This is a genomic window from Rahnella sp. GSA61A, assembly GCF_019969905.1.
GTDB lineage: Bacteria > Pseudomonadota > Gammaproteobacteria > Enterobacterales > Enterobacteriaceae > Rahnella > Rahnella aceris.
On record NZ_JAHXYO010000029.1, the window covers coordinates 1 to 57,671 of the forward strand.

The window sequence follows — 57,671 nt, forward strand, 5'->3', positions numbered from 1 at the left end:
GCAACGCAGCGATGCTAAAACTGCCCTCGAGACGTGAGCGTGAATATGTCAGGGAAGTGAGAGAAAAAAGGTCGAAATATCCCTTAAAAAACAATGCCGGTCACCTTAAGTGACCGGCATTAACCCGGAGGTCGCCTTTGTTTTATCTGAATAGGTCAGATTACTTGCTGGTATCGAGCGCCGGGAAGCTTTTCACCAGATCGTCGATGGCTTTCATCTGAACCAGGAACGGTTCCAGTTTATCAAGCGGCAAGGCTGACGGACCGTCGCATTTCGCGTGAGCAGGATCTTCGTGCGCTTCGATAAACAGACCGGCGATACCTACCGCCATACCGGCACGAGCCAGTTCAGCAACCTGAGCACGACGACCGCCAGAAGCAGCGCCGAAAGGATCACGGGTTTGCAGTGCGTGAGTCACGTCGAAAATCACCGGATGACCGCCCGTAGCATTGATCATCACATTCATGCCCAGCATGTCGACAACCAGATTGTCATAACCGAAGTTACTGCCGCGATCGCACAGAATCACCTGATCGTTGCCGCCTTCTTTAAATTTGTCGACGATGTTGCCCATCTGACCGGGGCTGACGAACTGTGGTTTTTTCACGTTAATTACTGCGCCGGTTTTCGCCATGGCTTCAACCAGATCGGTCTGACGCGCCAGGAATGCAGGTAACTGGATCACATCAACCACTTCAGATACAGGCTGCGCCTGCCAGGATTCATGCACATCGGTGATGATTTTCACGCCGAATGCTTTTTTCAGCTCCTGGAAAATTTTCATACCTTCATCCAGGCCCGGACCACGGTAGGAATGAATAGATGAGCGGTTGGCTTTATCGAAAGACGCCTTGAACACGTAAGGAATGCCGAGTTTCTGCGTCACTGTGACGTAATGCTCGCACACACGCATCGCCATATCGCGCGATTCCAGTACATTCATCCCGCCGAACAATACAAACGGCAGATCGTTGGCGACTTTGATGTCCTGAATGCTAACCACTTTATGTTTCATGCTTTGGCCTTTTTAGTGATAAATCTTTCACCCGAAAATAACATAACTCATTGTTCTGTCATAACTTTGCGGATGTGACGTAAGGTAAGTATAAATTAGTGCAACGTAACTTGTTTGTGCTCAATCGAATGGATCTGCACTTTAATCACTTCTGAAATCGGGTCTTCCGGACACTGCTCAACAAAATAATTGAGATCAGAAATCGCCACATGGTCGCATTCCAGCTGAGCATAAATCAGCCCGCGATCGCGGATTTCATAGGGGTCTTCCGGGTCAAACTGCAATACCGTTTCACTGGCGCGCAGAGCCAGTTCGAACTGTTTTTCTTCCATCAGCGCGGCTTTCAGCGTATCAAGCATTTTGCGGACGATCAGCGTGTTTTCCGCTTCTTCCAGATCGTCATCTTCTATTTCCGCCATTACGCCCAGATTGCCTTTCAGCCATACGCTGAGCATATGCTCATTGAGCGTATCTCCGTTGATCGGATTAAGCAGCCACATTTCTTCGTCGAGCCAGTCAGCACGCAAGATAAGCTGAGTGGGGAAAATCACCGGCATCAGCGGCAAACTCAGTTCATGGGCAATGTGCAGAAAAATCACCCCCAGTGAAACCGGTGTGCCCTGACGCGAAGACAGCACTTTGTCGATCCAGATAGCATCAGACAGACGATAAACGCCGCCAGCGCCACCAAAACCCCAGGTGCGGTAAAACAGTTCAATCAACACTTCGAGCTGCTGATCCTGATCAAGCTCTTCAGGAACGACACGGCGGGCTTCATCGACCAGTGACTGTAACTGGTGGCGTACGTCGTCCGCATTGAAATCGAAACGCACGGCTTCCGTTACTTTGATCACCCCGGTACTGAGCCGGGCGGTGTTAAATTCAAAATCAGCAAGGGTACTCATAGTTATCCCATTAGCAGCGGTATTTTCGTCAGCGCCAGTTTAAGAATCAGATACAGGCAAGCGAGCGCCAGAATAAAGGCCAGCCAGCGGATGTTCTGACTGACTGGTCGCTTGCTCAGAGCCACAAAACCCAGCGCGATATAGATAATAACGCCAAAAATCTTTTCGGTCAGCCAGGTTCCCTGAGGGCTGAACGGATAAAAGTGTGTGATGAAGATAAGCGAAATACCACTTAATAACAGCACTGTATCCACAATATGGGGAACAGTCTTCACCCAGCGTTTCTGCATCATAGCAGAACCTGCCCATTTCCAAAAAAATCGTAAAACAAACAATGCAATACTCAGGGTTATAGTGAGCAGATGCAGATTCTTGATCCAGACATATGCCATTGTCCGTTTCCTTTGAAATTTAAATTCTAACCAATTGATTTTCTTCTGATCCGTGTAGCGGCTCCCACTGCCCGAGGCTGACACGATCGTTATCGCCATAATCTTTTACCGTCGCGATATGCTGATAACCGGCATCGCGCAATAACGCCTGCACGTCAGTCGCCTGCTGCCAGCCATGTTCGAGCAGTAACCAGCCGCCTTTGTGAAGATACGCGGGTGCCGCCTGAATAATATGCGCCAGATCAGCCAGACCGGCATTTTCTGCCACCAGCGCGCTGGCGGGCTCAAAATGTACATCACCCTTCGCCAGGTGCGGATCGGCGGCATCGATATACGGCGGATTACTGGCTATCAGCGCGAAACGTTCACCGGCTACCGGTGAAAACCAACTGCCCGGCAAAAATCGCGCATTCAGGATATTCAGCTTTTGCGCGTTGTGTTGGGCGAGGCGTACAGCATCCGGTTGCAGATCGACACCGGTAACCTTGCAATCCGGGCGTTCACTGGCCAGCGCCAGTGCAATCGCACCGGTTCCTGTGCCGAGATCCAGTATGCTGACGGGTTGAGAAGGCAGACGGATCAACGCCTGTTCCACCAGGCATTCGGTATCAGGACGGGGAATTAATGTCGCGGGAGAAACAGACAGTGGCAGCGACCAGAATTCTCGCTCGCCGGTCAGATAGGCAACCGGTTCGCCCTGCTCACGTCGCGCAAGCAGAATTTCCAGTTGTTGAAGTTGTCCGGCTGTCAGCAGCGTTTCGCCAAAAGCCATAATAAAAGTTCTTGCCCGGCCGGTCACAAAACCAAGCAAGATTTCAGCATCCCGCTTCGGGCTTTCACCCGCAGCAAGACGGCGGGTGGCATCACGCAGCCAGGACTGAAAATCCATCAGTCCTGCTCAGATAGCGCGGCGAGTTGATCGGCCTGATATTCCTGCACGATCGGCTGGATCAGACTGTCCAGTTTACCTTCCATCACTTCATCCAGACGGTAAATCGTCAGGTTGATGCGGTGATCGGTAACACGCCCCTGCGGGAAGTTGTAGGTACGGTTGCGATCAGAACGGTCGCCACTGCCGAGCAGGTTACGGCGCGTCGAGGCTTCTTCTGCCTGACGTTTTGCCACTTCCGCAGCACGGATACGCGCGCCCAGCACGGACATCGCTTTGGCTTTGTTTTTGTGCTGTGAACGTTCATCCTGACATTCCACCACGATACCGGTTGGAATGTGGGTAATTCGAATCGCGGAATCCGTGGTGTTAACGTGCTGTCCGCCAGCGCCGGATGAGCGGAAAGTATCAATGCGCAAATCGCCGGCGTTGATTTCCGGCAGCTCGGCTTCCGGAATTTCCGGCATCACGGCAACGGTACAGGCGGAGGTATGAATACGCCCCTGAGATTCGGTTTCCGGTACACGCTGAACGCGGTGGCCGCCTGACTCAAATTTGAACTGGCCGTAAGCGCCCTCACCACTGATTTTGGCGATCACTTCTTTATAACCGCCGTGTTCGCCTTCGCTGGCGCTCACGATCTCTACACGCCAGCGACGCATTTCGGCGTAGCGGCTGTACATACGGAATAAATCACCGGCGAAAATAGCCGCCTCGTCACCGCCGGTTCCTGCACGAATTTCCAGGAAACAACCGCGTTCATCGTCCGGATCTTTTGGCAGTAACAGAACCTGTAACTTTTCTTCGAGTTCTTCGATATTGGCTTTGCACTCTTTGATCTCATCCTGCGCCATTTCGCGCATCTCAGGATCGTCGAGCATCATCTCAGCAGTTTCTAAATCTTCCTGTGCCTGACGCCAGGCAAGAAAACATTCAGAAACAGCCGTTAACTGTGAATATTCGCGGGAAAGACTGCGGAATTTATCCTGATCGGCAATGACGCCGGCATCGCCAAGCATCGCCTGCACTTCTTCGTGGCGCTCTTGTAACGCTTCCAGTTTGGCAACAATAGAAGGCTTCATGCGTGGTGTTTAACCCTGTGAGAAAAGGAGAACTATTGCTGACCCAGCCCGAGGCTGTCGCGTAAAATTTGCAAACGCTCCACATCACCGTCGCTGGCTGCCTGTTGCAGAGAACGGGTTGGTGCGTGAATAAGGCGGTTTGTCAATTTGTGGGCTAATTCATGGATCACCGCTTCGACGTCAGCGCCCTGCGCAATGGCGGCAAGAGCTTTTGCTTGTGCGTCGGCGCGAATAATATCAGCACGCGAGCGATAATCACGAATAATTTCAACGGCTCCCTGCGAACGCAGCCAGGCCATGAAGTTTGAACTCTCCTGCTCAACGATAGTTTCAGCCTGAATGGCCGCCGCTTTGCGTTGTGCAAGATTGTTTTGAATGATGCTGTGCAGGTCATCGACGCTGTACAGATAGGCGTTCGCCAGTTTGCCGACTTCCGGTTCGATATCACGCGGAACGGCAATATCCACCATCAGCATCGGCTGGTTACGGCGGGCTTTTAACGCGCGCTCGACCATGCCTTTACCAATAATCGGCAGCGGGCTGGCGGTAGAACTGATAATAATGTCCGCTTCAGCGAGGCGGGAATCGATATCCTGCAGACTGATCACTTCTGCGTTCACTTCCGTCGCCAGCACCTGCGCACGTTCACGCGTACGGTTGGCAATCATCATGTGGCGGACATTATGCTGATGCAGATGACGCGCCACCAGTTCGATGGTTTCACCCGCACCGACCAGCAAGACGGTTAGCTCAGAAAGGGATTCGAAAATCTGGCGTGCCAGAGTACAGGCCGCAAACGCAACAGAAACGGCGCTGGCGCCAATATCAGTTTCAGTACGCACACGCTTGGCCACGGAGAAAGATTTCTGGAACAGACGCTCCAGTTCACCGGAAACCGCCCGTCCGTTTTGCGATTCGGCGAAGGCTTTTTTAACCTGCCCCAAAATCTGCGGCTCGCCTAACACCAGTGAATCCAGTCCACTCGCCACGCGCATCAGATGGCTGACGGCTTCATTATCATGATGCCAGTACAGGCTTTTGCGCACTTCATCTTCACTCAGATGATGGTAATCGCATAACCACTTAACCAGTTGCTCCTGCAGGTTTTCCTGTTGCTCAACGCTCAGATACAGCTCAGTGCGGTTGCAGGTAGACAACACGACACCGCCCTGCACCAGCGGTTGCTGGAGCAGACTGGAGAGCGCCTGATCGAGGGTCTCGGGTGAAAATGTTACCCGTTCACGCAGAGACACCGGGGCGGTTTTGTGGTTGATACCTAATGCAAGCAGGGTCATAGGGAGAGCGATTATCGGCTTATACTTTATAATAGTATGGGTTTACGTCTGTTGGGCATTCTACAAGATGCGCGAGATCAATAAAAGGCGAACAGCATCTTCGGTTAAATCCTTTTACACATCAGCATTGTCCCAAAACCTTTCAATCGCCGATCATCTGCACAGGGTTGAGATCACCCCTCGCGCGGGCTGTGCTAAACTGACGCACGCCACATTTGCCCTGGCATCCCATTTCGCCAAAGCACAAAGGATTTTATCTGTTATGCCAATGCGTAAAGCACACTTTGTTCGCCTTCTTCCTCTTGCAAGCTTAGTCCTTGCCGCCTGTTCGATTAACGCGCCGAAAGGCCCGGCGACCAGCCCGACTTCACCGCAGTGGCGTGAACACGAAGCTCAGGTTAAACAACTCGAGCATTATCAGACCCGCGGTTCTTTCGCTTATCTTTCCGATAAACAGAAAGTCTATGCCCGCTTCTTCTGGCAACAATATTCCCCTGACAGCTACCGTTTATTGCTGACCAATCCGCTGGGCAGCACGGAAATGGAATTAAAAGTGCAAAGCGGTATTGCGCAGTTGACCAACAATGAAGGCAAGCATTACACCAGTGATAATCCGGATGACATGATCCAGAAACTGACCGGTATGTCGATTCCGCTGGCTAATCTGCGTTTGTGGATGCTCGGTTTGCCGGGTGACGGCACCGATTTCACCCTCGACAGTCAGTACCGCCTGTCACAAGTTAAGTTCACGCAGAACGGAAAACCAGGCACCGTGGTGTATCAGAGCTATGACGAGGATGCCAAACCGTCCCTGCCGCAGCGTCTGGAAATGACCCAGGGAGAACAGCGTATCAAGCTGAAAATGGATAACTGGACGCTAAACTGAGATGACGCAGCAATGGTGGCCTTCTCCGGCTAAACTCAATTTGTTCCTTTATATCACCGGCCAGCGCCCGAATGGCTACCATGATCTGCAGACACTGTTTCAGTTTGTGGATTACGGTGACAGCCTGAGTTTTAAAGTCCGCGACGACGGCGATATCGTGCTGACCACGCCAGTTGAAGGCGTTGCAGATGACGAGAATCTGGTGGTACGCGCCGCCCGTCTTCTGCAACAGCACGCGGGCACGTCTCAGGGGGCAGACATTACCTTGCAAAAACGAATTCCAATGGGCGGCGGTCTGGGCGGCGGTTCTTCCAACGCCGCCACTGTGCTGGTGGCACTGAATGCGATATGGAATTGCGGCCTTTCTGATACCGAACTGGCTCAGATGGGTGTGACGCTGGGCGCGGATGTGCCGGTCTTTGTGATGGGCCATGCTGCTTTTGCTGAAGGGATTGGCGAGATTTTGCAGCCGGTCGAACCGGCGGAAAAATGGTATCTGATCGCCCATCCGGGTGTCAGCATTGCGACGCCGGTGATTTTCAGCGATCCGCAACTGACCAGAAATACACCAAAACGCACTGTAAATGTGCTTTTAGACACGCCTTACGCAAATGATTGCGAACCGATTGCGAGAAAACGTTTTTACGAGGTTGAACAGCTACTTTCTTGGCTGTTAGAATACGCGCCGTCGCGACTGACCGGAACGGGTGCCTGTGTGTTTGCGGAATTCGACACCGAGTCTGCCGCCCGTCAGGTTTTAGACAAAACACCATCGTGGAGTCGGAGTTTTGTCGCACAAGGTGTTAATATCTCGCCGTTGCACCGTTTTCGTGACGTCTGGTTGAGAACTGCGGGCAAAGCGTAGAGAGTCACGGTAGTTTTGTGTCTGTTCTTTGCCAGCCAATTATTCAACAGATTTAAGTAGTAAGATTTAGAAGTATCGTGAGCATAATGCTTTGGTACCGCTCACCGCCCGGTGGTGCCAAAAGCCAATGTCTTCCCTGGACGCAAGCCTGAGGTTCTTCTCGTGCCTGATATGAAGCTTTTTGCTGGTAACGCCACCCCGGAACTAGCACAACGTATTGCCAACCGTTTATACACCAGCCTTGGTGACGCCGCCGTCAGTCGTTTCAGCGACGGTGAAGTAAGCGTGCAAATTAACGAAAATGTACGTGGCGGAGATATTTTCATTATCCAGTCCACCTGCGCGCCTACTAACGATAACCTGATGGAACTGGTCGTAATGGTTGATGCCTTACGCCGCGCCTCCGCTGGTCGTATCACAGCCGTTATTCCTTACTTCGGCTATGCACGTCAGGATCGCCGGGTGCGTTCTGCCCGTGTGCCTATCACCGCTAAAGTTGTTGCTGACTTCCTGTCCAGCGTCGGTGTTGACCGTGTTCTGACTGTAGACCTGCATGCAGAGCAGATTCAGGGCTTCTTCGATGTCCCGGTAGACAACGTGTTCGGCAGCCCTATTCTGCTTGAAGACATGTTGCAACAGAACCTGGAAAACCCGATTGTGGTTTCTCCGGATATCGGCGGTGTTGTTCGTGCCCGTGCTGTGGCAAAACTGCTGAACGATACCGATATGGCTATCATTGATAAACGTCGTCCACGCGCAAACGTTTCTCAGGTGATGCACATTATCGGTGACGTCGCTGGTCGTGACTGCGTACTGGTTGATGACATGATCGATACCGGCGGCACGCTGTGTAAAGCTGCCGAAGCACTGAAAGAACGCGGTGCTAAACGCGTATTCGCGTATGCCACCCACCCGATTTTCTCCGGCAATGCAGTGGAAAACATCAAAAACTCCGTCATCGACGAAGTGATTGTCTGTGACACCATCCCGCTCTCCGCTGAAATCCGTGCACTGAAAAAAGTGCGTACCCTGACCCTGTCAGGCATGCTGGCTGAGGCTATCCGCCGCATCAGCAATGAAGAATCCATTTCTGCGATGTTCGAGCATTAATCATTATGCCCCTGTTTTCAGGGGTATTTTGTTTTGACAGAACCTGAAATGCAAAAACCGTTATCGTGTGAGCGACAACGGTTTTTTTATTACTAAAGAAGCCAGATTACAGCCTGATAAACTCAGGAATGACGGTGTGACTTACCGTTCGTGCAGCGGGAATCAAAATGACGAACCCACCAGTACCTGTCTGCAACACGCTCCTGTCCACCGACTCTGGCTCCCGCCAGCCATAAAATGGCGCCGACGAAGATGCTACCAATTGCGCCATGCGCTAAAAATTGTGGTAACCCCAGTTCAGGCATCTGATTCAGGATGGAATAACCAACACCACCGACCATTGTGAGCAAACCGAGTCCCATCAGGCCATTGCCGATTATTCTTGCGGTTTTACGTTTCATAAGTCACCTCCAGTTGTCGATAGTCTTAGCATCACTGCTGTCTTGTCTTTTCCTGCCTTTAACTATAGACGTCCCATCCGGTTCACTTTGCGGTCACGATCACAGACAGAGAACATTGAATGACAAATCTTTACGTTTTCCAGTCAGATACGTTCGGAAAGTGAATAGTCAGACACGTAAACTATTCAAAATCTGGCACATCAGGCGGGTTTGCCCTGTCTGATATTTGGCACAACCCAAAGTGACAGGTAAACTAGCGCGCTAAACCTCACCGGATAAAGAAGCGAACATCGTGAGCAGCATTAAATTGATCGTTGGACTGGCCAATCCCGGCGCAGAATACGCCCAGACCCGCCATAATGCCGGCGCCTGGTACGTCGACCTTCTCGCCCGCCAGCACAACCAGCAACTGAAAGAAGAAAGTAAGTTTTTTGGTTATACCGCCCGCCTTTCTCTGGCCGGTCAGGACGTCCGTCTGCTGGTGCCGACCACCTTTATGAACCTGAGTGGCAAAGCGGTTCTGGCGATGGCGCAGTTCTATCGCATTGAGCCAGATGAAATTCTGGTCGCGCATGACGAGCTGGATATCCCGCCGGGCATGGCGAAAATCAAGCTGGGTGGGGGTAACGGTGGCCACAACGGCCTGAAAGATATTCAGAGTAAATTCGGTAACAACCCGAACTTCTACCGTCTGCGTATCGGTATCGGGCATCCTGGCGATAAAAGCAAAGTGGTGGGATTTGTGCTCGGCAAGCCGCCAGCCAGTGAACAAAAGCTGATTGACGACGCGATTGATGAGTCGCTGCGCTGTACTGAGTTGCTGATGAAAGAAGGTTTGGAAAAAACCATGCGTCGCCTGCATACCTTCAAAGCTGAGCTTTAACCGCCGCTTTTGACAAGAGTGTTAGCCAGGTGCAAAAGAATCGAGCCTGGCTAACACCTGAAATTTTAGAAATATAACTAACCGACTTTATTTAAAGCGGCTCATCAAAACGCAGCAAACGCCCCGCATTCCCCAGCACCAGCAAAGTGCTGAGATTATGCAGCAACGCGGCAATCAGTATGCCCCCCACGCCTAACCACCCCATCGCGGCCGCCGCCATCACCACCAGCGTCCAGCCCAGCCCGATGAACACATTGATTTTCAGCGTCCTGCGGCAGGCACGGCTCAGTCGAACACAGGTGCCGAGACGGCGTAAGTCGCTGCCGATCAGCACCACGTCGGCGGAGGCGAGCGCGATATCACTGCCGCCCGCCCCCATCGCAATCCCCACCACCCCAGCCTTTAGCGCCAGCGAATCATTAATGCCGTCACCGACCACCATCGGGCGGTAACCCTGCACAATTTCAGCGGAGACCTGATGCAGTTTATCTTCCGGTAAAGCCTGCGACACCACATCACTGATGCCCAGTTCTCCGGCAATACGCTCAGCCACGCTGGCGCGATCGCCGGTCAGCAGCAGTTGTCGCTGCAGGCCAAGCTGACGCAGTTCAGCTAACGCCGTGTGCGCCTCAGGCCGCAATGAATCTGCCAGCAACAGCCAGCCGAGAAAATGCCCGTTCAGCGCCAGACCAACCAGCGGCCCGTCATGTTCAGGTACGACGGTCATCGCGATAGTGTTCTGGCTGAAGAATGCCGGGCGCCCTAACAACGCCTCGCCTTGCGCAGTTTGCGCCCGCACGCCCATACCCTGCTGTTCCGACACGTCTTCCAGCGGTAAGTATTGTTCACGCGGCAGTAACTTAGACAGCGCACGGCTGACCGGATGGCTGCTCGCCGCGCCCAGACTGGCCGCCAGACTGAGCACGGCGTCAGAGGATTGATGCTCGGCCAGCACCGTACGTTGCAGATGCAGTTCACCGTGGGTCAGCGTGCCGGTTTTATCCACTACAATGGCATTCAGATCCGCCAGTTCCTCAAGAAAAGCGGAGCTGCGGATCAGAATGCCGTGACGCGCGGCAACAGCAATACCAGCAATTGCGGTGGCGGGTGCGGAAAGCACCAGCGCACACGGACAGGCCGCTACCAGTACCGCCAGCATGGCGTGAGCATCACGGGTGATAAACCAGGTCGCCGCCGCAATCAGCAAAATCAGCACCAGATATTGCCCGGCGTAACGCTCGAGCAAACGGGTGATCGGCGGTTTGGCATGCTCCGCTTTTTGCATCAACGCAATCACTTTTCCGAGCGTAGCATCCGCACCGGTGCGCGTGACTTCAACGCAAAGCAATCCGTCGAGGTTGATGGCACCGCCGAACACATCATCACCCGCGCAGGCTTCCTGTGGCACCGATTCGCCGGTGATCGGGGCGGTATCGAGACTGGCGCGACCTGATAACACACGGCCATCGGCGGGCAACCGGTCACCGGCGCGCACTTCAATCCGGTCACCGGTTCGCAACCGGTGGTTATCGATTTCCTCAATCTCACCATCGGGCAAAACCCGCCGGGCGCGGCTGCGGGTCAGATGGCTGAGCGCATCGATGGCTTCCTGCGAACCGATAACGCTGCGCTCTTCCAGAATATGACCAAAAATCATAATGCCCGGCAGCAACGCGGCGGTCATCAGGTCTCCTGTGGCCCACGCGCCAAGCATAGCCAGCGCAATCAACTGATCGGTGACGCCGTGCAGGCTGGGGCTGCGCAAACTATAAATTGCCGAGCGCAGCACAGGAACCGCCACCAGCAATGACGCCACGCCAAACAGAATTTGCCCGACATCACTTTGCTGTGGAAACAACCATTGCCAGATCCAGCCGCACAGCAGCAGACCAAACGCCGCCATCGCCAGAAGCAGCTGTACAGCCATGCTTCGCTGTTCATGGCGCGTTAACAGCACGCTTTTCGCTGCCGGTTCTTCAGAAGTAAAAGAAGTCACAGGGCAATACCTCAGGGTTGAGAGGATGGACGGTCTGGCCCCGGCAGGATCAGATGTGCATCGTCATGGGGATCAACGGCAGTGACGCCGCCCGCATGGGCAAGGATTGCCGGCATCCGTTCACGCCACAGACGCCACAGTAATTCAGGTGAATGATCATTCGCCAGTTGCACCACAGTTGCAGTCTCCGTGGAAGCCCGGGCTATCTGTTCGCTGGCTTTGGCATGGGAGACCTGTAAGGTGCGATCTGCCGCCTGAACCGCCTCCTGATGCACACTGGCAGCCTCATTACTCGCGCTGGCGATGTTCTGATCCGCCTGCTGACTGGCTGTCAGTACGGCATTAAACGCCTCAACCGCCGACGGTGGCAGAGAAGACTGCACGTCAACGCGACGGACTTCGATACCGGAGTTGCTGCCTGCAGCTCTCAGGGCGGCGAGTTGCTGATTAATGCCCTGACGTAAATCGCCGCGCAGCCGTTCCCGGCGTTCGGCGATATGGCTGTCGTTACCCACCATTTCCGGCCGCGCGACCAGAATGGTATCCAGATCGCGTGAGGCACAAATCGCCACCGCCGCGTGCTCGGTTAAACGATCCAGGGCCGGTAACACGTGTTCACCCTGCAACACAAACGCCACCGGATCGGTAATCACGTAATACACCTGCACATCCAGCTGAACCACGCCGGAATCACCGGTCAGCAAATACCCCGCGCCCGCGACGGCATCACTTTTCTCGCCGCCGGTATTGGTCCACGCAGGCACAATGTTTTCTCTGAGCAACGCGGTCACGTGATGCTCGATTACCCGGTCAGCGGCAGGTAAAATTTCTACCTGCTCCAGCGGTTCCGGCCACGCAAGCAACAACCCGGCTCCCGCCGTGCGGGAAACCGCACCAAAGCGCATCACCACCGCGCGCTTATCCGGCTCTATCTGCCGCACATTGGAGAACAGCCAGTTCGCGGCGGCAATCAGCGTCATGGCAAACAGCGCCAGACAGGCTATGCGTCCTGCCTGAAACCACGCATTCCCCTGAAAGCGGGACAACGGATTCATGGCCGCGGCCCGTTGCTGGCGGCGGGCAAAGCGGGCGGACCTTCAACCAGTTGCCGGAACGGTGCGGCATCAGTGCGCAGCACCAGCCGGGTGCCCGGCGTGATCACGCTGTTGAGCGTGTCAAGCGAGCGCAACAAATCGTACAATTCGGGGTTACTGGTCCGGGCTTTAGCGTATATCGCCGCGCTCTGAACCTGCGCCTGCGCTTCAATATTGGCTGCGCTGACCGACGCATCGGCCTTAATCACACGGGCATCGCGTTCGGCGGAAGACCGGATTTCAGCCGCCTGACGCTTACCTTCGGCGGACCGCTCGGTGGCAATGGTTTCCCGTTCTGCCCGCATGCGATCCACTGTGGCATCTAACGTCACCGACGGTAATGTCAGCCGTTCAACGCCGACCTGCACCAGTTCAATGCCATAGCTGTCGAGCAACTGGCGGGCTATCTGATCATGCAAATGCTGTTCAAAACCGGAAAGGCGGATTTTACTGGCATCAGTGTTAACCAGATCAGCCAGTGCAAAACCGCTGGTGGTGGTTTCCAGCGCCGAACCAATAAACGTTCGTATCTGCGCGGCGGCCATATCCGGCTGATTTTGTACCGCGCGGATAAAACGCTGCACATGCTGAGGATCGTTTTTCACCTGCCAGACAGTATAAGCCTGAACAATGATCCGCAGACCGTCACGGGTGCCGACATCCTGCAACCCACTGGACGTGGTGCGGATACGTAAATCCACCGGGATCGCGGTCTCCAGCGGCACCGGCAGATGCCATGCCAGCCCCGGTTGCAACAGCACACGCACCGGATTACCAAAGCGCGTGATCACCATCGCTTCGCCGGAACGCACCTGCACCAGACAGGCGGTGGCGGCAATCAGTGCCACCAGTACGATAGCAATCGTAACCCGTCGCCAGAGTCCAGGGGCCGCCGGGCCGGAATGATGATGGTGATGTCCGGCACCGTGATGATGTCCGCCATGTGCATCGTGATCGTGTCCGTGGGCTTCAGGTTGTTGGGAATCATTCACCGGGTAGTCTCCGCGTTGACAGAATGCGCCGCTTTATCCGCTCCGGGCGTAAATGGCAGGGTAAAATTTCTCAGATCCAGCACCGGCGAAGTCCCGCCGCCAATACGGTGATCAACAATCAGAACTTCCGGATGCTGCTGCATCGCCAGAATCAGCTGACTAAAATAACGGTCGGTCAGGAACGACTGTCCGCCAGCCTGATACGCCTGATTTTCTGCGTTAAAGCGCAACGCCATGACCTGTGCCTGATCGAGATTTTCGTGGCTTTGTGCACTGGCGGTATCCTGCGCCAGACGGGCAAATTGCTGTGCCGCATTGAGTTGCTGCGCGGCCTGCCCTTTCTCACCTGCGATGGCGCTTTGTGCCAGAATTTGTGCCGCCTGTACGCTGTGATAAGCATCCGCCGCACCCGCAGGTGGATGGATGGATTCAATCACCGTAGCCAGCAGTTCCACGCCGCTGTTGAGATGATCAAGCTGGCTCTGTACTTTCCGGCCAATATCTGCGGCAAGGCGTGTCTGATCACTTCCCAGCAGGCTGTCGAGCGTACGCGAGGAAAAATCATGCACCAGCACCTGGTTGGCAATACTGCGGATCAGCACCGGCATATTGTCGGTGTGATAGAGGCTCGCCATCGCCGCGCCGTCATTCATGGCGATGCGGTACACAAAGCGGACATCCATATTCATGATTTGAAAACTTTGCCTGTCACGGGTGGCACTGGCGATGATTTGTGATTTATCGCTGCTGTGGCCGGAGTCCCACAGACGGTTTGCGCTTTCAGGCGCCGGGCCTTCGGCGGTATCAGCCACCGTGACCGGTGTGGTGGTGACCGGTTCTTCGGAACCGGTGGTGAGTTCATGTACTTCGCCGTTATCAACCATCAGCGTACGGCCAAATGGCCACGGCAGACCCGCATGTAAACCGGGTTGTCGGACCGCCACCGGTTTGCCGAAGGATTCATAAATTCCGCGCTGGGTCAGCGGCACCTCGCTGATGCCCGTCAGCAGCCAACCGGTCAGCAACAAGATTGCGGCCAGCGGTAACAGTGCACGGCGCATAAAATGAAACGCCCGGATCTGACGAAGATCGATACCAAAATGCTGATGCAGTTCGTTTTGCACAAACTGTAACGGACGCGGCGGCCAGCAAATCTGCGCGGCCAGCAGGCTGCCCGCAATAAACTCCGGCTCTTTATCCTCACGCGGCGGCGAAAACATCGCCATCAGCGCCCGCAGGAAAAGCTCCAGCGCCACCAACCCCGGTAATAATCCGGTGAGCATCAGCAGGTGAGCAGGCCACACCGAAGCCTCACGGGCAAACATCAGGGCTAATGCACTCAGCAAAAACACGCCAATCATCATGCGCATCATCGGTGCGAGCTTTGCCGCTTCCGGCCATTCCAGCGGGTTTTTTAGCGTCCAGTGACGCTCCAGAACCAGTACAGCAAAGGCGCAGAGAATGAATACCGAACCGGCAAAATACCCCGCCTCACCGGCGTCATTGGCCGGTATTGGCAACTGCCATAACACACTGATGAGCACAATTGCGGCAAACGCAGGAAGCGCCTGGAAGAACACATGCGCGTCAACATAACGTAAAACAGGACGCATCCAGGGGCGGGAAATCAGACGTTGGGAAAATCCGGAAGACGCTTCCGGCATGGCGGTTTCAACAGCAGGCGCAAATTGTTGCGTCCGCCAGCGGGAGATACGCCGGGCACATTGCAGGGAGGCAGCGCAAACCCACATCGCCGCCATGATGTTGCCGGTCACCCAGGGCCACACCGATGCCGGAGAGACCAGATACAGCATCAGCAAGATCAGATACATCACGCTGCTGATCACCATAATGGGGTTGATCAGCCCGCTCAGCCAACGCGTGTGGGTGGCGGCAGACTGAAAGCGCAGCTGTTTACTGGCGTTATCCGTCCCGGATACTTTGTCTGTACTCATGTCCGCTCCGGCAGTGGAAAAAATACCCCGCAGCGCAGGCCTGAAGCCAGTTAGTGCGAAGTTGACCGGGCGTAACGGTATAACATTACAGAATTTTCAGCGATATGAATTTGGCCGCTTTTTTGCCCCGAATTGTAAGCATTTATCTTTAAAGGGCCACAAGCGGGTGAATAACGAAAAAAGTGCCGTTTTTAAGCGACACCTTTGAGGTTTCAGAGATTATCTTCAGCCACGTAATATTGCGGATCGTCGAGTTCGTGAGAACAGAATGGCCCGGCTTTTTTGAGCAAACTCACGCAATCATTGCTCAGATGACGCAGGCGAATGGTTTTACCGGCATCGAGATAGCGCGTGGTCAGTTTATCAATCGCCTCCACTCCGCTCGAATCCATGACCCGCGTACCGGCAAAATCCAGCACCACATTTTGCGGATCGTTTTCAGGATTAAACAGCTCGGCAAAGGTCGCGGCAGATCCGAAGAACAGCGGCCCGTCCAGCTTATACACTGCCAGGTCGCCTTTAGTTTTATGCTCGCGCACACGGATACGCGCCTGCTGCCAGGCAAAAACCAGCGCAGAGATAATCACGCCACTGATCACCGCCACGGCAAGATCGGTGAAAATCGTGATGACGGTGACAATCAGCATCACCAGTACATCAGCTTTAGGCATGCGGCGAAGACGGCGCAGCGAACTCCACTCAAAGGTGTTGTAGCAGACAACCAGCATAATGCCCGCCAGCGCCGCGACCGGCAGCAAGCCAATATAACCGGACAAACTGACCACAAACAGGATCAGTAAAATGGCGCCGACTGTACCGGAAATTCGCCCCCGACCGCCGGAGGTGAAATTAATGATCGATTGCCCAATCATCGCGCAACCGGCGAAGCAACCGAACAAACCGCAAATCGTATTCCCCGCGCCCTGCGCAATACTTTCACGGTTGCCGTTGCCCTTCTGATGACCCATTTCATCAAGCACGGTCATCGTCAGCAGCGATTCAATCAGGCCAACCAGCGCTATCACTACCGCATAGGGCAGCACGACTTTCAGCATCTCAACATTGAAAGGCGCAACCGGCAGGCTGAAGTGTGGCAACGCCCCTGAAATATCTGCCAGGTCACCCACGCGCAAGGTGTGCAGGTTAAAACCGATCGCTACGGCCGAAACGACAATCAGCGCTGCCAGCGAAGAAGGAATAATTTTGGTCAGTTTCGGGAACAGCACCACCACCAGAATCGCCAGCAACACCAGTCCGTACATCAGCAGTCCCTGCCCGGCAATCATGTGCAACTGCGCCAGCATAATGACAATTGCCAGCCCGTTCACAAAGCCGTGAACCGCAGGTAACGGCACCAGCCGGATAAATTTCCCGAGGCGGAAAACACCAATCAGAATCTGAATCACCCCGGCAAAAATGGTCGCCCAAAGCACGTATCCCATACCGTGTTGTGCCGCCAGACTCATCAGCACCACCACAATGGATCCCGCTGCACCGGACACCATGCCCGGTTTACCGCCGAACAGTGCCGTCACCAGCCCGATAATAAACGCCGTGTGCAAACCGACAATCGGCGACAATCCGGCAACCAGTGAAAACCCGACCGCTTCGGGGACCATTGATACCGCCACCACAAATCCGGCCAGCGTTTCGTTCTTCATTTCAGACAACTTCAGACCACGCGGATTAAACATAAAACATCCGGTACATTTCCCGATCAGTTAAAAAATTGTGACAAGTATCTAAAAATGAACCAGGCGAGGCAAGGTTTATCCTGTGTACTGACAACAGTGGCGGCCACAAGCGGATCGAGATAAATGCGGTTCTCGTGTATAATGCGGGGAATTGTGGTCATTACATCGTGCGGTTATATTTAATCGTTTGATAATTAAGATATTAAGGTGAGAAAAACATGGGATTCAAATGCGGTATCGTCGGCCTGCCGAACGTCGGTAAATCTACTCTGTTCAATGCGCTGACCAAAGCGGGTATCGAAGCAGCAAACTTCCCGTTCTGCACCATCGAACCGAATACCGGTGTGGTACCAATGCCCGATCCGCGTCTCGACCAGTTGGCCGAGATTGTAAAACCGCAGCGTATCCTGCCAACCACCATGGAATTCGTGGACATCGCGGGTCTGGTCAAAGGCGCATCTAAAGGTGAAGGTCTGGGTAACCAGTTCCTGACTAACATCCGTGAAACTGAAGCCATCGGCCACGTTGTGCGTTGTTTCGAAAACGACAACATCATCCACGTTAACAACAAAGTGGATCCGGCTGATGACATCGAGGTTATCAATACCGAACTGGCATTATCTGACCTCGACACCTGCGAACGCGCGATTCACCGTGTGCAGAAACGTGCCAAAGGCGGTGACAAAGATGCGAAGGCAGAACTGGCCGCACTGGAAAAATGCCTGCCACAGTTGGAAAACGCTGGCATGCTGCGTGCACTGGATCTGACAGAGGAAGACAAAGCGGCCATCCGCTACCTGAGCTTCCTGACGCTGAAACCCACCATGTACATCGCCAACGTTAACGAAGACGGTTTCGAGAACAACCCTTACCTCGACGTCGTACGCAAAATCGCAGAGGCCGAAGGCTCCGTGGTCGTTGCTGTTTGTGCAGCGGTTGAATCTGACATCGCCGAACTCGACGACGCTGACCGTGAAGAATTCATGGCTGAACTGGGCATTGAAGAGCCGGGCCTGAACCGCGTGATCCGCGCCGGTTACGAACTGCTGAACCTGCAAACCTACTTCACCGCTGGCGTGAAAGAAGTTCGTGCATGGACCATCCCTGTCGGCGCAACGGCTCCGCAAGCCGCAGGTAAAATCCACACTGACTTCGAGAAAGGCTTCATCCGCGCACAAACCATCGCGTTCGAAGACTTCATCACCTACAAAGGTGAGCAAGGCGCAAAAGAAGCCGGCAAAATGCGTTCAGAAGGCAAAGACTACATCGTTAAAGATGGCGATGTGATGAACTTCCTGTTCAACGTCTGAACCGAACTTCAGTTTCCGCTCCACACAGAATCCACGCCCTTGCGTGGATTTTTCTTTTTTATCCCCCCCCTAAAATCGCCCTCAGCTCCCTCTTTTATTTCTCCTTCCGCTCTGTTACGGGATATATTAAGGGCACTATCGTAAATTTTCTCTTTGTAACGGGTAACATCTCAATGGCACTGATCCCAAAAAACTACCAGCGTCTGGAAAGCGGATATCGCGAGAAAGCGCTAAAAATCTATCCGTGGGTGTGCGGACGTTGTTCGCGGGAGTTTGTGTATTCAAACCTGCGTGAATTAACGGTTCACCATATCGACCATGATCATACCAATAATCCGGAAGATGGCAGTAACTGGGAGTTGTTGTGCCTGTATTGTCATGACCACGAACACTCGAAGTACACAGAAGCAGATCAGTACGGTTCAACGGTGGTGGCCGGTGAAGATGCGCAAGATGATGTCGGTGCCGCCACCTACAACCCGTTTGCCGATTTACAGGCGATGCTGAATAAGAAGAAATAGGGTCGATTCCGCTCCGCTCCTCCAGCAAAACTAAAAACCCCGGTATTCACCCAAATCCACGCGATGCCGTGGATTTTTTATGATGAACGAGGCGATTTACGCCACATAAGTTAGTCCCCTGATATTTTTCTTGCATCCCAAAACGCCATGCGCATAATCGCAAATTCAAATAATAATGATTCTCAGTCCTTTTTACATTAGGGTTACATTATGCGCGAAAAAATTTCACCCACAGGGTTTAAACCGACCCTGCTGGCACTCTTCGTCAGCGTAAGCTGCATGCCTGCGATGGCGGCCACCGCCCCTGCTCCGGCGACCAGCTCAACGGCGGCGACAGGCGATACCATGACTATCGTCAGTACGCGGGATAATGAATTCAAACCCGGCGGCAATGAGCTGGTTCCGGCCTATCTGGACGGTCAGGTGGCGCATGGTGGTCGCCTCGGCATGCTTGGCGAACAGAAGGCAATGGATGTGCCGTTTAACGTCATCGGCTTCACGTCAAAACTGATTCAGGATCAGCAGGCGCGGACCATTGCTGACGTGGTGCGCAATGATGCCACCGTCCAGAACGTGCAGGGATACGGCAACTTCGCCGAAACCTACCGCATTCGTGGCTTCCAGCTCGATGGCGATGACATGACGTATGGCGGATTGCCGGGCGTGGTGCCGCGTCAGGTGATGGATGCGTCGTTAATCGACCGCGTAGAAATCTTTAAAGGTGCGAACGGATTACTGAACGGCGCGGCGACAAGTGGCGTAGGCGGCATGATCAACCTCGAGCCGAAGCATGCGGATGACGCGCCACTGACCCGTGTCGGCGTGGATTACACCTCCTCTTCTCAGGTTGGTGGCACCCTGGATCTGGGCCGTCGTTTTGGCGATGACAACCAGTTCGGTGTCCGTCTGAATGCCGTTAACCGTGAAGGCGAAACCGGTATTGATGGTGAGAAAAAACGCACCACCGCAGCCTCACTGGGCCTCGATTATCGCGGTGACCGCCTTCGTACCTCTGTGGACATGGGCTATCAAAAGAAAACCTTCCACGACGCCCGTCTTGGCGTGAATATCAGTGGTGTGGATTTCATCCCGGAAGTGCCGTCCAACAGTCACAATTACAGTCAGGACTGGGTATACAGCAATATTGAGTCCGAATTTGGTATGGCCAAAGCGGAATATGATGTGACTGATGACTGGACAGTGTATGGCGGCGTTGGCGCACAGCATTCGCATGAAACCGGCGACTATGCTTCCCCTGCGCTGAAAGATGCTGACGGAACGGCAACGATTGGTCGTCTGGATACCAACCGCATCATCAATAATTTCAGCGGAATGGCGGGAGTTCGCGGCAATTTCGATACCGCCTTCATCACCCACAAGGTGAATTTTGGTTATTCCGCCCTGACTTCACGCAATAATACGGCGTGGCGTATGGCCTACGGTGCCAATGCTGAAAACACCAATATTTATCACACCACGAATGTCCCGAACCCGACACCTAATCTGTCTGGCGGTAATTATGACGACCCGCTGACCACCGGGCGTAACCGGACTCAGGGCTATCTGTTAACCGACACGCTGGGCATCCTGGATGATACCCTGTTGTTCACCGTCGGCGCACGTCATCAGAAAGTGATCGTCCGTAATTACAGCAATGCGACCGGCGCTGAAGACGTGTCATCACGTTACAGCGACAGCCGCTGGATGCCGACGTACGGGGTTGTGTATAAACCGTGGCAGGTGATTTCCCTGTACGCCAACCACACCGAGTCTTTACAGCCGGGCGATGTGGCACCGAATAACGCGAAAAACTACGGTTCAACCACCGGCATTGCCCATTCAAAACAGAACGAAGTGGGTGTAAAAGCGGACTTCGGGCGTGCAGGCGGTTCACTGGCATTATTTGAAATCAAAAAACCGTCAGGCATTTTGGACAGCAATAAATTCTACAATCTGGACGGTGAACAACGTAACCGGGGCGTGGAGCTGAACGTCTTTGGCGAACCGGTGCTGGGCCTGCGTCTCAACGGCAGCGCGACCTGGATTGATCCGGAAATGACCAAAACCGAAGACAACACCTATAACGGTAAAGATGCGATTGGCGTGCCGCGCTACAACCTGGTGCTGGGTGCGGAATATGACATCAAACCGGTTGACGGCCTGACGGCCACCGCGCTGGTGAACCATTCCGGCTCACAGTGGGCAGACTCAGCCAACACGAAGAAAATCGACGCTTATTCCGTTCTGGATCTTGGCGTGCGTTACCGCACCAAAATCAACCAGAATGATATGGTCTGGCGTGCTGGTGTTGATAACGTGACCAATGAAAAATACTGGTCAAATATCGACAGCACCGGAACCTATATTTATCAGGGAAAAACGCGCGCGCTCAAAGTCTCCATGACGTACGACTTCTGATACGGATATAATCTGATACGGATATAAAAAGGGGATGCATTCAGCATCCCCTTTTTTATTGCCGTGCGAATTTTTTATTGGCTGTTTTCCGGCAGCGGTAAACTGACCGTGACCATCAGCCCGCCCTGTGTTTGCTTCGTCGCATGGATCCCCCCGCCGTGCGCTTCACAAATCGCACGGGCGATGGATAAACCCAATCCGCTGCCCCCGGAATGTCGTGCGCGGGAAGAGTCCGCCCGGCTGAAGCGTTCAAACATAACAGGCAGAAAACTGTCATCCACACCCGGACCCTTGTCCCGGAACGTTATGTCATAACCGCCATTGCGGGGCGCGATGGCGATGTCCAGACGCCGTCCTTCCTGCGCATAACGCAGCGCATTTTCCATCAGAATGGTAAATACCTGCCCGAGCCGGAACGGGTCACCGACATAACGGCACGGCGTCTCCGGCGTCAGGGCGATGTCAAAACCGGCTTTCGTCGACTGAGGTTTCAGCCAGGTCATCCGCTCGCGCAGCAGATCTGCCAGATCCAGTTCTGTCTTGCTGAGGTTAAGCTGACCGGCATCCGCCAGCGACAGCAGATGCAGTTCGTCGATCAGACGGTTCAGATGCAAAAGCTGTGTCATCACCATCTGCAACTGCTGCGGCTCCGGGCGGAAAACACCGTCCAGCATGCCCTGTAAACGCCCCACCGCCGCCGTGAGCGGTGAGCGCAGTTCATGCGCCATCGCCACATGGGAGGCCCGCAGCTCACGCTCATAACGCGAAAGTTGCAACATCATGGCGTTAAAATCATCGGTGAACTGAATCAGTTCCGCCGGCGCATTTTTCACCGGCTCAGCCCGCGTATTAAAATCTCCCTGCGTGACCGCACGCGCCACCTGGGCCAGACGGCTGAATTGTGACGAAAGCGGTCGCGCGGCTTTTAATCCCAAAATAGCGATAAACGGCGTCACCACGACGACCAGGATGCCAACCATGATCCAGTCGGCCGAGGCGATGGAGGGATCGGAGTAACGCGCCCCCCAGCCCTGATCGACAATCTCATGAAACCGCGCAAGATTAAGATCCGGATTATCCCGCAGCACGTAAAACTCTGCCCTGAGTGCGGGAGACATATGGTGCAATACCCAAAGATTCTCAATGACAAAACGCAGCCACATGCACAGAGCAATCACAACGACACTGCCGATGGCCAGCGTCAGGATCCGCACACAAATCCAGCGCCACAGGGACTGATAGTGAGAGTGGTGGTTCATGGCTGTCTGAACCGGTAACCGACGCCGCGCACATTAACTAACACGTTAACGATGCCTGCAGATTCGAGTTTTTTACGCAAATTATAGACATGCGTATCGACCACCCTTTCCAGCGCCTCGCTTTCCGGCAGGCAATGCTCCAGCAAATACTGACGTGAGAACGGGCGTGTTGGTGCCCGCATTAATGTGCTCAGTACGCCAAATTCTGTCGGGGTTAGATCAAGATAATGCGGTTCGCCCGAGGCAGAGCTAACCGCCGCCGTCAGCGCCCCGACATCCACGTCGAGACCCTGCCAGCGCAACACAGCAGACGTGTTGTTTTCGTCTGTCGCCACACGACGCAGTACCGCCTGCACCCGCGCCACCACCTCACCGGGGTTGTAAGGTTTGACCACATAATCATCCGCACCGAAGCGCAGCGCGCCAATTTTATCGGGCATGTCGCCCATCGCCGTCACCATAATCACCGGCGTGCTGCTTTCACGCCGCAGCGATGCCAGCACATCAGTGCCGCGCATCCCGGGCAGCATCACATCCAGCAAAATGAGATCCGGCTTCCAGCGCAGCGCATGCTCCAGCCCGGAAACACCGTCACCGGCAATCTGTACGTCATATCCTTCGCGTTTTAAATACGCATCGAGAACGTCTGCCGCATCGGCATCATCTTCAATAATCAGGATCCGCTTTGTTTGCATTGAGTCGCCCTGGCTGTTTCATCATAAATTCCCGGCAGTTTACTGACCCTGCCTCTCCCGACTTCCGGTTTCAGATGCGGCTGCAATCCGCTACGAACCATACGTTTAGATGATGAGGAATCACAATGATATCCAGAAAACTAATGCTTCACATTACCTGTTTACGCATTTTCTGCCCGGCTCCCCAGTTCGACCACCACCTGATGCTCGTTACCGTCATCCGTCAGCGGGATCAGATCACCGTCCAGGGCATGGCCATCCAGCGTGACACAGTAGTCGCCTGTGTTGTGCCGCACCGTTATCAGGTAACGGCTGCTGCCTTGCTGATACGTCACCGTGATTTCCGGCCACAGCGCAGGCAATTTGCTGTGGATGGCGATAGCATCGCCATGGCGTGTAATGCCCAGCAATGATTCGGTGATCAACCGGTATGTCCAGCCCGCAGAACCAGTATACCAGCTCCAGCCCGCGCGACCGCTGTGCGGATCTACCGAATAAATATCGGCGGAAATCACATACGGTTCCCCTTTATAGCGGCTGACCGCCTCCGGCGTGAGGCTGTGATTGATCGGGTTAATCATCGACATCAGTTCCCAGGCTCGTTCGGTGTTGCCCTGTCGGGCAAACGCCATCACCGCCCAGATAGCTCCGTGGGTATACTGCCCGCCGTTTTCACGCACACCCGGCAGATATCCGCGGATATACCCCGGATTCGGGCCGTTGCCGTCAAATGGTGGCGTCAGTAATCTGATCAACCCCGCATCGTTATCGACCAGACGCTGATCGACTGACCGCATGGCGCTGGCGGTGCGTTCAGGTGTACCGGCTCCGGAAAGCACCGACCAACTTTGCGCGATAGCATCTATCTGGCATTCGTCGTTCATATGCGAACCCAGCGTTTCACCGCTGTCGAAATAACCGCGCAGATACCACTCACCGTCCCACGCATGGTTGTTGAGGTTTTGCTTCAGCAGCGCCGACTGCTCGCGGCACAGGGTGGCGATAGCGATGTCCTGGCGCTCTTCTGCCAGTGCGCCATAACGTTGCAGAACGTCGTAGAGGAAAAAGCCCAGCCAGACACTTTCCCCGCGCCCGCCCAGCCCCACCAGATTCATGCCGTCATTCCAGTCTCCCGCGCCCATCAGCGGCAGTCCGTGCTCACCCATTTTCAGACCATGCTTCAGCGCACGCACACCGTGCTGCCAGAGACTTTCCTGCGTTGCGCTGACCTGCGGTTGCTCGTAGAACGACTCCTCACCTGCCTCCAGCAAACGTGCCTCGAGATAAGGCACGGATTCTTCGGCAATGCCATGATCGCCGGTGACCGTGATGTAATGGCTGATGGCCAGCGGCAGCCAGAGATAGTCGTCAGAACAGCGGGTACGCACGCCGTTGCCGGTTGGCGGATGCCACCAGTGCTGGACATCGCCTTCAATGAACTGCCTCGACGCACATAAGAGGATCTGTTCGCGCATCCGTTCCGGCGCCGCGTGGCTTAGCGCCAGCGTATCCTGCAACTGGTCACGGAAACCGAACGCCCCGCCGGACTGATAATAGCCGCTGCGCGCCAGGATCCGGCTGGCTAAGGTCTGGTAAATCAGCCAGCCGTTGGCGAGCAAATCAACCGATTTATCCGGCGTGGTGATCTGAATTTTATCCAGCACCTGATGCCAGTGATGATGAATGCGATCCAGCTCAGCCTGCGCCGCGCCTTCCTCAAGATACTGATGAATGAGCGCTTCGGCATCTGCGGCATTCTGCCCCAGACCCAGCGCGAAAATAAAGGTGCGCTGGTCGCCGTCGATAAGCGTTGTGGCCGACTGCACCGCGCCACAAGGATCCAGCGCCGCACCGGTTTTATCGGAAAGACGCTGATTTTTCATGGCTGCGGGCATGGCCGCAGAACCGGTGCGACCAAAGAACTCGCGACGGTCACCGCTGACCGAGCAATGTGCGCCGGTGACCGCAAAGAAAGCGGTGCGTTCAGAGCCGTTGCTGGTGTAATGATTGGTCGCCAGTACGCCGCAACCTTTTACCACGTGCGCTGCCGAGGTCACGATATGCATCGCGGACTTGGCACGTAAATCCGCCATCACCCATTCGGCATAACCGGTCACCGACAATCTGCGCGGCCTGCCGGAGAGGTTAGTCAGGGTCATGATAATCAGTTTGACCGGCGCATGTTCGGCAACTAATACCGTCATTTCACTGGAAATGCCCCGCTCGGTATGTTCGAAGCAACTGTAACCGAAACCATGGCGGGTGACGTAACCGCCGATGCCGCGAACCGGTAACGGTGCAGGCGACCAGACGCTGCCGCTGTCCTCATCGCGCAGATAAAAGGCTTCGCCGGAACTGTCGCTGACCGGGTCATTTTCCCACGGCGTTAAGCGGTATTCGTGGGCATTTTCATACCAGGTATACGCCTGCGCGCTTTCTGAAATCACCGTACCAAAGCTGGCATTTGCCAGCACGTTCGACCACGGGGCAGGCGTGGTCTGACCTTCGTTAAGCACAATCTGATATTCACGACCATCCGGCGAGAACCCGCCCAGCCCGTTGAAACAGGCCAGTTCACGTGGCGGCGACATCACCGGCTGACTGTCATTGACCGTACGCACCGGCACCAACGCAGGCAGGGAAACGAGCGGTGTTTGTGTCCGCTGATTCAGCTGATCGTCCAGACTGCCACGGCGGTCGTCGATCACCACATGCGCCACGCTCATCAGCAGCATGCGGTCATCCGGTGTCATCTGCTCGCCGTTACGCACGAAAATTCCGCCCGGAATATCGGTCTGGCTGGACCCCGCGCCGGATGCCACCAGGCTGAGGATCTGGTTTTGCAGCGCCTGCTGATAACCGCCGGAATCATTACACAACAGCACCAGATCGACTTTTAATCCTTTCAGACGCCAGTAATGGTGCGCACGGATCAGCAACGTCACCAGCCCGATATTTTCGTTGCTGGTCATGGTCAGCAGTACAATCGGCAGATCGCCGGAAAGCGACTGTCCCCACAGACCGGATTGCCCGCGACGGTTGGCGGCGACCGACTGTGCATCGCCGCGCATTTCCTGACTGGCAAAAATCAGCGCCCCCGCCAGACGGTTAAACAGCCCGGCATCATCTTCCGAGGCATTAAGCTGGCGCAGCACTACCTGACTGTGCGACCAGGCGATTTCAAATACCCGGTCAGCAATATGATGGTCGCGATATTTTTCCAGCAACATCAGGCTTTGCAGGCGCGTGTCGCTGATGCCGTAAACCATGTCGATAATCACCGGCACACCGGGTCTGAGCCGGATGCGCTGACGAATCGCCATCACCGGATCCAGCACCGCACCGGCACTGTTACCGAGTGTTCCGCCCTTCTGCATTGCCTGCGGACTGGCGGCGGTGTTGCCACGCCCGATAAAGGCCGCGCGATCGGTTTCAAATGACGTTTCCCGTTCCACCGCACCGTGGATAGCCATCATGTGGAACATCCACGGACAGGCTTCATCCGGTTCGCGTGGTCGCCGGTGACACAGAATCCCCTCCTGCGCAGGCACCAGTTCGGTTTGTACAAACAAATTACTGAACGCAGGATGGGCCGCGTCGTTGGCGGCGGGTGCCAGCACCACTTCGGCATACGTGGTGATATCCAGCGTACGCGAATGGCGGCCATTATGTGTGACCGTCATACGGCGGATTTCGACGTCATCTTCCGGTGATACCACGATATGCGTCTGCAGGGTCAGCAGGCCGCGGGTACGGGTAAACTCTGCGCCAAAATCGGTCAGCACCGCGTGGTAGGTTCCCTTCTGTTTACCGAGCGGTTGCCAGGTATTACTGGTCACTGCACCCGATTCAGGATCGCTGACGTAGCAGAAGATGCCGCGGTTATCGCGGGTGGCATCTTCGCGCCAGCGGGTCAGGGTCAGGTCTTTCCAGCGACTGACACTGCCGCCCGCCTGCGTGACCATCAGATGGTAATGGGTATTGGAAAGCAGCTGAATTTCCGGCGACGGGCTGTCGACGTCGGTGAATTCACGCAATTCCACGTTCACTTTTTGCAGCATATTGTCGTGCGATTCGAAGTGACGACGCGGGCTGTAAAGCTCGACGGCATCCGGCACGCGTTCCTGTAACAGTAAACGGGCGGACTGGAACGCCGCGTTGGCCGCAAAGCGTGCGGTCATCGGCGCGCCGAGCAACACGTTAGCCAGCGCCAGGAATCCCATGCCCTGGTGGTGCGCCATGTAGGAACGCACCACGATGTAAATCTGCCCGCGCACCAGACGTGACGGGCTGTAATCCAGTGCATCATAGAAACCGTATTCACCGCGGGCGCCGCAATTCTCCAGTTCCAGCAGATTCACACAGGCTTCCTGCGGGCGGATCATCAGCGCCATCATCGTTGCGTAAGGCGCGACGACCATATCTTCACCCAGGCCGCGTTTAAGACCGAGGCCCGGCACACCGAAGGCGTGATACTGGTAGTTCTGGTTGAGATCAAAGGCCGCATACGCTGATTCAGAAATCCCCCAGGGCACGTTATTTTCTTTACCCCAGGCAATTTGCCGGTCAACGGCGGTCTGACACATCTGCACCAGCAGCGTATCGGGATACGCTGGCATCACCAGTTGTGGCATCAGATATTCAAACATTGAGCCGCTCCACGACATCAGCGACGGCTGTTTGTCGATCACGGTGAACAGACGCCCGAGGGCGAACCAGCTTTTTTGCGGCAACTGATTGGTGGCGATGGTGACGTAATTCGTCAGACGGATTTCCGAAGGCAGCAGATCGTACTTTCCGCTGTCCATTTTATGGGCGTCACAATTGTAACCGACGGTCAGCAGGTGGGTATTTTTGTCATACAGGAAGCGGAAATCCATGTGCGCATGCTCGTTCAGGCGCTGTTCGAGTTCACCGATGATGTCCAGCCGCTGACGCGCCAGCCCGATAGTGCGGGATAACAGCGGTGACATCCGGGCATCCTGTTGCGCCAGCCAGTGCAGCGTTGGCAGAGGTTGGTTTTGAGCCTCCGCCGGCAGCGCACCATAAAAATCTGACCACTCTTTAATGCCGGTCGCGAGCTGTGTTGCCAGCCGTTGTTGCCAGCCCTGCGCCGACGCAGCGATCAGGCCGTGCATATCCTGCAGGTAGGTAATACTTTCAGCGGCTTTGGCTGCGGTGGCCTGTTTCAGGCTTTCCCGCAGTTTAGTCATCAGCGGTTCATCGGTCTGGCTTTCCGCCATGTTCAGCGTATCGGCCAGCCCGGCCAGCCACGCGGTCATATTCAGCGCGGGCTGCGTGCGCCATAACCGTAATCCACTGCTGAGCGTCAGCAGATGCCCGGCCAGATTGCCGCTGTCAACGCTGGAAATGTAGCGCGGATTGAGCGGTGCCAGCGTGCGCGTGTCGTACCAGTTATAAAGATGACCCCGAAAATGCTCGAGTTTATCCAGCGTATCGAGTGTCTGGCTGGTACGTTCCAGCACCTCACCCTGCGTAATGTAGCCGAAATCCCACGCGGTGATATTCGCCAGCAACGACAGACTAATGTTGGTTGGCGAGGTACGGTGCGCAATCACCGGCTGCGGAATTTCCTGGAAATTGTCGGGCGGCAGCCAGTTTTCCTCAGCGTTGACGAACGTTTCGAAAAAGTACCAGGTTTCACGTGCGGTCTGACGGAGGAAACGCTGTTGCTGCGCATCAATGCCCGGTTTCTGCCTGACGGCAGGCCGGCTCATCCAGCACATCACCAGCGGCGCGACAAGCCACAGCAGACCCAGCGGCAAGGCAAACCACAGTAACGGCGGATGCGCACCGGCGGCCAGTATAATCACGGCCACACCTGCCAGCAGATTCGCCCACATCCGGCGATAGAAATAGACCTGCGAGTGCGCACGGGATTTCTCGCCGATATTCACACTCGCCCATTCATGCAACATCCTGTGGCTGACATTCAGCCGCCACAAGGTCAGCAAAATGGCGTGTATTGAATACACGGCTTCGTGCGGCAGAGTCATTAACTGGAGCAAAATCCGCGAACAACGGCTGAGGGTAGCGGATGCCACACTTTTCAGATGGGCAATGACCTTGCGGCGTGAGCCTTTGTTGAAGAGATCCAGCACCAGCGCGACCACCACCGGGAAAAGCAGCATACTGGCGATAAAGCCCAGCCAGTAAAGCTTGTTCGGCACCAGCAACAGCGTGCAAAAAATGAGGGTCAGCAGCGCGGGAGCGATAAGGCTGCGGCGCAGGTTATCGAACAATTTCCAGCGGGAAAGCGTGGTCAGCGGGTTGCGGGTCCGCGTGCCATCTTCCTGCGTGACACGAAAACCCAGCCAGTTCAGCAATTGCCAGTCGCCACGGATCCAGCGGGTTTTACGCGCCACATCCGCCAGATAATGATCCGGATACTGCTCGTATAACACCACATCGCTGAGCATGCCCGAACGCGCATAACACCCTTCCAGCAGGTCGTGACTGAGCACTAAATTTTCCGGGCAGGTATTTTCTGTTGCCCGGATGAACATATCAACGTCGTAAATCCCTTTGCCGACAAATGAGCCTTCGCCGAATAAGTCCTGATAGATATCGGAGGACATCGACGAATACGGATCATTGCCCGGCACGCTGCTGCATAATGCGGCGTAACGCCCCTGCCCGTTTTCGGGGATTTCTTCGGCCAGGCGGGGCTGAAGAATGGCGTAACCCGAAATCACCCGCTGGCGTTCAGTGTCATAAACCGGATGATTGAGCGGATGGGCCATGGCGGCGACCAGCTGATGTGCAGTCGCACGCGGCAGCACCGTGTCGCTGTCGAGGGTGATCACGTATTTCACCTGGCGCAGTTGCGCCTGTGTGCGGCCTTCCACCCGGGAGAACGGCTCACCTTCGCCGCGCAACCAGCGGTTCAGCGCATTCAGCTTGCCGCGTTTGCGCTCATATCCCATCCACACGCTCTGCGCCGCATTCATTTCACTGTCGCGATGCAACAACGTAAATAACGGCCCTTGTGCGTCGGTATAGCGTCGGTTGAGGGTCTGGATCTGCTGCGTGGCGTAGCTCAGCAACGCATCGTTGTCCTCGTTGTGCTGTTCAGGGTTGTCGTGAAAATCGGTGAGCAGCGCAAAATTCAGGTGTGACAGAACATTGCCGAGATAACAGACTTCGAGGCTGCTGATCAGTGCATCAATATTTTTCCGGCTACCCAGCAGACAGGGGATCACTACCAGGGTACTGGCGTGTTCCGGGATGCCGCCGACGAATTCCAGTCGGGGCAGCGGTTGCGGTGTGCGGCTACGGGTGGTGATTTCACTGAGCAGATTCAGCGCAAACTGGCTGGCGACCAGCACTACCGGCCCCAGTAACAGCCACCATGCCCAGTGCATGCCGGGATGCACGGTGTGATATAGCACCTCGGCGGTGATGGCGGTGGTCAGCAGCAGCAGGCTGCCGAGCCACGAAAGCAGCGGTGTCTGGCTGAGGCGGCTGCGGATGCGGGTTTGCAGCGAAAACCTCACCTGCAAATCTTTCTCCAGCGTCTTGCGCCCGGCATCAATCAGATAGTAACCGACATGTTGTTGCTGAAAGGAATCCGTTGCCTGTTGTGCCAGCGCCACCGCGCGGCTGGCGACAAACGCCTCATCGTGCAGGGAATGGCGCGACAACTGTTCAATCTGATGGCGGTAGTTATCGCGGGTATCAAAGTGCATGGAGGCATAAATACCGGCCGGATCCTCACGCAGGACTTTCTCTACCACGCTGAGGTTTTCGGCGAATTCTGCCCAGTCCATTTCGGTCAACTGCCGCAAACCCATAATGCTGTTGCTGACAGAAAGCTGGCTGGCAGCAAGCTGCTGATTAAATTTATCGATCACTTCACGCTGGGTCAGCCCGACTTCACTCAGCCGCTGCTCTACCCAGGTCAGCGGCAGCGCCAGCATCGAACCGTGCCCCTGCAACCGGCGCACCAGTTCGGCCACGAAAGCGCTGCTACGCGGCGGATTGGTGCGCGCCATATCAGCAATCACGATGATCTGACTCGCGGGATCGTTTTCCGCGCTGTCCTGCAATTTATTGACCCAGAAATCGGCCAGATTACGTTCCTGCTGCGCATTCGCCACTTCTATACTGACCCGGCGTAAATTCTCGATCAGCGCCAGACGCAGCATACCCGGAAACGCCCATAACTCCCCGAGCGTCAGCGGGCGCACACTCTGATAAGTCGAGAGAAAACGGGTCAGGGTTTTGATGTCCCACAGGCCGTCGCTGTGGCTGACAACCTCGGTCGCAATGTCATAAATGCGCGGGCAGGAATGCGGTAAACCCAGTGAAGGCAACCCCTTGCCAAAGTTTTTCGGTAACAGCTGGCGCACCAGACGGATTTGTTCTTCGATCAGATAGAAGTTATCGAGTAACCATTCACCGGCCGGGGTAATGCCCGCTTTTTCTCCACTGCTGAGGATCAGGCAACTGCGCGTTAAAACCTTTTCGTTATCGTCGAGGCGCTTTAGCAGGTAGTAAGGAAGTTTTTTGCCGGAGAGTTTGTGGGAGAGTGCGAGTTTGCCGCCGAACCGTTCCATCTGATCTGCGGAGAAAAGCTCGGCGCTGATCGGTACGGGGTGCGCCAGTGCGCTGGCGCGATGACGCCGGGTATGGCTAATAACAGGGGGTGCTCTTTTAATTTTGAACCAGTTAATCACAGCATTTTTCATGTCAGCATACCTTAGGCGGACCCGATAAGGCAGTTGCCTGAGCTGCGATGAGAGTTCACTTGATAAGAAAATGGGTAAGGGACAGGGAGGCCGAAAAGATGAGTCACCCTCAGCGGGCAATTAGATTCATAGTAGCCTGTTTACAGGGATAGCGTTGAGTTTATTTTTTCGCCAGCGGCTGACAACTGTGTGCTAACCCTGCAAATTTTCACTGACGGCGGTCTTTATCAAGGCTCAAAAGTATAAACTCCCGGATTCGGTTCATGCGATTATCGGGCGGCTATTTGGGAATAATTGTCACAGGCAATCCCCCGCTTCCAAATTTATCCTTCAGGAAAAAAAGATGACGACCTTAAACGAAAAACTGGCATGGCGATACGCAACCAAGAAGTTTGATGCGGCCAAAACGGTTCCGGCTGAAAAGATTGAAAATATTATTGAGGCCGTGCGTCTGGCACCGACCTCAAGCGGTCTGCAACCCTTCGAACTGCTGGTAGTCACTAATCCGGATATCCGCGCAAAAATCCGCACCGTTGCCTGGGATCAGGCGCAGGTCACCGACTGTTCCCACCTGCTGGTGTTCGCGGCATGGGATGACATCACGCCAGAACGCGTGAACATGATGTTCGACCTGACCAACGAGGTTCGCGGTTTTAAAAACGAAGGCTGGGAAAACTACCGCCAGAAACTGCTGAGCATTGTCGCTGAACGCGGTACCGAAGCGAATTATCAGGCCGCTGCACGTCAGGCCTATATCGGTCTGGGCGCCGCGCTGATCGCCGCCGCGTTTGAAGAAGTGGATGCGACGCCAATGGAAGGGTTTGATCCTGCTGCCGTGGATGAAATCCTGGGCCTGAAAGACAAAAACCTGCGCAGCGTGGTGATCCTGCCGCTGGGCTACCGCGCCCACGAGGGCGACTGGCTGGTGAACCTGAAGAAAGTTCGCCGCAGCCGTGAAAACTTCGTCACCGAAATCAAGTAATATCAGGCCACCGGCCCTGTCCGGCCGGTGGCCTTCATACCCTAAACACAGACGTACCTTACTGATGACATCCTGATTTTATTATCATAAATCCCCCTGACTTCACGCTTATAAGGTCATTTACGGACGATAAAAGCTTTCCGCTGTGCCGTTGCCCAGAGTGATCACCCCCGCAAAAATCATAATAAGTAGCCCCATTATTTAAAAAAAACCTTATCCGGGCTAAATAGCCCCATCAGAGTGCCGATAACACATGCAGATAAATGATTTTACTGACTCTGTTAACTTATTTTGAGGTTGCATATGTTAAAGAAGCTTCGCAATAAGGCAAAAGTCGAGCTTTATGTATGGATAGGGATACTCATAGCAACCTATTTATTTTCCCTTTATTTTAATATGAATGAAGTTTTCTATTATTTTTTTAAGGCATATGAAGTCTATAATTTAGATGAAGTTTTCATCGCCCTGAATATAACGGGTTTTCTTGGGCTGATTTTTTCCTTTGTAAAAATAAAAGCAATGGAAAAGGAAATAGCAAGGAGAATGGAAGCTGAAAAGAATTTTCATTGGGTTGAATGTCATGATCCGGTAACAGGGCTGCCGAATACAATCATACTCAACTCCACCATCGCACAATATAACCACGAAAACAAAAGTAGTTTTGGTGTGTTCACCATTGAAATAAACAGACTGAAGGATATTAATGATATTTTCGGTCATGACTATCATGATGAGATATTTAAGATCGTAGCAGAAAGACTGCTGAATATTTTCCCTGGCTGTGTTTATAAATTAGCCGCCGATGATTTTCTTGTCCTGAGACCCAATATTGACAAAACCGACCTGACCTCACTGTCCGGGCGCGTTATGCGTAGCCTGTGTTCACCGGTTAATCTGGATGGATTTACCTTTAATATTTCTGCCAATATTGGTATTTCACGATCCCCGGAAGATTCGTGCGATCTTAAGAAAGTGATTCAACAATCCGATTGTGCAATGCATGTTGCTAAAAAAGCTGGCAGAGAGCAGATCAGGGCATTCTCTGCGAGCATGGAAGAATCTTTATTATCCATGGCACAACTGGAACGTGATTTTAAATCAGCCTTGAAAAACAAAGTTTTTGTGAGTCATTATCAGCCCTTAGTGGATCTAAAATCAGAAAAAATCATAGGCTTTGAAGCCCTTGCCCGATGGGAAATCTCGGCGGGAAAGTTCATCCCGCCGTCGAAGTTCATTGCGCTTGCTGAAGACACCGGAGCAATAACAGAACTGACAGAATATCTCTTGCGGGAGGCATGTCTTGAAGCGCTAAAATGGCCATCCGACAAACGGTTGTCCTTTAATCTTTCACCTTTACTTTTATGTGACAAAAATCTTAAATCAAGAATCATAGGTATTCTTGATGATGTGGGTTTCCCGCCAGAACAACTGGAAATTGAAGTCACGGAAAGCGCGCTGTTTAGCAACAGACATCTGGCCAGATATACACTTAAAAGACTCCGTGACGCAGGCGTTAAAATTGCTCTTGATGATTTTGGCACCGGATACTCAAGCCTTTCTCAGCTCTGTGACTTTCCCTTTGACACATTAAAAATTGATAAAAGTTTTATTGATACATTCCAGACTAATGAGAAACAAAATAAGATTGTTTGCTCTATTCTCTCCCTTGCCAACGCCCTCAACGTAAAAGTGGTTGCTGAAGGCATTGAATATAAAAGTCAGCTGATTATTTTACAGGAACTCGGCTGTGATATTGGTCAGGGCTATTTCCTCGGAAAACCGGTTCCTGCAGCAAATATTCATAAATCAATAAAATCGCCTTTAACTGAAGCTGAAAAGGTCACAGCGGAATGAAGCGGTGACCGGCGGGTGAACTGTTGTTCGGTCATCGTCATGCCCCACTGGTCGCCCTGCCATTCTTTCAGCAGTTCGAAACCAAAGGATTCATACAGACGTCGCGCAGCATGAAGGCCGCTGAAGGTCCAGAGCTGAACAGCGTCGAATCCGCGCCCGTCGCAAAACGCTATCGCTTCACTGAGCAGTTTTCTGCCCATGCCCGTTCCCCGGCAGCGGTCATCAAGAATAAACCAGCGCAGATGGGCTTCGTTATTTCCCAGATCCTGACCGTCGATAGCCACTGAACCGACCACCCGCCCGTTGCTGACCGCCAGCCAGACCTGGTTGCAGGGTTCATGCAAACGCCCGCAGAACGCTGCCAGTCCGCTGGCAACCTTTCCCTCGAAGAAATGCCCGAAATTGTAATTACTGGCGTAATACGTGCCGTGCATTTCCGCAATCCGGCCAATCATGCCCGGCTGATATCCCGTGACGATTTCAATGTTGTGTTGGGGCGCGACCGGGTCCCCGTCGCGACAACGTTCAAGGGCGCGGGCATACGCCGTCAGGCCTTTTGCGACGGCCTGTTGCTGCGCAGCATCCAGATTTTCCAGCGCCTTGATCACGCGCATCGCACCGTACTCATTGATCCGCCCGACCGTCTGCATGCCCTTTTCCGTCAGTATCAGTTGTTTCACTCTGGCATCATTTTCCGACGGCACTTCCTGCAGTTCACCCGCTGCCAGCAAACGGGCAAGCATGCGGCTGACGCTGGATTTTTCCAGCCCGAGGATCTGCACCAGTTGCGCGGCGGTCATGGCGCCCTGATTTTCAATTTCCACCAGGCTGTGTACGGCAGAAGGTGAATATTCTGTGGCCGCCAGCGTGGCATTCATAAAACCCAGCTCGCGTACCATAAGGCGCGAGGAGGAACGGATTTCTTCGATTAAGGCGTGGTCTGGCATGCGTTTACCCGGGATTTTGACTGATAGTTGTATAATACAACCATCATCCCCAGTGCACTGTCAATACCGCGATAAAGATTGTGCATGACAATCCGGCACGTTCTGTGCAGGATGAGTTTTTTCTTTCCGGGGATCATTCATGAGCGCAAAAACGGCATCGCTGGAAAGCCGTATCCGGCAGCAATGGGATCAGCTTTCGTTGCACGAACAACGTTTAGCCGACGTCCTGTTAGCCGCGCCGGGCCAGCTGGCGATGAATACCGCGACTGAACTGGCGCAGAGCGCGGGCGTATCCAAAGCGACCGCCACGCGATTCTTTCGCCATATCGGTTATGAAAGTTACGATGCTGCCCGCCGTCAGGCGCGTGAAATGCAAAACAGCGGCTCGCCTCTGTATCTTCAGGCCGCACCCAGCGCTTCGCCCCTGGGCACGCTGATACAAAATCATCTGGAAAAAGAGGTCTCCAGCCTGGTGAACACGTTCCGTTTACTGGAAGATGACCAGCTTGAAGCCTGCGTGGAGGCCATTGCCAACGCGAAACGTGTGGTGGTGATGGGCTGGCGTCACAGTCAGACCATCGCCATGCTGATTTACCGCGACCTGATCCACGTTCACCCCGACGTACGCCTGCTGCCGCGCGCCGGTGATTCGCTGGCAGAACATCTGGCAGCGCTTGGCCCGCAGGATGTGGTGATCTGCGTCGGGCTGCGCCGTCGTATGCCTGCACTGGAAACCGCCATGAGTGCCCTGGCTGACATGCAGGTGCCGATGCTGTATATCTCCGATGTGCTGGCGGGTAAACCGGCGAAATATGCCAACTGGGTCTTGCGCTGTCATACCGACGTTAATCTGATTTTCGACAGCACCGTGGCGCTTTCCGGCGTCTGTAACCTGCTCTGTTCACTGGTCGCCCGTCGCATGGGTAAAACCGGCAGCTACCATCTCGCCACCATCGAAACCCTGCACCAGAGCCTCGAAGAACTGGAGTAATGCGCCGCACTGGCGCAACGGCTGAACACTTATCCCCAAATCAGTGCAGCGGCGGATCTTTCCGCCGCTTTTTCATTCCTCCCGATGAAACCCAAGAAATATAAATATTAAAACAAGAAACATTTGTTTCTCATTGATTATGGAAGAAAAAAATGTTTCCCGTCATATTCAGGCTGCGAGTGATTAAAAAAGTGGCATGGAAACTGCTCTGTGGTCAGTGACATTTCACCAACACCAGGGAATCACCATAATGAAAAAAATAGCATTGCTGATCGCCGCTTTAATCACTGCTGGCGCGGCTGGCACCGCACAAGCTGATACGCTGTCAGACATCAAAAGCAGCGGTAAAATAACCGTCGGCATCGACCCGACCTTCCCACCTTATGAATTCACCAACGATAAAGGCGAGATCACCGGCTACAGCGTGGCGATCATGCAATCTTTCGCCAAAGACCTCGGCGTGAAACTGGAGTTTCAGAAAACCGCGTTCAGCGGCATTCTGCCCGGCCTGATCTCCGGCTCATTCAATGCCGAAGGTTCTTCTCTTAACGTCACCGCCGAACGCGCCAAAAAAGTGCTGTTCACGGTGCCTTACAGCAAAACCGTCAATGGTGTGCTGGTGCGCGAGGCCGATGTGAAAAAATTCAGCGGCAAAACGTTGTCGCCGGAACAGTTGTCTGGTCTGAGCGGAGCCGTGAAAAGCGCCAGCGTGCCGGAACAGTTGCTCAAGGGCTTTAACGAAACGCTGACCAAAGAAGGCAAGAAGCCGATCACCATCATCAGCGTGGATACGCTGGATCAGACCGTCAGCACGCTGATGACTAAACGCGCCGATTTCGTGTTTGACGACATTTCGGTGCTCGCACCGATCGTTAAAAAATACCCGAACAAAGTGGCTCAGGTTGGCGAAGCTGGCCCGTCACAGTGGATGGCGTGGGCAACACGTAAAGACGACACACGCCTGAACAAAGCCATCAGCGATCATATTTTGGCGATGCAGAAAGACGGCGAACTCACCACGCTGCAAAAACAGTATCTCGGCACCACCTTTACCGTGCCCGCCAGCGATTTCATTCCTCAGGAGTAAGTTATGTGCCAATCCCTGCTGACGGTGCCCGCCGGTCACGGCAAAACCTTTACCGTGAACAAAGGGCAATTTATTACCGTCATTGATGCCGAAGGTCAGCAGGCCGCCGATTTTGTGGCCGTGAATGCCGCTGATCTGAATGAAAAACTGTCGCCGGTGCATACGCGTCAGCATCTGCGCTCACTGTTCTTCAAACCCGGAGATGCGCTGTGGTCGAGTGAAAACCGCCCGATGTTGCGCATCATCGCCGACACCATTGGTATTCATGACGCCAATGTTCCGGCCTGCGACCGCACGCGTTTCAGTATCGATTTCGGTGTTGAAGGCCATCGCAACTGCGTCGATAACCTGCTTGAGGGCATGAAGGTACACGGCGTGACCTATTTCAGCCTGCCGGAACCGTTCAACCTGTTCCAGAACGGGCCGGTCACCGCCGATGGCCGCATGGAAGTCACTGACCCGAACAGTAAAGCCGGTGACTGTATTGTCTTTGAAGCGCTGTGTGACCTGATTTGCGCGGTGTCGTCCTGCCCGCAGGACATCATTCCCGGCAACGGTTTGCAGGTCACGCCGGTTGATATTCAGGTCAGCAATCATTACCACGGGGAGATTCAGCATGCTGTTAATGCGTGAGGCCTGGGCCGAAAGTGAAGTCCGTCCGCTGGCCGGGCCGGTGGATATCAAAGCCGGTGAGACGGGCTCCATTCGCGTGCTGCGCGGGCAACTGTTGCGCATCACGGCAGCGGGCGAAGGTGCGGTGGCCGCACTGTTTGGCTTCAGCCTGAGCGACCCTGCTGTCTGGCTGTCGGTTCATCACACCCGCGTATTCAGCAACAGCTATCTGCTGGGTTCTGGGATGCGTCTGGTGAATAACCGCCGTCGTCCGGTAATGGTGCTGGGCAAGGACAGCGTAAAACGCCACGACCTGCTGCTGCCGGGTTCGACCACCGCATGGCTGGCTGAGCGTGGTTATCAGGGGGATGGCTGCATTGAGTCGGTAAAAAGTGAACTGGCACGGCTGGGCATGAATGTGCCGAAACTGCCGGATCCCATCAATCTGTTCATGCACGTCCGGCTGACGCGAGAAGGTGATATTTTGCCGGAAACCAACCGCACGCAGCCGGGCGACAGCATTACCTGTCGCGTGGTGGCCGATACCGTCTTTGTGGTTTCTGCCTGCTGCACCGGTATTGAAGGCAACGATAAACCCGCGCCGCTGAAGCTTTCGGTCGCGGAAAATCTGTCAGCATTTGACGAGGAATAACGCATGTTGGGGCTGGATGACCAGGTGATTGCAGCACTTCCCGAATTAGGCCATGGCCTGCTGATGACGCTGACACTTACCTTACTGGCAGCGCTGCTGAGCCTGGTGTGCGGGCAAATCATCTGCTTTATCCAGCTACGCAATGCCTGGCTGTGGCGCGTCACCGGGCGGTTGTATGTCAGCCTGATGCGTGGCACACCGGCTATCGTGCAGCTCTTTGTGGTGTTCTTCACCCTGCCGCGTCTCGGCCTCGGCGGTCAGCCAATGCTGGCGGCGGTGCTGGCGATTGGCCTGAACAGCGGGGCGTACGTCGCGGAAATCTTGCGGGTTAATCAGAGTCTGGTGACCCGCGGACAACGTGAAGCGGCGCGCACGCTGGGGCTGAACCGCTGGCTGACGTGGTGGTATGTGATCAACCCGCAGGTGATCCGCGCCAGCCTGCCGATGCTGGTGAACGAGTTTACGATTTTGCTGAAAACTACGCCGCTGGCGTCCGTGGTGGCGCTGACCGAACTGACCTATGCCGGACAAATCGTTATCGCCCGCACTTACGACGCCACTCAGGTGCTGTTGCTGGTGTCAGCCGGGTATCTGCTGATCGCCCTGCCGCTGATCAGCGCGGTACGGCATCTGGAAGCCAAGCGGAGGATGGCGTAATGGACTGGCAGGCAATTCTTACCGCATTACCGTCGCTCGGCGCAGGCATGATTGCCACGTTAAAACTTTGTGCCATTGCGGCGATCTGCTCGCTGTTATGGGGCACGCTGATGGCCGTCGCGCTGATGCGTGCCCCGCCATTCTGGCAACGGTTGCTGCATCTTTACACCAGCCTGACGCTGGCGCTTCCACTGCTGATCGTTATTTATCTGCTCTATTTCGTCCTGCCGGAATACGACATCACCTTTACCTCGCCACAGGTCGGCGTGCTGGCACTGACGTTGTATTACGCGCCGTATATCGCGCAGGTCGTACGCTCGGCGATTGAGATGTTACCGCGCGGCCAGTGGGAAGCCTGTCGTGTTTTAGGGCTGAGCCGCACGGAACAACTTCGCGACGTGGTGTTGCCACAAACGCTGCCGCAGATGTTATCGCCACTGGTCGGGCTGATGATCGGCCTGATTAAAGACTCCGCCCTGCTGTCGATTGTATCGGTGCAGGAGTTTATGTACGCCGCCAGACAGGCGATTTCTGAGACTTACGCGCCGCTGGAGATTTATCTCACGGTCGCGCTGTGTTACTGGGTGCTGAACAGTCTGATTGACTGGCTGGCGCGCCATATTGAATTTCGCATGACGCGCTACCGTCGCAGCATGCAACATTAATCAGGAGAAAAAAATGTCGGCTGAATTTGAGCATCGTGACATCCAGTTGATTGCCGCCCGCCACGGTAAAGCCGTGCGTCTGGCGAAAGGTGAAGCCGTGCAGGTGGTGAATTTGTACGGCACCCAGGTGGTGGATTGCTGGGCGTATAACGCCGAAGACGTCAGTGAATATATGTGTATGGAAGCCACCCGTGTCTGGAACCAGCGGCTGAATCCGCAGGTCGGCGACAGCTTTATCACCAGCCAGCGCCACCCGATTCTGACGCTGGTCGCCGACACCTCACCCGGCGTGCACGACACCTTTATGGCCGCGTGCGATGCGCGTCGTTACGAGTTACTCGGCTGCACCGAACCGCACCGCAACTGCCACGACAACCTGTTTGAAGGCATGGCGGAACTGGGCGTAACACTGCCGCACGGCAATCTGGCCTCGTTCAACATCTTCATGAACATTCAGGTTCAGCCGGATGGCCGTACCCTGAAAACCTTGCCGGTGGTGACGCGCCCTGGCGACTACATTATCCTGCGCGCCGAAATGGACTGCTACGTCGCCTTCTCCGCCTGCCCGCAAGACATCGTCAGCATTCAGGGCCAGGGCGACAACACTCCGCGCGATGCCGAATTGCGCATTCTGACCGCAGGCTTCCCGCAGGTGAAATTGCAGGGCGCGTGGGTGCCAGAGGGGGTTTAAAGGCAGAAGAAAAGCCAAGCTCGCTGATGGCTTGATCAACGCTTCCCCCGGTGAAGGGGGAAGTTGGGTGGGGGTTTTAAACGTTATCTAAGCCTAAGCACATTTAAAATTTTTGAGGGGTAAAACCGCCCTTTTATCTTCTCGCAGGTTCCGGCCTTACTGCGCCTTCCAGCACTTCCCGTAATTCACTTTCGGTCATCCGCACACAATAAGACGGCATGCCGCGCTGGAAGCGCCAGCCTTCGGAAAGAGCGCCTGCATCGACGGCGTCAAAACCAAAGGCGTCATACAGCGCGATCACCGCCTTTTTCGTTTCCGCATCATCACCGGCTACGGGCAGAGCGCGACGTTGCGGGTCGCCAGCGGGTAAACCGTCGTTTTCGAGATCGGTCATCTGAATCGCATTGAATGCTTTGGTGATTTCTGAATGCGGCAGGAAGCCCGCGAGATATTCGCTGGTAGTCGTTGTCTGATCGTCCAGTTCTGCCACCTGACCGTCACGTTCAGGGTAATAATTTACGGCATCAATGACCGGTTTTCCGGCAATCTCCGCCACGGGCAGTTGTCCGATAGCCGTCAGCGGCACGGCAATCACCACGATATCGCCAAAAGCAGCCGCTTGCGTCGCGGTACCGATTTCGCAACCGATCATCGGCTTCAGGCTGAACAACGACTGAGGACCGCGAGAATTACTCAGCATCACCTGATGTCCGGCTTTGATCGCCAGTTTTGCCACCGCCCTGCCTACGAACCCTGCACCCAAAATGCCTATTTTCATGATTCTTACCTTTCATTTTGTTGTCGATAGGGTAAGAATAATTCCACACTGAACATTGATAAATCGCCACCACAGACATAAACAAACAACAAATAAGAGGGAATCATGGATCGCTTAACCAGCATGAATGTGTTCGTCAGAACCGCTGATCTGGGTTCTTTCGCGGCAGCAGCAGAAGCATTGCGTATTTCCCCGCAGATGGTGGCCAAACATATCGCCCGGCTGGAATCGCGGCTGGGGACGGCACTGATCAACCGCACGACGCGGCGTCAGCACCTGACAGACATCGGGCGCAGTTATTATGAGCGCTGTAAAATCGTGCTTTCAGAGGCCGAGGCAGCGGATGCTATCGCCCTCGAAATGAAAGTCACACCTTCCGGCACGTTACGGGTGAATGCGCCGGTCACCTTCGGCACATCGTCACTGGCGCCATTCATTACGCATTATCTGGCGCAGTATCCGGAGACGCAGATTGAACTGACGCTCAGCGACCGCATGGTCGATCCGGTCGAGGAAGGCTATGAGGTGATCCTGCGCATTGGCGAACTGAGTGACAGCCAGATGATTGCTTATCCGCTGCGGCCATACCGGCTGATTGCCTGTGCCTCGCCGGGCTATCTTGCACAAAATGGCGCACCGGAAACCCCGGCGGAACTGGCGACGCATTCCTGTCTGGTTTACGGAATCTGGTCGCCACAGGCCCCCTGCCGCTGGCAATTTTACCAGGACGGGAAAATGCAGGAAATCCATCCGCAGGGCCGTCTGCGCTCGAATGACTGGCGCGCACTGCTGCATGCTGCCGTCAGCGGATATGGCGTGACGCTGGGGCCGGAAGATGTGCTGCGCGAGGAGATCAACGCCGGACGACTGGTGCAGGTATTGCCTGATTACGACGGACCTTCAAGACCCATGCATATCCTCACACCCGCCGGTCTGCGACAGACCGTGAAGATCCGCAGTTTTATTCAGGCGGTGCGGGAGGCTTTCGGCTGAAACGACAAAATTGCTGATCTCGTTGTCAGCAATTTTTCATGCAAGTATTTATCAACAGACTCACTTTATCCTCATAAGGAATAATAAAGTATCGCTCACCAATGTTATAACGTGCTTCAACATCAATACCACTTTCAACTAAATAGGTTTTCAGTACTTTCACTGCCTGTGGAACATCTTTTACCTGAGTCCAGGTGACCTTTTCCTCTAAGAAGGTATTTTCATCACCACCTTGCACATAATAAATAGCATCACTGGAAATTTCAGGCGCATTTTTAATAACATCAGGCGTAAGATAATAATAGTCAACCCAGTTTGATTTGCGATATTCCCTTCCATCAGAAATATAACCCAACAAATACAAGCTTAATACTATATGGCACATGAACATCATAACTAATATTGCTATAAAACATCCGGACCACTTAACTATTTTTTGCATATAACCCTCTGTATGCACTTTAATTGACTCACCAGATCGGCATGGGGCTATCACCGCCAATGTAAAAATAGTCTGGGGACCTCGGATGATGAGGGAAAATAGGGTAATGTGAAGGCATTTTGAGTTCTGTATTTTTTTGGAACCCCTTTCTGAGGGACAAGTACACGTTTCCATTGAGTTTGTTTTTATCATCAAACATATTTTTCACTGGTCTGTTTAGATAACGATTAGATAAATACAAGCTCGATAAATCATTTAAAGGCTTGATATAATCTAACCATGAAAATTGGTAATGTCGCTGCGTTTACTCATATATCTCCATGCTATCACAGTATATTATGACAGACTGATTGAGGGACTCCAGGTATAATAACCCTGCCAGAAAGAGTCCCTGATTAATATTTTATAATTGCAGAAGTTATAGCGCAAAACCTTGAGGTAAACAAATACAAGATTTCTATTAAATATTTTTATCAATTTATGCAGATTATGATGTTAAACTTTTCAGCTTATCGTAACCCATAAAAAAACCCACGCTCACACGTGGGTTTTTCATTTTAAAGCATTAACCTTCTGTCGTTTACCGCTTCGCCAGCGCCGCCGCATTCTTACCGGCGAGAATGCCGAAGATAATGATATCGGCGACAGCGTTACCGCCGATGCGGTTTGCGCCATGGATGCCGCCGACCACTTCGCCTGCGGCCCAGGCACCGGTGATCACCTGTTTTTGCACATCAAGCACGGCGGTATCCGGGCTGATGGTCACACCGCCCATGGTGTGATGCACGCCCGGCGCGATGCGGATAGCAAAGAACGGCCCCTGATTGAGCGGATGGCGCAGCGCAGTGGTACGGCCAAAGTCTTCGTCCTTTTTCTCCACCACAAACAGATTGTAGCGCTGCAGGGTTTCCGACAACGTGTGAGGATCCATATTGAGTTTTACTGCCAGTTTCTCCGGCGTTGGCGCGCTTATCACAAAGCCTTTGGCGATATACTCGTCAGCCGCTCTGTTATTCGACCGCACCTGTTCATCGAAGATCACCCACGCACTTTTCTCCGGTAAGGCGATGATTTCAGCCGAGACTTTATCGCGGGTTTCCATCTCGTTATAGAAACGCTTTCCGGCCTGGCTGATCAGGATCGCGCCGCCGCCGCGAATGGCTTCGGAAATCAGATAAGACGTGGTCTGTTCCACCGTCGGGTGGATCTGGATTTCACCCATATCCACCGTGTCCGCGCCCAGTTTCTGTAGCAAGGCAATCCCGCTGCCGGTCGCACCCGCATGGTTGGTGGTCACAAAACCATCCAGTTCCGGGCGATATTTCACCACCATCTCGCGGTTAGCACTGAAACCGCCGGTGGCGACAATCACGCTTTTCGCATTCAGAATGCGGCTGTCATTATATTCATCCACCACTTTCACGCCGGTCACCACGCCGTTTTCGGACAGGATTTCGGCGACGGAGGTTTCAAGCAGCACTTCGATATCGCGCTTGTTGATATTTTTCACCAGGCCGCTGATCAGGAAACCACCAACGGCGGAACGATCCGCCGGACGGTGTGTACGGTCGATACTCATCCCGCCGGTGATGGTGATGTCATTCAGTTCAATCTCTTTCGCCGCCAGCCATTCGACGGCTTCCGGTGCCAGTTCCACAAACTCTCTCAGCAGCACCGGGTTGTTTTTGAACTTGCCGCCTTTCAGCGTTTCTTCATAGAACAGGTCTTTGCTGTCTTCGATGCCTTTCAGTTTCTGGAAACGGGTTTCTGCGGCGTTCATCCCGACGGAGGCTTTGATGGTATTGCCGCCGATAGTGGGCATCTTCTCGATAATGACCACATGCGCGCCTTCGTCGTGCGCCTGAATCGCTGCAGCCAGCCCTGCGCCGCCGCTGCCGATCACCACGACATCGTAGTTTTGCGGTGCCTGCGGGTTGCCGCCTTCTTCGATGACGTGTTCTTTGCTGGAAGTTGCCAGCGCGCGGGAAACGGCTTTTTTCAGCGCCTCACTCTGGGTGGTCGCACCGGTAATGGCATCGACGTGCGGGCTGTTGGCGACCAGCATGCGCGTACGCAGGCTTTCGAAGGTGGTCGTGAAATCGACGTCCAGCGAGTCATCTTTCACCAGCGCGATATCGGTAATACGGTCAGTGTCGAGCGTGACGCTGATTTTCAGTTTCAGCGCTTCGGCTTCGACTTTCTCCTGATACACCCCGGCTTTGTATTTACGGCCGGTGACGCTGGTGTCGCGGATCATGGCGTCAACCAGAGAGAAGCGCCACAGCGGTTCAGGGATGTTCAGTTCTTCGCGTTTATGGCTGTCGATAAACAGCTCAAGATGATCGTTATTGACGATGCGGTCAGCCCAGTCCGGATAAGCAATACAGGCTTTACCCACCGCGATCAGATCAAAACCGTATTCCAGCCCTTTTTCGGCATCAGCTTTATTGATCACGCCGCCGACGCCAATCACCGGCACTTTAGCCAGTGTTTCAGAGCGCATGGCACGGAATTTAGTGATCAGCGGCGTCGGGTCCTGCGTATCGACGATAGAGGGACGCAACAGTTGTCCGACCGAGAAATGCACATAGTCCAGCCCGCGCGCAGCGAGTTTTTCCAGCAGATACATCGTGTCGTCAAAACGGATGCCCGGCACTTCCAGCTCTTCCGGCGAAAAACGGTAGCCGATAATGAAGGAGGCGTCGGCAAAGCGCTCTGCCATTTTGTGGGTGATGTCGAGCACTTCCAGCGGGAAACGGGCGCGTTTGTCGCGGTCTCCGCCCCATTTGTCGGTGCGCTGGTTGGAATTCGGCGAGTAAAATTGCTGGATCAGATAGGTGTTTGCGCCGTGGATTTCCACACCATCGAAACCGGCTTTAATGGCGCGGTTAACGGCATCACCAAATTTGGTGATCATGGTTTCCACTTCTTCGCCGGTCAGTTCTTTTGGCCGGGTCGCGCCTTCACGGGGTGCAGCGATGGCGCTTGGGGCGACAGGCGTACGGCCGCCGATCAGCTCCGGTTCCACCATTCTGCCACCGTGGTAAATCTGTAAAATCGCTTTCGAGCCTTTGGATTTAATGGCATCGGCAATTTTCTTCAGACCGGCAATTTTATTGTCGCTGTCGATAGCGATAGCACCCGGAAACGCCGGGCCCATGCGGTCAATGAAGCAACATTCGACGATGATTGTGCCGATGCTGCCAGCACGGTCACGGTAATATTCCACCAGTTCACTGGTGACGGTACCGTCATAAAAGCCGGTGCAGGTAGTCATCGGGGCCATCAGCAGACGGTTTTTCAGTACCGCACCGTTTGGCAGCGTGAGCGGATTCAGTACCGGTGTCAGCTTATTCATTATGATCAACTCCGAAATCTGTAAGTCTTGAATTTTTCCATGACCGCATTACTTACCGTAAAAAACTACGTTTAATTAAGCAATCCGAAGCAGGCGAATATAGAAATCTGTTAGCTAATTTATTTGCATCAGGCGATGAAATTGGCGTTATAAACGTGCTGAAAACAGGAGTTGTTTATTTATCCGACACAGAAACCCATGCCACCTTCAATTGTTAATGATGAGTTGACAAAAATCAACATTAGAATAACATAAAAAATCTCACCTTCAAAATCATAGAGTTGACTGCTACAACTGGCGTTTACGCAAATTTACTCTACATTCACTTAAACGGATTATTTCGATAAATAAATAACCACACTTATTGTAATGATACCGTATTGATATAAGTGAATGTATTGCGTCATTCAGGCTAAGAATAAAAGTAACATCTTAATTTCGTCACAGTGGACCCACTGTCATTGCGTACCGCTTAACGCATTTAAGTTCGAAAGAAATTAATGGTTTTCCGAATCAGAACACCATCTTTGATAACCGTGGCGTAACGCTCACACTCAATTACGGGCAGACAAAATTTATGAAACCCACATCGACATTGAATGTTCCCGGCAAGGCCGATCCGGCCTCCGGGGGACTAAAAAAACGTCTGATTATGTTGTTCCTGCCGGTGCTGGTGGCGGTGCTTTTACTGCTGACGCCGGTCCCCGCCGGGCTTGAACCCTATGCGTGGCATTTCTTCGCCATCTTTGTCGGCGTGATTGTCGGCCTGATTTTCGAGCCCTTGCCCGGCGCCGTGATCGGCCTGACGGGCGTGGTGGTGATCGCCCTCTTCAGTCAGTGGCTGTTATTCAGCCCGGCCGAAATCGCCAACCCGAAATTTAAAATGCCCACCGAGGCGTTCAAATGGGCGGTGAGCGGCTTCGGCAACTCGACGGTCTGGCTTATTTTTGGCGCGTTTATGTTTGCCGCAGGATATGACAAAACGCAGTTTGGTCGCCGTCTGGCCCTGATCCTGGTGAAATATCTCGGCCGTCGCAGCCTGACATTAGGTTACGCCATTACCTTTGCGGATCTGTTGCTGGCACCTTTCACGCCGTCCAATACCGCACGCAGCGGCGGAACCATTTACCCGATCATCGCCAACCTGCCGCCGTTATACGGCTCCAAACCCAATGATCCGAGTGCGCGCAAAATCGGTTCTTATCTGATGTGGGTGGCGATTACCGCCGCGTGTATCACCAGTTCGATGTTCCTGTCGGCGCTGGCCCCGAACCTGCTGGCACTGGCGCTGGTGAAAAGTATCACCGGCTTTACGATTTCCTGGGGTATGTGGTTCCTGGCGTTCCTGCCGCTGGGGGTGCTGCTGATCCTGACCATGCCTTTGCTGGCCTACTGGTTCTATCCGCCGGAAGTGAAGATTAATGACGAGGTGCCGCGCTGGGCGAAAAGCGAACTCGACAAACTGGGTAAGCTGTCGCGTAACGAAATCCTGCTGCTGATCTTTGTGTGTTCTGCGCTGCTGATGTGGATTTTTGCCGCTGCGTGGATTGAACCCGCGCTGGCTGCGTTGCTGGTCGTGGTGCTGATGCTGTGGACCGGCGTGCTGAACTGGAACGATATCACCAGTAATAAACCGGCCTGGAACACCTTCGCGTGGTTTGCGACGCTGGTCGCGCTGGCGGATGGTCTGGCCCGCGTTGGTTTTATTGCCTGGCTGGGTAAAGAAGGCGGTCAGTTACTCGACGGATTCGACCCGCAGGTCGCCGCTGTTATGCTGCTGATTGCGTTCTTCCTGCTGCACTACCTGTTCGCCAGTACCACGGCGCATACCACCGCGCTGTTACCGGCGATGCTGACCATTGCGGCGGCTATTCCGGGCATCAATATGCCGGTTTACTGCCTGATGATGGTGACCTCGCTGGGCGTGATGGGGATCATCACCCCGTACGGCACCGGCCCTAGCCCGATTTATTACGGCAGCGGCTATCTGCCAACCAAAGATTACTGGCGCCTCGGTACCATCTTCGGCGCGATTTTCCTCGGCGGCATGATGCTGATTGCCTATCCGTGGATGGTGCTGATGTTCTGATGAACGCCCCTGCCAGACTGCGTGTTGCAGTCTGGCAATGCCTCCTGACTCCCGGCAACCGCCCGTCACTCCTGTAGAAAATAATGCTTACCGAGAATGGCTGCGCCGTCATCAATCGATTTGTGGATAAGCTTCACGCAGCGTTTAACATCGCCCGCTTCCAGCGCCACCAGCAGTTGATCGTAATTATGCTGGCCCTGCGCCATATGCGGTGACTGCGGATAAAGATAGTTAAAACACGGACCAATCTGCACCCACAACTGCTCAATCAGCGCGGTCAGCGTGGGCATCGCGGCCATTTCATACAGAGTGAAACGAAACTCCCGGTTAGCCTCTAAAGCATCCTCAACGTTATTTTCCACTTTCGCCGCCATAAATCGGGTATTCAGCGTTTTCAGTAAAGCGAGGTGTTGCGCAGTGATCTGCCCGCAGGCTTGCGATACCGCCAGCCCTTCAAGATTTTTGCGGATAAGGGTGATTTCCTGATACCGCGCCAGCGCAATTTTAGGCACCAGAAAAGCCTGTGCCGGCGTCGCATCAAGCGCGCCCGCCGACACCAGACGCAGCAACGCTTCGCGCACCGGCGTCACGCTGGTGCCCAGTTTTTCAGCAATTTCTTTGGTCACCAGCCGCGCGCCCGGTTTGAGTACGCCGACAATTAATGCCCCTTTCAGTTTGGCCTCCACCTGCATAGTGAGGCTGACACGCTGCGCTTTTTCCATCTCAAACATCTGACGTTTTCCTTTAGCAAAATAATGGCTTTTCTTTTGCGGTTTAATCTGTAGCTTGCCAAAAATACATTATATAGGATATATCATGTATTAAGGAATTGAATACTGATTGACCGTTTTTGTGACGCACAACCTTCACGTTAATTCCGTCAACTCTTCTGGCGGCTTCACTTTGGGAATGACCGTAATGAGAATACCTGCCTTTAAACCGGCTTCACTGGCCCTGCTTATCAGCCTGACAACACCGGCTGCTTTCGCCTCTGAACTGGTGATCGCCCAGCCAGCTTCCGCCACGGCGATGGATCCGGGTTTCCTGAAAGAGTCTGCCACACTGGTGGATAACCTCTTTGATACGCTGGTGCTGCGCGACGCCAATATGCAGTTGCAACCGGGGCTGGCGACAAGCTGGAAATCACCCGATGATACCACCTGGGAGTTCACCCTGCGTCAGGGTGTGAAGTTCAGCGACGGCGAGCCGGTCAATGCGCAGGCGGTGAAATTCTCTATCGATCGTATTCTGGATCCTGCGAATCACGCGCCGACCATTTCGTATATCCGCACCATCAAATCCGTGGAAGTTACCGGCGATTATCAGGTGAAAATCCACACCACCGGCCCCGACCCGCTGCTGCCAACCCGCATGAGTCGCTACCCGACCTATATTGTGCCACCGGCGTATGTCACCAAAGTCGGTGCTGCGGAATTTGCCCGCAAACCGGTGGGTTCCGGCGCGTACACCCTCACCGCATTTATTCCCGATGAAAAAGTGGTGATGCAGGCCAATCCGGGTTACTGGCGCGGCAAGCCCGCCATCGATACCGTCACCTGGCGTCCGATCCCGGAGGCCACCGGGCGCATCACCGCCCTGCTGACCGGCGAAGTACAACTGGTTGATGGCGTACCGGCCGATCTGGTGCCGGCGCTGAAAAATAAACCGGGCGTGCATCTCGAACAGGTAAAAAATGGCGGACTGACCATTTACCTCGGACTGAAGAACGACCAGAAACCGCTGAATGATGTGCGCGTCCGTCAGGCGTTATCACTGGCGCTGAACCGCACGGCCTATACCCGCGATTTACTGCACGGTTTCGGCACGCCGACCGGCACCATGGCCGGACCGAAAGATTTTGGCTATGAGGCGATCCCTGCACCGGCGCAGGACATCGCCAAAGCCAAAGCGTTACTGGCAGAAGCGGGCTATCCGCAAGGCTTCACCCTGCGCTTCCAGGCACCCCGCCGTTATATTGCCAGTGCAGACGTCGCCCAGGCGATTGTGCAGGATCTGGCAGCCATCGGCGTGAAAGCGCAACTCGAAGTGCCGGAATGGTCGGTCTATACCCAGCAGGTCGCGGCGCAGAAACAGGCACCGATGTACATGCTGGCGTGGGGATCAACACAGACGCTGGACGCCGATGCCGCGCTTTATCCGATCCTGCACTCCGGCGAGCCGTATTCTACGGTGAATTCGCCTGAACTGGATGCCCTGCTGAACAGCAGCCGTACCACGGTCGACCCGGCCAAGCGTGAGAAGATTTTGCAGCAGATACAGCAGGTTGTCGCCAGCCAGCAACCGCTTATCCCGCTGTACAAAGAAGATTCCCTGTATGCCAGTGCCGACAACGTGACCTTCACCGGCCGCGCCGATTCGCGGATCCCGCTGTTTGACCTGAGGATGAAATGATTTCACTGCGTACAACCCTGCAAAGGAAATCCCGCCGCCGGTTTTACGGCGACGGGCTCCTCGGCGGACTGTTGCTGTTACTGGTGATTGTTCCGGCGCTGCTGGCGCCGTGGCTGCCCCTGCCGGATCCGCTGACCAATGATCTGGCTGCGGCCTTTTCCTCGCCGGGCGGCCATCATCTGCTGGGCACCGATCAGCTGGGGCGCGATTTGCTGTCGCGTATTTTATCCGGTACGCGGCTTTCGCTGATGGTGGTGTTGCTGGCAGCGTTAATTGCGGCGGTGACGGGCTCGGCGCTGGGCATGATTGCCGGTTATACCGGCGGCTGGCTCGACGCGCTGATCATGCGCCTGATGGACATCCAGCTGGCGGTGCCGTTCATCCTGCTGATCTTACTGGTGATGGCGCTGTTCGGCGCGTCACTCACCAATATCATTGTGATCATGGGCGTGACCAGTTGGGCGATTTATGCCCGTGTCGCCCGTGCCAAAACGCTGGAAATCCGCGAGCTGGAATTTATCGAATCGGTCAAAGCCATGGGATTTTCCACTCCGCGCATTTTGCTGCGCCATGTGCTGCCCAGTCTGATGACCCCGCTGATCGTGCTGCTGACGCTGGATATTCCGCGCCTGATCGTGCTGGAAGCCTCGATTGGTTTTCTCGGCATGGGCATTCAGCCGCCGACGCCGACGCTCGGTAATCTGATCGGCGAAGGCCGTTCTTATATGCTGCTCGCACAGTGGCTGGTGCTGTATCCGGGGCTGGTGATTGCCGCACTGGTGATTGGCTGCAACCTGCTCGGCGACAGCCTGCTGCGTAAAACCCACACGAGGCTCGACTGATATGCTGCGTTATATCTTGCAACGCCTCGGGCAGTCAGTGCTGGTGATGTTTGGCGTGTCGCTGCTGATTTTTTACAGCCTGCACCTGACCGGCGATCCGGCTGCGGTCATGATGCCGCCGGGCTCCAGCCAGCAGGAAATCGATAATTTCCGCCACAGCATGGGCTTTGACCGTTCTCTGACGTGGCAGTACTGGCATTATCTGACCGGCGTTTTACAGGGCGATCTGGGCGAATCACTGCGCTACAGCCAGCCGGTCACCGAACTCATCGGCCAGCGCGTTCCCGCCACCCTGCTGCTGGCCATTACCGCATTGCTCTGGAGCACCGTCGCCGGTTTGCTGCTCGGCATCGTCAGCGCGTTATATCAGAACACACTATGGGATCTGGTCTCACGCCTGCTGGCCTTCAGCGGTCAGGCGGTGCCAGTGTTCTGGCTTGGCCTGCTGCTGATCATCGCCTTCAGCCTGAACCTGCGCTGGTTGCCGTCCGGCGGTTATGGCAGCGCCAGTCAGCTGGTGATGCCTGCCATCAGCCTCGGCGCGTATTATATGAGCGCCATTGCGCGGCTGATCCGCGCCAGCCTGATTGACGTTCTGCAACAAGATTACATCCGTACCGCCCGCGCCAAAGGGCTGAGCCGCTGGCGGATTGTGGTTCGCCACGGTTTACGCAATGCGCTGATCCCGGTCATTACAGTGCAGGGAATGTATTTCGCCTCGCTGCTTGGCGGTGCGCTGGTGACCGAAATCATTTTTGCCTGGCCGGGTATTGGTCGCCTCGCCGTTCAGGCGATCCAGAACCGTGATTTCCCGCTGGTACAGGCCATTGTGCTGCTTGCTGCATTGGTGTTTGTCGGCATCAACCTGATTATCGATTTGCTGTACGTGGTACTCAATCCGAGGATCCGCCTGTGACACATCCCGTTCCCCCGGCGCTGCAACCGACGCTCGATTTGCTCCATGCGATGACGCCGTTCGCCAGTGTTTCCGGCCAGCTCAGCCCGCAGCGTGAGCTGGCGCAGTGGCTGGAAGACTGGATACACCAGAATCTGCACGGCGTGCCGGTGTTGCCGGTCAGCCAGCAGAACGACGACGACACCCCGCCGCTGGTGCACATGCGCATTGAGCGTCAGGCGGCAAACACGCTGGTGCTGTACAACATGTACGACGTGATGCCTGCCACGGACGAAGGCTGGGAATTCCCGCCCTTCACCGGCGGTATTACCGAATGGCCGGGCACCGGTGCGGTGTATATCGCACGCGGCGCAGAGAACAATAAAGGGCCACTGGCAGGCATGCTGATGGCGATAAAATCGCTGTGCGACGCAGGCGGGCCGGACGTTAATCTCGAGATCATTCTCGAAGGCGAGGAAGAAACGGGCAGTGGCCGGTTACGGCGTTATCTGGCGCAGGAACCCTGTCCGGTGCCGTCCGCCGGGGCGGTGTTTTTCCCCTCGCTGTGTGAATACGGCGGCGGCGCACCTCGCGTGTATCTCGGTTTCAGCGGACTGAGCGGCGGCCGTTTACGGGTCAGCGGCGGCGCATGGGGTGGCCCTCACGCGGCTATCCATGCCAGTAACGCCAACTGGATTGCCAATCCCGTCTGGCGGCTGGTTCATGCCCTTCATGCCATTGCACCCGCCGAAAACAGCGGCGTCATCGCCCGTCAGACGGTGGATGAACCGGCAAACCGGCTGCTGCATACCCTGGCGCAACAGTTCAGCATCAGCGATGAACTGCACTTTCGCCGCAGTGAAAAATTGTCGGTCAGCGGCGATACGCTGGCCTGCCTGCAACAACTGATCAACGGCGCGGTGCTCAACATTTCAGAAATCTGCAGTGATCCGCAACAGGCGCGGGGCGTGATCCCGCACAGCGCCAGCGCGGAACTCGCGCTGCGCGTACCGCCGGGCATTGACGGTGAAAACCTGCTGGCGGCAATCCGCCAGACGCTCTGCCGGGCGGAATTCGACGGCGTGGAACTTGAGCTGGACGACAGTTACCCCGGCCACCGTTTCCCGCGCAACAGCCCCGGCGTCGATGCCCTGCTCGCCAGCTATCAGGCTCAGGGCGCGCAACCGCAGGTCTGGCCGTGGGCACCCGGCTGCGCACCGGCGTATACCTTTGCCCGCATCGCACCGGCCTTTCTGATTGGCGGCCTCGGCCACGGCGGCAATGCGCACGGCGTGAATGAATTTGTCACCCTGCGCGGGCTGGAACGCTTTCAGCAATCCGTCACCGACTGGATCCGTTTTTACGCCCGCGACACCCCTTTTTCTGCTTTGCCGGAATAATCCGGCGAGGCTTTGCGTCAACATCCGGGAATGTTTTAAAAGATAATCACCAGGAAAATTATGATGAAACAAGCAGATGATTTTGAACGTGTTTCACTGGGATTCTTCCCCACACCGCTCGAACGCCTGAGCACACTCGGCGACTCACTCGGCATCACGCTGGATATCAAACGTGATGATTACACCGGCTTCGGCGGCGGCGGTAATAAAGTCCGCAAACTGGAATATCTGATGGCCGATGCCTGCCGCAAGCAGGTCAATGTGGTTATCACCACCGGCGGGCATCAGTCCAACCATGCCCGGATGGTGGCGGCGGCGGCGCGTAAGTTCGGCATGAAACCGGTGCTGGTGCTGCGCGGCCATCAGCCGGAAACCTATCAGGGCAATCTTCTGCTCGATAAACTGTTCGGCGCGGAGCTGGAGTTTCTCGACCCTGACGGCTATTTCACCCAGATTGAAGGGGCGATGAATGCTCATGCCGACGCGGCACAGGAACGCGGTGAAAAAGCGCTGATTATCCCGCTCGGCGGCGCCACGCCGCTCGGCGCGCTGGGTTATGTGCGCGCTATCGAAGAAATGGACGTCCAGCTTAAAGAACGTCATCAGTTGCCGCCGGACGTGATTGTCGCGCCGACCGGTTCCGGCGGTACGCTGGCCGGGCTGTATGTCGGCGCACGTAAATACTGGCCGGACACCAAAATCGTGGGTATCAGCGTAAGCGCCAAAGCGGAATGGTTCCGGACACGAATTTCCGCCATGGCGCAGGATTGTGCTGATTTGCTGGAATGGCCACAACACTGGACGCCTGACGATATCTGGATTGAAGACGAATTTGTCGGCACCGCCTACGGCGTGCCGTCTGACGGCGGCATTGATGCCATCTACCGTGTTGCGCAGGCCGAAGGTTTGCTGCTGGATCCGGTCTACACCGGCAAAGCCATGCACGGGCTGATCAGTCTGGTGGAGCAAGGCAAAATCAGCGCCGGTTCACGGGTGATTTTCGTGCACTGTGGCGGCTCACCGGCGCTGTATCCCTTTGCTCAGACCTTGCTGGAGCACTGAGATGACGCAGGGTTTTCGCTATCTGAATCAGCGGGATGTCATGGCGCTCGGCGGTACGCAGGCGCAGGCCGCGCTGGATGACGTGCGTGACGTTGTCACCTTAATGCGCCAGCAACAGACGCAGATGCCAGCGGAAACCCACGTCAGTCTTGCCGGTGCGCGGGGAAAAGCCTACGCGCTGCCCGCCTGCGTAGGCGGTCGTTTCAATGCCGCTGGCGTGAAATGGACGGCACATCGCCCCGATGCGCACGACGGGCTGCCGCAGGCGATGGCGATGACGCTGATTAACCGCGCAGATAACGGTCTGCCACTCGGGCTGGTGGAAAGCGCCGCGCTGACTGCCGCCCGCACCGCTGCCGTCTCGGCGCTGGCGTTACGCCATGCCGCACCGCGTCCCGTACAGCGCATTCTGCTGCTTGGCACCGGCGTGCAGGCCACGGCGCATCTCGATATGCTGCGTCAGCTTTTCCCGGACCTGCAACAGGTCAGCTGGTGGAGCCGCAGCGCATCTGCTTTTGTCCCAGACAGCGACAACCTGCCGTGGCCGCTGGTCCGAATCACCGGTTTACCGCACGCCTGCGCACAAGACATCGACGCCGTGATCACCTGCACCAGCGCCGCCGAACCGCTGCTGGGCGCGGAGGCAATCCGCCCCGGAAGGCTGGTTATTCAGGTGGGTTATCACGAAGTCGCGTTTGAGGCGATTGCCCGCGCCACAAAAGTGGTGGTCGATTTGTGGGGAGATTTCTGCGAAACCAGCGCCAAAAGCCTTTTCCAGATGTACCGCGCCGGGCAATTTTCGCCGGATCGCGTTGATGCTGATTTAAGCAATCTGCTGCTCGATGGCTGGCGACCTGCGCCGGATGACAGTGTGTATTTCTCCTCGTTTGGCCTCAACGTTTTCGACATCGCCCTGGCGGCCCGCGTGCTGGCACTCGCGCAGCAGCGGGGAACCGGCACGCTGTTACCGCTTTTTCCGGAGTCATTTTACCTTGCCTGATTACTCTGCTTTCCCCTTGCCGCGCATCATTATCAGCGCCGCAGAGCTGCGTGAACGCCACAAAAATGGCGAACAGTTCGCGCTGATTGATGTGCGTGAGATCGCTCAGTGGCAGGCCGCAACCCTGCCGGGCGCGCATCATCTGAATGTTTATGATTACTTTATTCCCGACAGTACTGAAGCCGGTGTGAACAGCCTGTTCAATGCCTTTCAGCGTGCCTGGCAGTCGCTGGACATCCGTGACAACGTCACACCTGTTTTCTTTGAACAGCAGGTCGGTATGCGCTCCCCGCGCGGTGCGTGGTTTGCGCTGTGCGGCGGCATCTGCCAGCCGCTGGTGCTCGATGGCGGGCTGGATGCCTGGCAACGCGCAGGCGGCGAGCTGATGCCGGGAACCGGCAACAGCGCAGTGATAAGCGCAGAAAATCCGGATTACCGTGCGCCAGACAGTACGGTGATCGCGCAACTTAATTCGCTGACGGCCACGCGGACGGAAGTGCTTGCGGCACAGGCGTCCGGCGCACAGATTCTGGACGCCCGGCGTCCGTCAGAATTCAGCGGTGAATTTGCGCATGAATGCTGCCACCGGGCAGGAAGAATTCCCGGTGCAAGATTGCTGTTCTGGGAGGATGTGGTGCATAACGGCGCGTTTCAGGATGCCGGAGAAATCCGCCATCGCGCGGAGAAAGCCGGACTGCATCCCGACCGGCGGATCATTATTTATTGTCACCGGGGCGCACGTGCCGCCACGGTATTTACCGCCCTGCAACTGGCGGGTCACAGGCAACTGGCCATTTATGTCGGATCCTGGCATGAATGGGCGGAACATCCTGAACTGCCCCTGCTGACGGGTTTTAACTGACGTTGCGCAGTTGCAACGCCTGCCTGATATCC

The 57,671-nt window shown here is 54.9% G+C and carries 46 protein-coding genes (1 of these 46 running past the window's edge); 25 read left to right on the forward strand and 21 right to left on the reverse strand.

Annotated elements, in window-relative coordinates; all coding sequences use genetic code 11:
• Positions 1-160: 160 nt before the first annotated feature.
• From kdsA to hemA, 6 genes are all read right to left on the reverse strand, one after another.
• Positions 161-1,015 carry a 3-deoxy-8-phosphooctulonate synthase gene (gene kdsA / locus LC431_RS24030; RefSeq protein WP_015689950.1) on the reverse strand — a complete coding sequence of 285 codons (855 nt, stop codon included), beginning with the start codon at positions 1,013-1,015 and terminating at the stop codon, positions 161-163.
• Between the two features lie 95 nt (positions 1,016-1,110).
• Positions 1,111-1,920: an invasion regulator SirB1 gene (sirB1, locus tag LC431_RS24035; protein ID WP_013575584.1), complete on the reverse strand. Its 810-nt coding sequence runs from the start codon at positions 1,918-1,920 to the stop codon at positions 1,111-1,113.
• A gap of 2 nt (positions 1,921-1,922) precedes the next feature.
• Positions 1,923-2,312, reverse strand: a complete 390-nt coding sequence (locus LC431_RS24040) for a SirB2 family protein (RefSeq protein ID WP_037034064.1) — start codon at positions 2,310-2,312, stop codon at positions 1,923-1,925.
• A 19-nt stretch (positions 2,313-2,331) separates the two neighbouring features.
• The gene (prmC, locus tag LC431_RS24045) at positions 2,332-3,201 is read right to left on the reverse strand and encodes a peptide chain release factor N(5)-glutamine methyltransferase (protein WP_223510393.1); all 870 of its coding nucleotides are present in this window, start codon (positions 3,199-3,201) and stop codon (positions 2,332-2,334) included.
• Complete coding sequence (gene prfA, locus LC431_RS24050) at positions 3,201-4,283, reverse strand: peptide chain release factor 1 (RefSeq protein ID WP_013575587.1); 1,083 nt, start codon at positions 4,281-4,283, stop codon at positions 3,201-3,203. The genes prmC and prfA overlap by 1 nt, the downstream gene beginning before the upstream one ends.
• A gap of 32 nt (positions 4,284-4,315) precedes the next feature.
• Positions 4,316-5,578: a glutamyl-tRNA reductase gene (gene hemA, locus LC431_RS24055; RefSeq protein WP_013575588.1), complete on the reverse strand. Its 1,263-nt coding sequence runs from the start codon at positions 5,576-5,578 to the stop codon at positions 4,316-4,318.
• Between the two features lie 262 nt (positions 5,579-5,840).
• On the opposite strand from hemA, the gene lolB reads away from it, so the two are divergent.
• The 3 genes from lolB (at position 5,841) to prs (ending at position 8,439) form a co-directional block, all read left to right on the forward strand.
• Complete coding sequence (lolB, locus tag LC431_RS24060; RefSeq protein WP_013575589.1) at positions 5,841-6,464, forward strand: lipoprotein insertase outer membrane protein LolB; 624 nt, start codon at positions 5,841-5,843, stop codon at positions 6,462-6,464.
• Between the two features lies 1 nt (position 6,465).
• Complete coding sequence (ispE, locus tag LC431_RS24065; protein WP_013575590.1) at positions 6,466-7,329, forward strand: 4-(cytidine 5'-diphospho)-2-C-methyl-D-erythritol kinase; 864 nt, start codon at positions 6,466-6,468, stop codon at positions 7,327-7,329.
• Positions 7,330-7,491: 162 nt separating this feature from the next.
• Entirely contained in the window at positions 7,492-8,439 is a 948-nt protein-coding gene (gene prs / locus LC431_RS24070) for a ribose-phosphate diphosphokinase (protein WP_013575591.1), read from the forward strand.
• A gap of 122 nt (positions 8,440-8,561) precedes the next feature.
• Here prs and ychH read toward each other — a convergent pair whose 3' ends face one another.
• The gene (gene ychH / locus LC431_RS24075) at positions 8,562-8,840 is read right to left on the reverse strand and encodes a stress-induced protein YchH (RefSeq protein WP_013575592.1); all 279 of its coding nucleotides are present in this window, start codon (positions 8,838-8,840) and stop codon (positions 8,562-8,564) included.
• A 292-nt stretch (positions 8,841-9,132) separates the two neighbouring features.
• Between ychH and pth the strand changes: the two genes are divergently transcribed.
• The gene (gene pth / locus LC431_RS24080; protein WP_037034067.1) at positions 9,133-9,723 is read left to right on the forward strand and encodes an aminoacyl-tRNA hydrolase; all 591 of its coding nucleotides are present in this window, start codon (positions 9,133-9,135) and stop codon (positions 9,721-9,723) included.
• A gap of 91 nt (positions 9,724-9,814) precedes the next feature.
• On the opposite strand, the gene LC431_RS24085 is transcribed toward pth, so the two are convergent.
• The 5 genes from LC431_RS24085 to LC431_RS24105 all read right to left on the reverse strand — a co-directional run bounded on the left by LC431_RS24085 (position 9,815) and on the right by LC431_RS24105 (position 17,454).
• A complete protein-coding gene (locus tag LC431_RS24085; RefSeq protein WP_121019324.1) occupies positions 9,815-11,719 on the reverse strand; it encodes a heavy metal translocating P-type ATPase in 1,905 nt (634 codons plus the stop codon).
• A gap of 11 nt (positions 11,720-11,730) precedes the next feature.
• Positions 11,731-12,774, reverse strand: coding sequence for a protease modulator HflK (gene hflK, locus LC431_RS24090; protein ID WP_037034069.1), 1,044 nt, complete (start codon positions 12,772-12,774; stop codon positions 11,731-11,733).
• The gene (hflC, locus tag LC431_RS24095) at positions 12,771-13,805 is read right to left on the reverse strand and encodes a protease modulator HflC (RefSeq protein WP_119261662.1); all 1,035 of its coding nucleotides are present in this window, start codon (positions 13,803-13,805) and stop codon (positions 12,771-12,773) included. The genes hflK and hflC overlap by 4 nt, the downstream gene beginning before the upstream one ends.
• Positions 13,802-15,760, reverse strand: coding sequence for an SPFH domain-containing protein (locus LC431_RS24100; protein ID WP_223510394.1), 1,959 nt, complete (start codon positions 15,758-15,760; stop codon positions 13,802-13,804). The genes hflC and LC431_RS24100 overlap by 4 nt, the downstream gene beginning before the upstream one ends.
• 212 nt (positions 15,761-15,972) lie before the next feature.
• A complete protein-coding gene (locus LC431_RS24105) occupies positions 15,973-17,454 on the reverse strand; it encodes a SulP family inorganic anion transporter (protein WP_119261664.1) in 1,482 nt (493 codons plus the stop codon).
• Between the two features lie 218 nt (positions 17,455-17,672).
• Here LC431_RS24105 and ychF point away from each other — a divergent pair, with 218 nt between their 5' ends.
• The 3 genes from ychF (at position 17,673) to LC431_RS24120 (ending at position 21,703) form a co-directional block, all read left to right on the forward strand.
• Positions 17,673-18,764 (forward strand): redox-regulated ATPase YchF, encoded by a 1,092-nt coding sequence (gene ychF, locus LC431_RS24110; RefSeq protein ID WP_112198685.1) that lies wholly within the window; start codon positions 17,673-17,675, stop codon positions 18,762-18,764.
• A 173-nt stretch (positions 18,765-18,937) separates the two neighbouring features.
• On the forward strand, positions 18,938-19,285 hold the full coding sequence (yajD, locus tag LC431_RS24115; RefSeq protein WP_013575600.1) for an HNH nuclease YajD: 348 nt from the start codon (positions 18,938-18,940) through the stop codon (positions 19,283-19,285).
• Between the two features lie 210 nt (positions 19,286-19,495).
• A complete protein-coding gene (locus LC431_RS24120) occupies positions 19,496-21,703 on the forward strand; it encodes a TonB-dependent siderophore receptor (RefSeq protein WP_223510395.1) in 2,208 nt (735 codons plus the stop codon).
• A gap of 74 nt (positions 21,704-21,777) precedes the next feature.
• On the opposite strand, the gene LC431_RS24125 is transcribed toward LC431_RS24120, so the two are convergent.
• From LC431_RS24125 to LC431_RS24135, 3 genes are all read right to left on the reverse strand, one after another.
• Positions 21,778-22,962 (reverse strand): cell wall metabolism sensor histidine kinase WalK, encoded by a 1,185-nt coding sequence (locus tag LC431_RS24125; RefSeq protein WP_112152452.1) that lies wholly within the window; start codon positions 22,960-22,962, stop codon positions 21,778-21,780.
• The gene (locus LC431_RS24130) at positions 22,959-23,657 is read right to left on the reverse strand and encodes a response regulator (protein WP_013575603.1); all 699 of its coding nucleotides are present in this window, start codon (positions 23,655-23,657) and stop codon (positions 22,959-22,961) included. Before LC431_RS24130 ends, LC431_RS24125 begins: the two co-directional genes overlap by 4 nt.
• Positions 23,658-23,818: 161 nt before the next feature.
• Positions 23,819-32,368, reverse strand: coding sequence for a GH36-type glycosyl hydrolase domain-containing protein (locus tag LC431_RS24135; RefSeq protein WP_223510396.1), 8,550 nt, complete (start codon positions 32,366-32,368; stop codon positions 23,819-23,821).
• Between the two features lie 343 nt (positions 32,369-32,711).
• On the opposite strand from LC431_RS24135, the gene LC431_RS24140 reads away from it, so the two are divergent.
• The gene (locus LC431_RS24140; RefSeq protein ID WP_013575605.1) at positions 32,712-33,350 is read left to right on the forward strand and encodes a nitroreductase family protein; all 639 of its coding nucleotides are present in this window, start codon (positions 32,712-32,714) and stop codon (positions 33,348-33,350) included.
• Between the two features lie 303 nt (positions 33,351-33,653).
• On the forward strand, positions 33,654-35,204 hold the full coding sequence (locus tag LC431_RS24145) for a bifunctional diguanylate cyclase/phosphodiesterase (protein ID WP_037034080.1): 1,551 nt from the start codon (positions 33,654-33,656) through the stop codon (positions 35,202-35,204).
• Here LC431_RS24145 and LC431_RS24150 read toward each other — a convergent pair.
• Entirely contained in the window at positions 35,150-36,151 is a 1,002-nt protein-coding gene (locus tag LC431_RS24150; RefSeq protein ID WP_223510397.1) for a bifunctional helix-turn-helix transcriptional regulator/GNAT family N-acetyltransferase, read from the reverse strand. The two genes, LC431_RS24145 and LC431_RS24150, sit on opposite strands and share 55 nt — an antisense overlap.
• Before the next feature lie 139 nt (positions 36,152-36,290).
• Here LC431_RS24150 and LC431_RS24155 point away from each other — a divergent pair, with 139 nt between their 5' ends.
• From LC431_RS24155 to LC431_RS24185, 7 genes are all read left to right on the forward strand, one after another.
• Entirely contained in the window at positions 36,291-37,142 is an 852-nt protein-coding gene (locus tag LC431_RS24155; RefSeq protein ID WP_013575608.1) for a MurR/RpiR family transcriptional regulator, read from the forward strand.
• Positions 37,143-37,392: 250 nt separating this feature from the next.
• Entirely contained in the window at positions 37,393-38,229 is an 837-nt protein-coding gene (locus LC431_RS24160; RefSeq protein WP_013575609.1) for a transporter substrate-binding domain-containing protein, read from the forward strand.
• Between the two features lie 3 nt (positions 38,230-38,232).
• Complete coding sequence (locus LC431_RS24165; RefSeq protein WP_223510398.1) at positions 38,233-38,862, forward strand: DUF1989 domain-containing protein; 630 nt, start codon at positions 38,233-38,235, stop codon at positions 38,860-38,862.
• Positions 38,846-39,493 (forward strand): urea carboxylase-associated family protein, encoded by a 648-nt coding sequence (locus tag LC431_RS24170; protein ID WP_112152448.1) that lies wholly within the window; start codon positions 38,846-38,848, stop codon positions 39,491-39,493. The genes LC431_RS24165 and LC431_RS24170 overlap by 17 nt, the downstream gene beginning before the upstream one ends.
• Before the next feature lie 3 nt (positions 39,494-39,496).
• Positions 39,497-40,150, forward strand: a complete 654-nt coding sequence (locus LC431_RS24175) for an amino acid ABC transporter permease (RefSeq protein WP_013575612.1) — start codon at positions 39,497-39,499, stop codon at positions 40,148-40,150.
• Positions 40,150-40,815: an amino acid ABC transporter permease gene (locus tag LC431_RS24180; RefSeq protein ID WP_121019317.1), complete on the forward strand. Its 666-nt coding sequence runs from the start codon at positions 40,150-40,152 to the stop codon at positions 40,813-40,815. Before LC431_RS24175 ends, LC431_RS24180 begins: the two co-directional genes overlap by 1 nt.
• A 13-nt stretch (positions 40,816-40,828) precedes the next feature.
• Positions 40,829-41,506 (forward strand): DUF1989 domain-containing protein, encoded by a 678-nt coding sequence (locus tag LC431_RS24185; protein ID WP_013575614.1) that lies wholly within the window; start codon positions 40,829-40,831, stop codon positions 41,504-41,506.
• Between the two features lie 133 nt (positions 41,507-41,639).
• Here LC431_RS24185 and LC431_RS24190 read toward each other — a convergent pair whose 3' ends face one another.
• Positions 41,640-42,284, reverse strand: coding sequence for an NADPH-dependent F420 reductase (locus LC431_RS24190; protein WP_217244079.1), 645 nt, complete (start codon positions 42,282-42,284; stop codon positions 41,640-41,642).
• A gap of 105 nt (positions 42,285-42,389) precedes the next feature.
• On the opposite strand from LC431_RS24190, the gene LC431_RS24195 reads away from it, so the two are divergent.
• Positions 42,390-43,277 (forward strand): LysR family transcriptional regulator, encoded by an 888-nt coding sequence (locus tag LC431_RS24195; protein ID WP_153375494.1) that lies wholly within the window; start codon positions 42,390-42,392, stop codon positions 43,275-43,277.
• A 25-nt stretch (positions 43,278-43,302) separates the two neighbouring features.
• Here the strand turns inward: LC431_RS24195 and LC431_RS24200 are convergent, their stop codons facing one another.
• Positions 43,303-43,719, reverse strand: a complete 417-nt coding sequence (locus LC431_RS24200) for a hypothetical protein (RefSeq protein ID WP_013575617.1) — start codon at positions 43,717-43,719, stop codon at positions 43,303-43,305.
• Between the two features lie 580 nt (positions 43,720-44,299).
• Positions 44,300-47,077: a flavocytochrome c gene (locus LC431_RS24205; protein ID WP_131637725.1), complete on the reverse strand. Its 2,778-nt coding sequence runs from the start codon at positions 47,075-47,077 to the stop codon at positions 44,300-44,302.
• Between the two features lie 577 nt (positions 47,078-47,654).
• On the opposite strand from LC431_RS24205, the gene LC431_RS24210 reads away from it, so the two are divergent.
• Positions 47,655-49,166: an anion permease gene (locus tag LC431_RS24210; RefSeq protein WP_013575620.1), complete on the forward strand. Its 1,512-nt coding sequence runs from the start codon at positions 47,655-47,657 to the stop codon at positions 49,164-49,166.
• Between the two features lie 65 nt (positions 49,167-49,231).
• Here LC431_RS24210 and LC431_RS24215 read toward each other — a convergent pair whose 3' ends face one another.
• The gene (locus LC431_RS24215; RefSeq protein ID WP_112152444.1) at positions 49,232-49,897 is read right to left on the reverse strand and encodes a GntR family transcriptional regulator; all 666 of its coding nucleotides are present in this window, start codon (positions 49,895-49,897) and stop codon (positions 49,232-49,234) included.
• A gap of 187 nt (positions 49,898-50,084) precedes the next feature.
• Here LC431_RS24215 and LC431_RS24220 point away from each other — a divergent pair, with 187 nt between their 5' ends.
• The 7 genes from LC431_RS24220 (at position 50,085) to LC431_RS24250 (ending at position 57,639) form a co-directional block, all read left to right on the forward strand.
• Positions 50,085-51,578, forward strand: coding sequence for an ABC transporter substrate-binding protein (locus tag LC431_RS24220; RefSeq protein ID WP_037034092.1), 1,494 nt, complete (start codon positions 50,085-50,087; stop codon positions 51,576-51,578).
• Entirely contained in the window at positions 51,575-52,420 is an 846-nt protein-coding gene (locus LC431_RS24225) for an ABC transporter permease (protein WP_013575623.1), read from the forward strand. The genes LC431_RS24220 and LC431_RS24225 overlap by 4 nt, the downstream gene beginning before the upstream one ends.
• Position 52,421: 1 nt before the next feature.
• Complete coding sequence (locus LC431_RS24230; RefSeq protein WP_013575624.1) at positions 52,422-53,336, forward strand: ABC transporter permease; 915 nt, start codon at positions 52,422-52,424, stop codon at positions 53,334-53,336.
• Positions 53,333-54,715: a M20/M25/M40 family metallo-hydrolase gene (locus tag LC431_RS24235; protein ID WP_223510399.1), complete on the forward strand. Its 1,383-nt coding sequence runs from the start codon at positions 53,333-53,335 to the stop codon at positions 54,713-54,715. The genes LC431_RS24230 and LC431_RS24235 overlap by 4 nt, the downstream gene beginning before the upstream one ends.
• 63 nt (positions 54,716-54,778) lie before the next feature.
• On the forward strand, positions 54,779-55,777 hold the full coding sequence (locus LC431_RS24240; protein WP_112198620.1) for a 1-aminocyclopropane-1-carboxylate deaminase/D-cysteine desulfhydrase: 999 nt from the start codon (positions 54,779-54,781) through the stop codon (positions 55,775-55,777).
• A 1-nt stretch (position 55,778) separates the two neighbouring features.
• Positions 55,779-56,777, forward strand: a complete 999-nt coding sequence (locus LC431_RS24245; protein WP_223510400.1) for an ornithine cyclodeaminase — start codon at positions 55,779-55,781, stop codon at positions 56,775-56,777.
• Positions 56,770-57,639: a sulfurtransferase gene (locus tag LC431_RS24250; RefSeq protein ID WP_223510401.1), complete on the forward strand. Its 870-nt coding sequence runs from the start codon at positions 56,770-56,772 to the stop codon at positions 57,637-57,639. The genes LC431_RS24245 and LC431_RS24250 overlap by 8 nt, the downstream gene beginning before the upstream one ends.
• On the opposite strand, the gene LC431_RS24255 is transcribed toward LC431_RS24250, so the two are convergent.
• On the reverse strand, positions 57,632-57,671 hold the end of the coding sequence (locus LC431_RS24255) for an ABC transporter ATP-binding protein (RefSeq protein ID WP_223510402.1). Its footprint extends 1,589 nt past the window's final position; 40 of the gene's 1,629 nt are visible here — the last part of the coding sequence; its start codon lies beyond the right edge, outside the window — the gene reads right to left on this strand; the stop codon is at positions 57,632-57,634. The two genes, LC431_RS24250 and LC431_RS24255, sit on opposite strands and share 8 nt — an antisense overlap.

Excerpts from the sequence above, each read along its gene's own strand:
- LC431_RS24120 (WP_223510395.1), top strand. The coding sequence starts at position 19,496 with ATGCGCGAAAAAATTTCACCCACAGGGTTTAAACCGACCCTGCTGGCA.
- LC431_RS24135 (WP_223510396.1), bottom strand. The coding sequence starts at position 32,368 with ATGAAAAATGCTGTGATTAACTGGTTCAAAATTAAAAGAGCACCCCCT.
- lolB (WP_013575589.1), top strand. The coding sequence starts at position 5,841 with ATGCCAATGCGTAAAGCACACTTTGTTCGCCTTCTTCCTCTTGCAAGC.
- LC431_RS24225 (WP_013575623.1), top strand. The coding sequence starts at position 51,575 with ATGATTTCACTGCGTACAACCCTGCAAAGGAAATCCCGCCGCCGGTTT.
- LC431_RS24215 (WP_112152444.1), bottom strand. The coding sequence starts at position 49,897 with ATGTTTGAGATGGAAAAAGCGCAGCGTGTCAGCCTCACTATGCAGGTG.
- LC431_RS24195 (WP_153375494.1), top strand. The coding sequence starts at position 42,390 with ATGGATCGCTTAACCAGCATGAATGTGTTCGTCAGAACCGCTGATCTG.
- LC431_RS24145 (WP_037034080.1), top strand. The coding sequence starts at position 33,654 with ATGTTAAAGAAGCTTCGCAATAAGGCAAAAGTCGAGCTTTATGTATGG.
- LC431_RS24140 (WP_013575605.1), top strand. The coding sequence starts at position 32,712 with ATGACGACCTTAAACGAAAAACTGGCATGGCGATACGCAACCAAGAAG.
- hemA (WP_013575588.1), bottom strand. The coding sequence starts at position 5,578 with ATGACCCTGCTTGCATTAGGTATCAACCACAAAACCGCCCCGGTGTCT.
- LC431_RS24240 (WP_112198620.1), top strand. The coding sequence starts at position 54,779 with ATGAAACAAGCAGATGATTTTGAACGTGTTTCACTGGGATTCTTCCCC.
- LC431_RS24205 (WP_131637725.1), bottom strand. The coding sequence starts at position 47,077 with ATGAATAAGCTGACACCGGTACTGAATCCGCTCACGCTGCCAAACGGT.
- LC431_RS24175 (WP_013575612.1), top strand. The coding sequence starts at position 39,497 with ATGTTGGGGCTGGATGACCAGGTGATTGCAGCACTTCCCGAATTAGGC.
- ychF (WP_112198685.1), top strand. The coding sequence starts at position 17,673 with ATGGGATTCAAATGCGGTATCGTCGGCCTGCCGAACGTCGGTAAATCT.
- LC431_RS24125 (WP_112152452.1), bottom strand. The coding sequence starts at position 22,962 with ATGAACCACCACTCTCACTATCAGTCCCTGTGGCGCTGGATTTGTGTG.
- LC431_RS24160 (WP_013575609.1), top strand. The coding sequence starts at position 37,393 with ATGAAAAAAATAGCATTGCTGATCGCCGCTTTAATCACTGCTGGCGCG.
- LC431_RS24170 (WP_112152448.1), top strand. The coding sequence starts at position 38,846 with ATGCTGTTAATGCGTGAGGCCTGGGCCGAAAGTGAAGTCCGTCCGCTG.
- LC431_RS24185 (WP_013575614.1), top strand. The coding sequence starts at position 40,829 with ATGTCGGCTGAATTTGAGCATCGTGACATCCAGTTGATTGCCGCCCGC.
- hflK (WP_037034069.1), bottom strand. The coding sequence starts at position 12,774 with ATGAATCCGTTGTCCCGCTTTCAGGGGAATGCGTGGTTTCAGGCAGGA.
- LC431_RS24100 (WP_223510394.1), bottom strand. The coding sequence starts at position 15,760 with ATGAGTACAGACAAAGTATCCGGGACGGATAACGCCAGTAAACAGCTG.
- LC431_RS24245 (WP_223510400.1), top strand. The coding sequence starts at position 55,779 with ATGACGCAGGGTTTTCGCTATCTGAATCAGCGGGATGTCATGGCGCTC.
- LC431_RS24180 (WP_121019317.1), top strand. The coding sequence starts at position 40,150 with ATGGACTGGCAGGCAATTCTTACCGCATTACCGTCGCTCGGCGCAGGC.
- LC431_RS24130 (WP_013575603.1), bottom strand. The coding sequence starts at position 23,657 with ATGCAAACAAAGCGGATCCTGATTATTGAAGATGATGCCGATGCGGCA.
- yajD (WP_013575600.1), top strand. The coding sequence starts at position 18,938 with ATGGCACTGATCCCAAAAAACTACCAGCGTCTGGAAAGCGGATATCGC.
- ychH (WP_013575592.1), bottom strand. The coding sequence starts at position 8,840 with ATGAAACGTAAAACCGCAAGAATAATCGGCAATGGCCTGATGGGACTC.
- LC431_RS24190 (WP_217244079.1), bottom strand. The coding sequence starts at position 42,284 with ATGAAAATAGGCATTTTGGGTGCAGGGTTCGTAGGCAGGGCGGTGGCA.
- kdsA (WP_015689950.1), bottom strand. The coding sequence starts at position 1,015 with ATGAAACATAAAGTGGTTAGCATTCAGGACATCAAAGTCGCCAACGAT.
- LC431_RS24230 (WP_013575624.1), top strand. The coding sequence starts at position 52,422 with ATGCTGCGTTATATCTTGCAACGCCTCGGGCAGTCAGTGCTGGTGATG.
- LC431_RS24155 (WP_013575608.1), top strand. The coding sequence starts at position 36,291 with ATGAGCGCAAAAACGGCATCGCTGGAAAGCCGTATCCGGCAGCAATGG.
- ispE (WP_013575590.1), top strand. The coding sequence starts at position 6,466 with ATGACGCAGCAATGGTGGCCTTCTCCGGCTAAACTCAATTTGTTCCTT.
- LC431_RS24150 (WP_223510397.1), bottom strand. The coding sequence starts at position 36,151 with ATGCCAGACCACGCCTTAATCGAAGAAATCCGTTCCTCCTCGCGCCTT.
- LC431_RS24220 (WP_037034092.1), top strand. The coding sequence starts at position 50,085 with ATGAGAATACCTGCCTTTAAACCGGCTTCACTGGCCCTGCTTATCAGC.
- LC431_RS24040 (WP_037034064.1), bottom strand. The coding sequence starts at position 2,312 with ATGGCATATGTCTGGATCAAGAATCTGCATCTGCTCACTATAACCCTG.
- LC431_RS24200 (WP_013575617.1), bottom strand. The coding sequence starts at position 43,719 with ATGCAAAAAATAGTTAAGTGGTCCGGATGTTTTATAGCAATATTAGTT.
- prmC (WP_223510393.1), bottom strand. The coding sequence starts at position 3,201 with ATGGATTTTCAGTCCTGGCTGCGTGATGCCACCCGCCGTCTTGCTGCG.
- sirB1 (WP_013575584.1), bottom strand. The coding sequence starts at position 1,920 with ATGAGTACCCTTGCTGATTTTGAATTTAACACCGCCCGGCTCAGTACC.
- prfA (WP_013575587.1), bottom strand. The coding sequence starts at position 4,283 with ATGAAGCCTTCTATTGTTGCCAAACTGGAAGCGTTACAAGAGCGCCAC.
- LC431_RS24165 (WP_223510398.1), top strand. The coding sequence starts at position 38,233 with ATGTGCCAATCCCTGCTGACGGTGCCCGCCGGTCACGGCAAAACCTTT.
- LC431_RS24210 (WP_013575620.1), top strand. The coding sequence starts at position 47,655 with ATGAAACCCACATCGACATTGAATGTTCCCGGCAAGGCCGATCCGGCC.
- LC431_RS24105 (WP_119261664.1), bottom strand. The coding sequence starts at position 17,454 with ATGTTTAATCCGCGTGGTCTGAAGTTGTCTGAAATGAAGAACGAAACG.